Origin of the sequence: Marivirga lumbricoides, assembly GCF_014636295.1 — a bacterium.
Taxonomy (GTDB): domain Bacteria; phylum Bacteroidota; class Bacteroidia; order Cytophagales; family Cyclobacteriaceae; genus Marivirga; species Marivirga lumbricoides.
Map to the genome: position 1 here is coordinate 57,672 of NZ_BMEC01000011.1, position 57,671 is coordinate 115,342.

Sequence of the window (57,671 nt, forward strand, 5' to 3'; positions counted from 1 at the left end):
GCCCTTTAAGCTCATTTTTGCAGTAGTATTTAATTCGAAAGTAGCACCCGCTCCTAATCTATATCTCAGGTAATTAAAATGTAATTTTACATGAACAGGAACAGCATGCCCCCCACCTCTCAGTCTTTTTTCACCACTTTCAATCAAATAAGAAGAGCCCGGAGCACCTTCATTACTATTGGCATCATAAAAAACAGCATTTGAGGTATTAAGTGTATCAGTAACAAATGGTTTATTCAGCCAGTTGCCTATTCCTACAGATAAATTATAGGCACTATCAGAGCCCAATATATATAAATTGCCATTCGTACTATAAAGTGAATAATCATCGAGATTTTGCCTGTAACGTGTATTTCCGTAGCCAATAGCTACTTCAGCAGAAAAATGAGAAAGGACTCTTCTAAAAAGGTTAGGCTGAATATCAGCGCTGTTAGGCGGAGGCCCCCACGGATTAAATACCTGCCCCAGCACCTGGGTTTGCATTAGCGCAAAAGCTATGATGAAAACAAGTATTATCCTCATAAAATATATTGCCTGAACAACCAATTCGATTATTTTCAACTGACAAAGGTACAATAATTATGCTAAAGCAACATAATAGTATTACTTTAACTCGTATTTTGCCATAAATTCTTTAAAAATAAGGTGTTTACCAAGGCCTACCTTCTCTCCTATTTCATTCAACTTTTCTAATTCATCCTTTTTAATCTTTCTGGTCTGAAGGATTTCCTCATCACTCTCAAGAAACAAAGAAGAAATAAAACGCACTAAAAAATAAGGGGAACGCATTAGCCTGGATTCAAATGAAATTGAATTATCATTTATTAATTGAAGTTCCTCAGTTTGTATTAATATATCCAAACATTTATTGATAGCCGTGTAGAATTTATCTTCCCACTTGGGGAAACTTTTAATTAAATATTTAAGGCCATCAACCACCGGGTCTTTTGACAGAAAGAAGCCTCCTTTGGAATACTTACGCGCTTTTTTCTGAAGAGACATTTCTTCTCCTAAGCTGATATTCTGGTTAGCCATCTTCTTCCCCACTTCCGGGCTAAGCAAAATGATAGCTAAAAAATCATGGTTTTTAATTTTCAGATAGCGTGCCTCACTTTCAATAAATTCTTTCTTAAGCTGAGCTACTACCTCATCTATTTGCTTATTGCTAATTATTATAGCTATCTCTTCCTCGCTGAACATTTGCTAAATCAATTAAAAACACGAGGAAAAATACATTATTTGACTATATAATCCAATTTAAAATCAAAATCTTTAAAACATAAGCAGTAAACTAAAGGAAGTTTTTTGATGCAGCGCCAGATTGCTTACTAAAAATCGCAACTTGCTCATCATAAACATCATTTTGTAAATATTTAAAGTACCACTTTCTGGAGTAAGTACTATTATCGGGTAAGCTTCTGTGAATAGATAATTGCAAAAGCTCTTTATTATCTTCTGAACTTATAATTTCAATTGTCCTTTTTCGGTTGGGAAAGGTCAATGTGATTAAACTCCCCTCATCAGCATTTTTCACCGACATCTTTTCAGCTTCATTAATTAAAGTTAGAAGCCATTCCGGATTAAGTAATATTGCACTATGCAGGGAGTCAGCCAGTACATCTATTGCCGCATCATCAAAATCCGTACTAATTAAGTTCTCTATTGTCTGATCATCATTCCTAATAATTTGAAGGTAATTCTCTTTTACAGACTTAGTTAATCCAAAATAAAAGCCTGACAAACTTCCGTAAGAACTTCTGGTAAGTTTACCTGTTCCGTATAATAAAAAAACAGGTTCCTGATGAGCTAACCCCTCGGTATATTCCACCTCGTAATAGTATTTTTTCTGCTCAGTTAAATTACCGTATAATGCTTTAATTGAATTAGTTCCCTGATCCTCATACTTCTTTTGACATGAAAGCACCAAAGTTAGAAACACTACAGCAAGTGGAAATATGTTAATTCTCATTCTAAAAATATTTTAAGCTTATCAGAAGCCCATTGCAATGATATTATTGAAGCTTCAGTAACTGAAATTTAATCATAAAAATGAAAAATAGGAATTGAAATTGCAGAAAGCTATAAAATAGCTATAATTTAATAAAAACACCTGCCTGATATGTTCTGGCAGCCAAAATTGAACGTCCTGAAACCGCGGTACCAAATCCAGCAGATAAACCCAATTGCTCATTCACTTGAAAAATTAATTCTGGTGCTAAACTTAAATATTCTACATTATTATTGAAGAGTCCATTGCCATTGAGTGCATTTTCATCTCCATTAAAGAAGGATTTTACTCCAAATGCCCGCGTAATTAGCGTAAACTTCTTCAATGTATAGCCTAACTCCATTCCATAACGGAATTCATCAGAAAAATTACTGGTGCGGTTGTTCACCCCGAGATCAAGAATAGCATAAAAGGGTACCGGATAAAAAGAATATCCGGCTGAGAGGCTCACTAACTGATTAAATTCTCCATCACCAGTTTGCAGCAATTGCGTATTGCCTCCGGAAGGGTTACCAGTAGGAATACCTAAAGTAAGACCAAAACTTACTACCAGGGCATCTTTCTGTAAAAATGTGTATTTAAAAGATATATCAATATCTCCAATACTATTCAATTCATCACCTTCAGCAATAAGCACATCATTTGTATCTACCCTCTTATTCAGAATTGCACGACTAAAAACAGGAGCATAAACTACTCCTGTTATCTTTTCAGTAAAACCATATTCAGCATAAATGCTGGTAGTATAAAGTCCGGTGGTTGTAATATCTATAATTTCTCCATTTCTATTATAGAATTTGGAGGCATTAATCCACCATTGCCCCAGCTTAATAAATGCACTCTTAGGCTTTTGAGGCCATGGTCCGCGGGAATAGCCATGACTTACTAAAAACATCATTAAAATAAAAAATCCTAATTTTTTCATGAAAGCATCAGTTAAGTGTGGCAGTACCAAAGAGTACCCCAAAAGGTTGACAGTATATATGAACGAATTGATAGGTATTTAGCGTAATATTTTCCGGTGCCTGGTATGTCTGAACACCTGTATTTGCTTTCAACTCACCTAAAGAGGCCCCTCCAGCCACCCCGGTTGAAGAATTACTCAAATAAACATATAAGCCTGGCCCGCTTGAGGTGCGAAAATCATCATTAAACCTTAACTCAACTTTTCCACCGACATCAGTCAACTCGCAGGAACCTTCAACTGAATAGCTATTTTTCCCAACAAATACCCCACTTCTCATCTGGGAGAATTTAGTCATTTCATTAGCTTCAATAGTAATGGAGTCCATCAGCATATTGTCCACTGTAAGTTTAATAGTAGCTGAACCAACTTTGTCAGCACTGAGTAGCCCTTCCTGCGTAATACTTAATACTGAGGCATCACTTGATTGCCATTCAATCTGACCTGGTATAACTTCCATTCCTAGCTGATCTTCATATTGAAAATCAAGTTGAATAGAAGTGCCAATTTCAAGAGAAATAATCGGTGTAGTGATCTCTACCTTGGCAAGATTCACTTCTGCTTCAACTACATCCTCACCTATGCAGCTTATAAAAAGTGAGATAAAAACGACAGAATAAAGAACTAATCTATTCATAAGCTTTAGTTTATCAAGTAAATGAAAATAAAAAATCGCTATTAAAAAGTCTTACAGCGGACTCTTTAAGAGGTTTGAAAGTTACTACTAGATAAAGAAGCTTAAACCAATGCGGTAATAGACCGTTATTCTGAAAAATTAAAATAATTTATGAACGCATTTGAATTTAATAATCCTACAAAAATCATTTACGGAAAAGGAGAGATTAAAAAGCTTGAAACCAACATCCCTCCCCAATCAAAAATATTGTTAGCGTATGGAGGAGGAAGTATAAAGAGTAATGGAATTTACGAACAGGTAGTAGCGGCTATTTCTGACTTCAAAGTAACGGAATTTGCGGGAATTGAGCCTAACCCTCATTTCGAAACACTTATGAAGGCTGTAAATATCATCAGAGAGAAAAACATTGATTTTATATTAGCTGTTGGAGGTGGCTCTGTTATTGACGGGTGCAAATTTATTTCAGCAGCTGTGCATTATCAGGGTGATGAATGGGACCTTGTAGAGAAGGGACTGGCCAGGAAACAGGAAAAAGTGGTACCTTTTGGCACTGTACTTACTTTGCCTGCAACCGGTTCAGAAATGAATAGTGGTGGAGTAATTACAAAAGCTTCCACTCAACAGAAAAGAACCTTTGGAGGCCCACAGTATTTTCCTGTCTTTTCAGTCTTAGATCCCGCAGTAATTCAGTCCTTACCTAAAAGACAAATAGCCAATGGTATTGTTGATGCGTTTACACATGTAATGGAGCAATATCTTACTTACAAACATGATGCTATTTTACAGGACAGAATTTCAGAAGGAATTTTGCAAACATTAATTGAAATTGGCCCTGGCATAATGGAAAATCCTAAAGATGAAAAACTCGCAGGAAACTTTATGTGGTCAGCTACCATGGCTCTTAATGGATTATTAAGGCTAGGTGTGCCAACTGACTGGTCAACTCATATGATTGCACATGAATTAACCGCTTTACACGGAATTGACCATGCAAGAACTTTAGCTATTATTGCTCCTAACTTATACCGAAAATTATTTGAGGATAAAAAAGAAAAACTCGCACAGTATGGTAAGAGAGTTTGGAATTTAAAGGGAGAGTCTGAAATTGAAATTGCTGAGAAGGCCATTGAAAAAACCGTTGATTTCTTCGAATCATTAGGTATAGATACCAGGCTATCTGATTATACTGAAGACTATAGTGACACTGCTCAGATAGTACATGACAGGTTTAAGGAAAGAAAGTGGCTTGGATTAGGTGAAAGACAGAAAGTGGGGCCAGAACTAGCTAAAGCTATTGTTGAAATGAGCTATTAACTCTGGTTATAGTTTGATTCATAAAAAAGGCTAAACTCATTTACAAGTTTAGCCTTTTTTATAGGTAGAAAAAATTAAGCTTCTCCCTGAGGTGGAGCAATTCTTTCTGAAATTTCTTTATATCTGGCCTGAACATCAGCATCGGAGGAAAGAGCTGCTTTAATGGCTTTGTAATTACTTACGCCAACCATCTTTTGAGCTAATGTATTTAATACTTCCTTAATAGCATCTTTTCTTTCATCCTGCTCCTTCACAATAAGTTTCATGAATTTAACTTCAAAATCATTAGCTCCTTTAGCTTTTAATTTTGCCTCATCATCACCTGCACTTGCTAATTCCTGATATCTCTTCACATCAAACCCATCCTGGTTATCAATAATAGTTTGAACGGAAGTACTGATACCTGCTTTCATTTGATCTACAACTTGCATTAATAATGCATAATTGTATAAATCCTCATCTGTTACAGCTTCATCTTGTGCCTGAACTGCTGAAAAGTTAAAGCAAATCAATGCCGCTAAAACAAATAATCCTTTTTTCATTATAATTTTCATAATTATTAAATATACTATGTTTAACTTAGTTTTATATTTATTTAAACCTCGAATTAAAGCTTTTTGTTAACATAAGGCAAATTTTTTAACTATTAAGTGCGCTAAAATTAAAAAATATGAGAAAAGTAGTCTATTATTTAAGTACTTGTGACACCTGTAAGAAAATAATGTCTCAATTAGATTTAAATGATTTTGAGAAAATAGACATAAAAAACAGCCCTCTTTCAGAACCTCAATTATTGGAACTATATGTAATAACGGAATCCTACGAAGAGCTATTTAATAAAAGATCCATTAAATATAGAACACTTGGCTTAAACCAACAGAACCTCTCAGAAAATGATTATAAAGAGCATTTATTAAAAGAGTATACCTTTCTTAAAAGACCAGTGTTTCTTGTAAATGGAGAGCTTTTTATAGGTAATAGTAAAAAAACTGTTGAGCGATTAAAAGATCGTTTCGGACATTCTTAAAGAATAAAAGATCGTGTGGACCTCTCATGTTAATTTTTAATGAATTTCTTAACGGCTTTATCATCTTTCCAAACCCTCTCCCCTTCAGTTGAAACAAGGTAAAGGTTTAAACGATAATTTATACCTGATTCACCATTCAACTCAAAAGGTTCTGAAAAAAGCTTCCCTTTAAGTAAATAATACGGTATAGAGGTATCATCTGACTTGATCAAGTTGAATTGCCTGCTATCTTTTAGCAAACCTGCAAAGATGCTTTTTAGTTGATCATTCACCAGCGATTCATCAAAATCGTTTGTGAATGACTCTACCAAGACAGTAGGGCGATAATTATTTTTGGAAAGAAATTCTTTAAGCCATTCGGATTTAAGCATTTTACTGTACAGCTGATCGGCTACTATTTCAGCATCAGTTCTTGTCCATTTACCACTTAGGTCTATAGTTTGTCCATTATCTGTTTGAAGCACTGATTTCGGGCTACAAGCTGCAAGTGCTAAAAAGCAAAGTATAATAAGTGTTTTTACTGAGTTCATCTGTTTCTATCCATTAAAATTTAACAATACCTTTCAGATTCAAAAATCTTGCCGATAATGAGTTGGGCACTGCAAAATTTTGTCCATTAAAGTCTTCTATCCAGGAATAAGAAATTGTATTTGAAACGCCTAACACATTGAGCACATCTAAACCCAGCCAAAAAGAATGAATAAAAGACAAATTATCAAAACGCTCCAGTGAAAACTGCTTTGAAAACCCAATATCCATTCTGCGGTACCATTCTCCCGTTAAACTGTTTCTTCCTGCAATGGAATTAGGAGGGCCAAAAGGCAAACCTGAACCCACCTGAAGTTTTAAATTAACCCTAAGTGTTGGGTCATTTATAAAGTAATCCTGAAAAAATATAGAGGCTGTTACGCGCTGATCCGTGGGCCTTCTGATGTAGTCAAGCCCATCATTGGCAACATCCTCCTTTGTAGATAGAAGTCCAAAACTAAACCATGACTCAGTGCCGGGAATAAACTCCCCGCTTAATCTAAAGTCAGCTCCATACGCATAGCCCTTCGCTGAAAGTTCGGGCCTGTACCTTAAGCGAATATTGTCCACATCAAAAGGTATGATGTTATACAAATATTTATAATACCCCGAGCTATTCCATTGAAACGGACGGCTCCATAATGTCATGTTTTTGGTATAATTAGCAATAAAATGAATAGCGCTTTGTGCTCTCAAGTCGGGCCTCAGACTTCCGCTAAAGTCTCTCAGCTCTCTATAAAAAGGAAATTGCCTGTAGATACCTGCAGAAAGACTTAATTGACCGCTTTTATCGGGGTGCAAAGTTAATTCATATTGAACCCTGGGGCTAAGAAGCAATTCTTTGGAATTGGAACCATAATTGGTCCTTAATCCTGTATTTAGATATTGCCTGTCGTTTATTTGCCACTCATGCTGAACATAGGCATTTGCAAAGCTGGCTTCTAATTGATTTTGTTGGTTTATCACCCTTGTTACCTGTACGAAATCAGCTGAATCTCTAAACTCATATTCATCAAGCAGGTCATCTACTATTTGTTGCTTAAATTCAATCCCGAAAGCAAGTAGCTGGTTTTTAGTGAATTGCCAGTCATTTCGGATTTTAGCTTGTAATACATAAGCGTCAAGAATATTTCTTGCGTACATAAAATTACTGCCGGCACCACGTTGGCTTATACATTCATCAAAAGTCTCAGAAGATAAATCTCTGTCTACATCACATAAACGATAAAAACCTTCCGTATTAATATATTCAAACTCAGAAGTACTAAAAGCAGAAAGAATTATGGATGACTTAAACTGGTCAGAAAAGAGGTGGTTGAGGCGGGCTCCGCCTTGAAAGGTTCTGTAACTTAGAGATTCGGCCCCATCGTAAGCCACAAAAAAACGTAGCTTTTGTTGAAAGGAGCCAAAGTCAGTTTCCCTGGAAGCGGGCTCTACGTAGTAATCATTTTGTGCAAAAGTGGCCAGAAAATCGATGCTGGTTTTTGATGAAAACTGGTAAGAATAGAAGCCCTGAAAATCAATGAAACGAGGAAGGTATTCTCCGTCTGTTTCGAATGTATTAAACAGGTATCGGGCATTTTTATACCTTAACCCAAGTAATAAATTATCTCTTTTACTTATTTTAGTAGATAAATAAGTAGATGCACCTAAAAAACCAAGATTTACATTTCCTTCTGTTTTATCAGTTTTTTTATAATCGATCAACAGATTACTCGACAGTTTGTCTCCGTATTTAGCCTCCCATCCCCCAGCTGAGAATTTTATATTGCTGACCATATCAGGGTTGATAAAACTCAGGCCTTCCTGCTGGCCTGCCCTTACTAAAAGAGGTCTGTAAATCTCAATTCCATTTACATAGATTAAATTCTCATCAAAGTTACCTCCCCTCACAGCATATGAGCTTGAAAGTTCATTATTCATCACCACTCCCGGAAGCGTTGCAATTACCTGGCTAAATTCATTAAAAGGGGTAGCTGTTTCATTGATTGAGATGGGTTTTAACTTTTGCAAATTACCGGAAGGAAGCTGGTTACTTTTTGCCCGGACATCTACTTGTTGTAAAACCATTTGATCAGGCTCCAGACTAATCTGAATGGAATTAATTTCTTCACTGGCTACAGTAATGATGGTGTTAACATATGATACATGGCTAATTTGCAGTACATATGAGGGTTGGTAGGGTACTTTAAGCTGAAATTTCCCTTCAGCATTGGTAATTGTTGAAATATTAAATTTCTTGATTTGAACATTAACCTCTGATATAGGAGTTCCATCCGTGCTGTCTACTATTACTCCTTCCATACTACTGTTTTGAGCATTTAAACAGTTAATTGAAAGTAAAATAAAAGTAAAAACAAGTTGTATAAAACGCATAAAGACGGAAAGATTAATCAGAATTGAACGTTCTTCAACTCTTGAATAGTATGAATAGGGTCTTCCGATTTAAAAACAAAGCTACCAGCCACTAAAACATCAGCACCCGCCTCTAATAATAGAGGAGCATTATCTATATTTACACCTCCATCTATTTCGATAAGAGTAGTAGCATTGGCATCTGCAATAATTTCTTTCAGTCGCCTTACTTTAGTATAGGTCTGTTCAATAAACTTCTGTCCTCCAAAACCAGGATTCACGGACATTACGCAAACCAGATCAGTTATTTCTATTACATCCTCAAGTAGTTGAACATTGGTATGAGGGTTAATAGCAATACCTGCCCTTAAGCCTAAATCACGTATTTTTTGTAAAGTTCTATGTAAATGAGTGCTAGCTTCGTAATGTACTGAAATAGTAGCAGCTCCCGCATCATGAAAGGCCTGAATATAATCTTCTGGTTTCTCAATCATTAAATGAACATCCAAGGGCTTTTGGGCATGCTTAAAAATGGCTTCGCAAACAGGAATTCCAAAAGAAATATTAGGAACAAATCTTCCATCCATTATATCAATGTGGATATAATCAGCCTGACTTTTATTAAGCATTTCAACGTCCCTCTGCAAGTTTGCAAAGTCTGCCGCAAGTATTGATGGAGCTATTAAATGGTTCATAGCGCAAATATATAAATTTTGATTTGATTGGCAGTTTCCGTCTGGAATTTGATCTTTTTCATGCGAAGAATCATTTCCTAAGATAAATGGCTTAAGCCATTAGAAAAGCTGCACCGAATACACCTGCACTATCACCCAGTTTGGGAGCTAATATCGGGGTTTTCATTTCAGGATTAAAAGTGAATTTCTCAACAGAATCAACGCCTTCATTATATAAAGTAGAAATATTGCCCACTCCTCCACCTAAGACAATAACATCCGGATCAATAATATTTATGATAGCTGATAACCCCTTTCCAAAGAAATAAATTAACCGATCAAGAGTCTTTTGAGCATGCTGATCATTATCTAAATCAGCAATAATCTCTTTAAGTGACTTTTGCTCACCCGATATTTTCTCATAATACCGTTGCAGAGCAGGGCCTGACAATATCGTTTCCACACAACCATGTTTTCCACAATAACAGTCCTCTCCATCTTCATCTAAAAAAATATGCCCCCATTCTCCCGTAATTCCATGCTTGCCATTAATTATATGGCCATTTACTACTAATCCACCCCCTACACCCGAGCCCATTATTACACCAAAAACTACTTTAGCATCAGGGAATTTTTCCATTACAATTCCCATCCTGGCTTCAGCTATAGCAAAGCAGTTAGCATCATTAGCCATAATAACAGGGATGCCTAATATTCTTTCTAAATCCTTTTGCAATGGTTGATTATTAAGGCTGGTAGAATTACTGTTTTTCAGCAATTGTGTCTCAGGGTCAGTGGAACCGGGTGTCCCAATTCCAATTGTCGTTGGTTTCTGCCCTATTTCATCGGACATCTGTTCTATTAACAGTTTAATTCTTCCTACAATATGTTCATACCCCTTAGAAGCTTCAGTAGGAATTCTTTTTCTTAGCAATACCTCCGGATTATCCTTTGATTTTAATACCACTCCTTCAATTTTAGTACCACCAAGATCAATGCCCCATAAATAACTATTTGTGTTCATAGTTTTGCTGAAATATTAAGAATTTGGTAAATTTTAAGCTTTCATCATATAAAAATGCCTTGTAGCCATTAATTTGGCGGCTGCGAACTAATAGCCTTTTCCTTTCTCTCTAGGATTTGTTTCATTGCTAAAGCCACACCATTTGTCCAGCCAAAACCATCCTGAAGAGGATACTCTCCCCCACCAGCCTGTAATGTAGTGTCTACCACATTGTATTTTTCCATCATCTTCCCGGTTTGATTATAAACCTTCCGGTTAAGTGAGAGCCATCGATTGATTAGATCTACCCCTTCTTCTGCTTTTCCATAATTAAAGTAAGCCTGCATGCCTATCCACTGTAAAGGTGCCCATGCATTTGGGTAGTCCCATTGCTGGCCGGTTTCGTTAGTGGTAGTAACCAATCCTCCAGGCATCATTAAATGCTCAGTCATATTATTCAGTACTTTTCTGGCTTTATCTTTAGGTGCTATTTGAACAAATAAAGGATAAGCCATCGCCATACTGATAATACCTGTGTGGGAAAAATCTCTGTAATTGTAATCCATATAAGTACCTGCTTTTTCACTCCACAAAATGCTGTTAATAGCATTTTTTCTTTGCTCGGCTTTGCCTAAGTAGATATCTGCTGTATCCTTATTACCTTGCCAATTATATGATTGGGCAATCTTCAATTCAAGAAAATAGAGCAAAGCATTTAAATCTACAGGAATAATGTCAGCAGTTTGAATGGTATTCATTGATTTACTATCAGCCAACCACCTGCTACTATAATCCCAACCGGATTCCGCGCCCGCCCGTAGATGTCTGTACATTTCCGTTTCGTTTCGTTTGCCAGCCTGAGATTGTGCTAGTTTGTAATCTTCTCTAAAAGATTCGGGCCTAGGGTTAGTATATTTGTCATAATATCGGTTAAGAACCTCTCCTGTTTCCAGCAAAACAGTTCTGTTATTGGCAGGGCTACTATCCGATAGCTGCTCTGCCCCTTTCATCCAAAAATCGTACTCCTTAATTAATTGAGGCTGATATTTTAAAAATAGATCTCTATTTTTTCCTGCTATTAAATCTACCATAAAGGCAAAAAAGGGAGGCTGACTTCTGCCCAGATAATAGGCCCTGTTGCCATTGGGAATAAAACCAAGAGAATCAATCATAAAAGCGAAATTATCCAACATTTGAGTGGCTAAATCCAATTGATCATTGGCCATTAAACCTAGCATGGTGAAATAACTATCCCAGTAATAAATTTCTCTGAACCTTCCTCCGGGAACTACATATTGATGAGGCAGCGGAATTAATGATCCATTATTAAAGGCATTGTCTTTTTCACGAGTTAATAAAGGCCACAAACCAGTAATATGGCTATACATATTCTGAGTAGTGTCTGTAACAAATTCCCGCTGCACAGTCTGCGGCAGTTTAAAATTCTCATTTACAAAATCAGCAAGTACAAAACTCTTCTCCCCTCTTGAGGCCTGATATTCTGATATTATTTCTGCCAGCGGCCTGATGGGCGTACAGTCTACAAAAGTCTTTGAGTCTTCAAAAATGCCTGACAATTGCACCTCTTTAAAGAATTCTGTTCCATAAAAATCATTATACTGAACAGATTCTATTTGCTTCTTCTCTTTTACAACAGCTTTTTCACAACTGAAAAAAAGCAAATAAGGAATGATTAAGATTAATTTTCTTTTATTCATTTTTATAAAGGATACTTAATAGCTTGACTGGGTGATCTGCTTGGTGTCATTTTGTTTTTTGAAAGATAGATTATTTTGTATGAAACCTGCAATGGCTTTCCCTTCTTTCACTCCATTTTCAATTGCCGGCATATAATGTATCCCTCCATATAATCTGCTAATAGCTGCTTCCTGAGATGCGTTAACAAAAGAATCGAAAGTTCTTACAGGAAGTCCATAACTGCTTTCAGTGCTATCCACAAAATGAAAATTATCTCCAAAAACATCTGTTAAAGCCAAAGCTGCAGCGGTTGAAATAACACTATGCCCACTGGTGTACTCCGGGAAAGGTGGTGTTTGTAAAAGTGGCTTCCAGTCTTCATCAATATATCTGTTAATATAAGTCTCTGGCCTTATAAGGTTACTTCTAAATTTCTCATCCCAACACGAAATGAATGCATCATGAAGAGATATTGCAGTTAATGAATAAGCTTGTGAGCTTTTTAATAAATCTGCAGAATCCAATTGACAGGCAATCTTTGTTATGCCCATCCAGTGTCCTCCGGGAGTTATTTTCTTAGTAGCAAACATCACATGGCCTTGTACATTCATTACATAAGGATTACAATCCCAGAACCCGGCTATTTCTTCTACCTCCTGGTCAGCATTTTTTACTGCATTATATACCTGCATCACTTCCTTATAAAACTGACTGGTAGTATCAGTGCTGAAAGGCGTAGGACGATTAGGAATAAATTGGTTAGAGGAATCTAACACAAAAGTTCTTATCAAATTCCAGTGCGGCTCAATGGCTTCCATGTAAGCCGGAGGAGTAGGCTCCCAATGTTGTGGTTGGTTACTCAGAGAATGCCTCGACATAGTACGGGTTTCTTTGTAATTATCACTACTGGCCCATTTTAAGATATGTTTAGATACAGTATCCGCATATTGCAGTGAATTGTCATAAATTTGCTGATCTATTCCTTTTTCCATCAACTGCTGTTCCCATTTCTGATGCCATTCCTCCATTTTCTCTTCAGAAAATATAAAAGCTTTACCTACTAAGTACATGCTCTGCAAAGCAGCAACATCACTTTGTATAGGCATTTTTGGCTTAGGCAAAGGGTTTAATTCTTTTAACTGCCCTGCAAGAGAAACATAATTTGAATCACTTTGAGCCAGCACTTCATAAGCGGCTATGGTGGAATAAGAGTAAATTCTGGCAGCCACAGGGGGAGAGAAAATATCATGAACTATTACATCTGTAATCTGCTGCATCAAGCCATGCATTTCCTCAGGTGTTATTTTCACTTCTTTTTCTTCTGAATTACAAGCTATCAGCAATGACAAACCTGCCAATAAAGAAACCATTTTTATCTTCACAGATTTGCTCAAATTGTGAAGTAATTTATTTAACCAGACTTCATTACCTAATTTTTCATGGAGCTTTCCTTTCATATTTTTAACTAAATCTCTCATTTTAAATTACTGTCTTATTTTTTTAATTCTTAGTACCTGAATGTAGCCATTATTCTTAGCAAGTATTAAACAATTCATCTCTCCTACTTTTAGAGTAGCTATCTTTCTTACCTGTCCTGTAATCTTTGAACCTTCAAAATTTGATACGTTCACCTTTTTATTCCCGAAAGTTAAAATGTTACCGTAACTGGCATCATATTTACCTAATTCAATTGTATTATCATAAAAATTACCTGCTAAAAGAACTGTTGGGTATTGATCAGTTGAAGAAGAATTCAACTCTACTCCGGCATTAACAGAGGAAAATTGCACTTTAGTTGGTAATTCATGATGAGTGAAATTCATATTTCCATCATTAACATATAACATACTGGCAAATGCATTTGCTTCCATTACTTTCGATTCTTTTAATTTACCTGATCCGAAAATTTCCTCTAAACTTGCTTCGGCAAAATCTGTTGCATAAAGGTATTTCTTCTTTAAAGGTGACATTTGTTTTGTTAAATCCATGTGGTTAGCAAATGGCACCTCTTTTCCTTGTAAGTAATATGTCACAATTTGTTCCTCCTGACCATTATCGTCAAAATCGTTAACATACATTTTTACAGGTTGCTCTTTACTTGCTTTTAACCTCGAGTTTAAGCCGCTATTTCCTGCTAAAATATCCATATCTCCATCGTTATCAACGTCTAACACCTGAACATAATTCCATAAGCCCTTCTGTTCAGATACCTCTCTGGAATCAAACCCTTTTCCATTATTCAGGAAGATTTTCAATACATCCCACTCCAAAGCCAAAATAAGATCTGGCCTGCCATCTTTGTTAATATCAGAAAATTGGCCATCCTTTACCATACCAACTTCTGGCAATTCATTGGAATACTTTGCAGTTACCTCCTCAAATTTTCTATCCCCTTTATTAATGTATAAATAAGAATGTGGAATTTTACCATAATTTTTCGGCACGGCTCTACCTCCTACAAATATATCTTGTAACCCATCACCGTTAATGTCCTCGCTTAAAATGCAGGAAGCTGTAATAAATGCGTTATCAAGGTAGATCTTCTGTGAAAAATTTCCGCTTCCGTCATTAAAGTAAAGCCTCTGTCTTAAATATTCTGAATCACCCCAGTACTCATTTCCTCCGGCAGCAATCGCTAAATCAAGATGACCGTCATTGTCAAAATCTTTGAATACAGCATCTACATCTTCAAAAGTGCTATCGTTATGGATAAGCGGCACCTCAAGTTCAGTGAACTTTTTATTAGCATTTTGAATGAAAATTCTGCTCCGTTGTCTTTTGGCAGAACCTATAAATACATCTTCAAGCCCATCTCCATTGATATCTCCAACTGCTAAGGCTGGCCCTTCAGTTGATACCATGTGAGGCATTAACCGCTCCCTGTTAAACTCTACAAAATCATTTTCTTTATGCTTAATTTTCAAATTAACTGAATCCGTTAGATCCTCAGTAATAAACTCCGGTGTAGCACGGTCAAGCATTTTAAAATCAAACAAAGGCAACCCGCTCTGCCATGCCATAGTATCCACACTATTAAATTTGGGATTCTTTAACTCCTGATAAGTGGCATCAGGAAAAATTATATAAATAGCTTTTACCTTCGAACTGTCTCCAATACCGATATGAAAATTGCTCAAGGCACTGGATTGAAATCCTCTTACTGCATAATATTCATTACTGATAAAACCACTATCTGTAATAGCTATTACACGGGTGCCTATTGCACTTCTATTGTTCGGGCTACCCTGCAAATTAAGTATCAGTGATTTTCCGGACACTCCATTTTCAACAGCTAAATTTTTATAGATGAAAGGCTTATCTGCTATATTATTTACCACAATGTCTAAATCTCCATCATTATCAAAATCAGCATAAACCGATCCATTAGAATATGAATCTTTATTGTTAGAGATAGCATTCTTGATATCTTCAAAGGTGTAATCCTTATTGTTACTAAAGAATTTATTCGGGATTTTGATTTGCGGCATCTTTTCAATGATCTCTAAATCCTCCTTATCAACATAGCCCATTTCTGTTTTTTTACGCTGATCAATGTTATTAGACATAAAGTTGGTATAATCGATGTCATTCATTCTGCGGGGAATGCCGTTGCTTACAAATAGATCTTTGTAACCATTATTGTCAAAGTCAAAAAATAGGCCTGCCCACGACCAGTCAGTAGCTTCTACACCGGCTAATATAGCTATTTCACTAAAAGTGCTATCTCCATTATTAAGCTGGAGATTGTTTCTTGCAAATTGATCATTGTAGCCAAACCTCTTCTTAAACATATAAACATCGTATGCATCTTCCCCAAGAGACCTTTTTAGAATCAATGGATCATACGGAAGCATGTCAAGCGATAGAATATCACTATATCCGTCATTATTAAAATCCGCCATATCAACCCCCATAGAAAACCGGCTTGTATGGTTGATTTGGTTTGTAAGTACCTCTTTAAAAGTTCCATTCTTTTGGTTTAAATAGAGATAATCATTCTCATGAAAATCATTTCCAATATAAATATCAGGATAACCATCATTATTAACATCTCCGGTTACTATGCCTAAGCCGTACCCGAGTGCTGAACTGTTAATACCTGCTTCAGCCGTAATATCAGTAAATTTCCCATTGTCATTTCTGAAATATTTATCTCCTGCAGTCAGGCTCTTCTTACCCTCAAAACTCTCCCTTTCTCCATATGTACCATTTTCATGGATGGAATGATTAAGCTGAAACATATCCAGATCACCATCCAAGTCGAAATCTACAAATACTGCCTGAGTGGCAAAACCCACCAGATCCAAATCGTATGAAATTGCCTCATCTGCATAAATGGGAATTCCATTTTCTATTTTCTGGCATACATATAATTGGTTAGCGCTTTTTAGTATCTCATGATCGCCTACTTCACTTAGGTAAATATCCATCAAGCCATCGTTATTGATATCTACTACAGAAGCACCCGTTGACCAGCCCCCTGTACCACCAACTTTGGCTTTATCAGTAATATCTTCAAATTTAAAATCACCTTTATTCAAGAACATCTTATTTTGGCCTTGGTTAGCTGTGAAGTATAAATCCACCAACCCATCATTATTAAAATCTGCTGCAGCCAAGCCTCCCCCATTATAAAAATACATATAATCAAAAACTGAAAAGTCAGTAGTTTGCGTAAGGTTGTTCTCAAAATTTAACCCAGTGCTTTCAGCTTCCAATAAAATAAAAGAAGTATTATTGGTAGTATCATTCCGACAGCCAGAAAGAAATGAAACAACCAGAATAGAAGTAATTAAAATAAGGGTACTTAAACGACTCATAAATTTTCAGCTACTTTAAATAGTCTTGCTTTTTGATTATTGATGGTAACAAGTAAATGCTTTTCTCCTTGAATGGTAATTTCAGAAATCTGCTTCACATCTCCACTTAATTTTGTACCTATTTTGCTTTGAGCAGTGGTTGTAAATTCCCCATTGCCTTCCCCTAACAATAACAAGCCTTCATTGGCGTCCAATTTAGAGAATTGAGGGATAAAAAAGCTATCATTTCCTGCAAGGAAAAGATCTACTTCGCCATCTTTGTTAAAATCTGAGCTATATACAGCATGAATGCTGGAGAACTGAGCTTCTGCAGGAAGTTTTATTATCTCAAAATCACCTTTACCTGAATTAATTGCTACAACTGATGAAAAAAGATTGGCCTCTTTTACTATTGCTTTCTTTATTAATTCCTGAGGGAAAAGATCCTGAATTGATTTTTCGGCATAATCCGAGAATTTAAGATTCTGCTTTCTTAATGAAGGTACCTGAGCGGTAAGGTCTTTTTTAGAGGCCACGGGTTTGTCTTTTCCTTCAATTGATTGTGTAATTATTTTTTCTGTATCTCCATTTCCATCAAAATCATACAACCATAATTTTGTAGGAGCTTCAACAGAACCTCCAAAAAAGAAATTATCTCCCCTATTTCCTAAAATCAAATCTGCGAGTCCATCATGGTTCAAATCTCTTGCTTCAACAACATTCCACCAACCTTTTTTACCTGATAAGCCAGTCTCAAGTCTTTTTAGTTGTTTTCCTTCTATTGCAAATATTTCAATACCCATCCATTCACCAATAATAACCAGTTCTTGCTTTTCATCTCCCACTAAATTGACTAATACTGCATCAGTGATCATTCCCAGATCATCTAACTCTCTTGCTCTTCTAAGCGTCATATCTGTAAAATTACCCTTGCCGTCATTTTCAAAAAGGAAAGCTTTGGGATTACTTCCATAGTTTTGGGGGATGCTTCTACTTCCAATAAATAAGTCCAGATCCCCATCCTCATCATAGTCAAAACTTAATGCTACAGAAGTGTTAAAGGTATTCTCACCGAGTGCATTAGATGATACTTCAAATGTTTTGTTTGATTGATTAATATACAGGCGGTCAACAAAATCTTTATCACCCGCTGTAGCGTGGTTTCCCCCAGAGCCTACAAATATATCTTTCAATCCATCACCATTGGCATCAAAAGTATGAATTGCTGTATCTTCATATCTATCTGACCCTTCCAAAACACGCATGTCAAAATTACCATCACTCTTCTGAAAATAGAGAGAGGTTGTTTGTCCTTTCGCCCCTCCCAAAATAATATCTTCAAGCCCATCACTGTTAAGATCCACTACTTCATGAATTTGACCTTCTCTTGACAACATTTTTATGACTAAACCCTCATTGTAATAGTCAACATAGTTGTTTTCCTTGTGTGCCACAAAGTTGTTATTCTTTTCCACCAGTAAAGGAGACTTAGCCTGAATAAGGTCAGGTGTTATTACCTGAAGCTCCAGGGCTTCCTTTTCTACATCAGCGTAGCTTATTGTAAGGATGGAATCCAAAGGAATATTTTTAATAACAGACTTTCTGTTATTGGGCCATATCAATACCATTGAATCTAGCTCACTGATACTTCCCAAGCCAAAGTTTAGTCTGTAATCTATAGATGACTGAAAGCCACGAGTTGGGATAAGCTGTTGGTAAAATTTTTGTTGTTCAGCATACAATGTCACCTGGCTACCTATAGCATCTATATTGGGAGTTTGAAAGGATAAGTCCACTGTAAGAAAATGATTATTACCGTCTTCTGCAGAATTGTTTTTATAAATGAAGGAAGGCTGATTAAGATTATTAACTACCAGATCAAGATCGCCATCATTATCTAAATCTGCATAAGCCGCTCCGTTTGAAAAGGATTGCTGCCCTAAACCCATTTTCTCTTCTACAGCTATAAACTGAAGATTTCCGGTATTTTTAAAATATTTGTTAGGCTGTGGATTTGAAGGGATTTTTTCCAATACAGATTCCATTTTTTCTTTCGTACCAGTAAGCACCATTTTTTGCACCACTTCGTTGGCAAAGAAATCCATAAAGTCAGCATCTGTTACATCCTGATAAACACCATTGCAGACAAAAATATCTTTATAACCATCCATATCACCGTCAAAAATCAGAGCTCCCCAACTCCAGTCGGATTGGGCAACATCAGCATACCATGCAATTTCACTAAAAGAACCATTTTGGTTATTCAACTGTAAAGTGTTTTGCATGTATTGGTGATAAAAATCCCGTTCTAGCTTAAGCTGATAAATATTATAGTTTTCAAACTGTAATTTCTGTTTAATCAGTGCATCCGTCTCTGGCAGCATTTCCGTAGTAAAAATTTCAGGATACCCATCATTATTAATATCTGCCATATCAGCTCCCATTGAAGCCAGGCTTAAGTGTTTCATCCAGTCTTTTACCGATTCAGTAAAAGTACCATCTCCATTATTGATGTAGAGATAATCTCTTTCGAAAAAATCGTTGGCTACAAAAATGTCCGGTAAATTATCATTGTTAACATCTCCCACAGTAACCCCCAGTCCGAAGCCAATTAAACTGCCGTAAATACCTGCTTCTTTCGAAACATCTACATATTTACCATGATCATTTCTTAGCAACTTATCCCCTCCGCCTTTAACAAAATCTTTTACATCCCAATCTTCCGCATAAAGCTCTCTTTTATTAGCATAGTTGAGGGTATTAACAGGAATAAAACTATTGTTAAGAATGTAGACGTCTAAATCACCATCAGCGTCATAATCGAAAAATGCGGCATGGGTGGTATACCCTGCTTCATTTAAACCATATTGAGCTGCTTTCTCGGTAAAAGTATTATTACCATTATTAATAAATAATTGGTTTTCCTGAGATATACCTTCCGTATAGCCTGCATTGCAAATATAAATATCCTGAAAACCGTCCTGATTGATATCTACTATGGCCACTCCTGTGCTCCAATTGTTGGAAATGTTAAAACCGGATGTTTCAGTAATATCCTCAAATTGAAAATTTCCTTTATTAAGGTAAAGCTTATTGGACACCTGATTCCCGGTGAATACAATATCATTTAAACCATCATTATTAATATCAATGATGCCTACTCCGCCTCCGTTGTAAAAATTTCTATAGGTGAATAAGTTGAATTTATCTTTATTTTCAACAATGTTAATAAAATCTACTCCTGTTTGAGAAGTTTCAAGAAGTTGGAAAGTGGTGGGGATATTCTCCTCTAATTCAATAGTGTTTTCCTCTTGAGAGGAACATGAGCTAATAATAGGAATTAGTAGAACAGAAAAAATAAAGAGATTTGTGAACTTCATGAGATATTTACAATTCTGTATTTGTTTTTAGTTGATTAATAAACTCAGAGAATGAAATTTAACTTTTACGTTTATAAAAGCTATAATTTATTTCCAAAGATAGAATTGTTTGAATAAAATAAACAAAAGTAAAAAAAAAGGATAATGCGCATACATTATCCTTTAATAATTATATAGTGGTTAATTAATAACCTGGATTTTGAATAAGATTAGGATTTGTACTAATAGCAAGAGATGGAATTGGAAATAAAACTCTGAATTCCTCTGTATTATCTTTATAAGGCCAAGTATTCGTAAAAGTACCAAACCTGATTTGATCTTGCCTTCTCCAGAACTCAATATACATTTCTCTTCCTCTTTCATTTAGCATTTCTGTTACATCTAAAGAAGTTAAATCAGAGGCCCCTCTAATTTCTCTAAGTTCATTAACTATTGTCAAAGCTTCCTCAGAATTACCCTTCCACAGTTCAGCTTCAGCTTTCATTAGAACAGCATCGGCATATCTGAAAAGAATCTGTCTGTTCGGAAAAGCTCCTCCATTTTCCGGGTGATATTTCAAAATTCTTATGCCTGAAGCTTCTCCATTTCCAGTTAAACCAGGTAATTCTTTTGTGAATACTAACGGTGCTCCTGATCTAGTAGTCAATTGTTGTCCCTCATAGCCATATTGCTGTCCTACTAAAAAACCAAAACCATAACCATCAGTAGGAACATATCCTCTTCTGGTTTCTTGCCCTGAACCTGGAGCATTTGAATCAGAACTTCCTTCGAATAGTGCGTAAAATTCGGCAGTGGTTGTAAACCCGTTCCATCCTCCGGCAGTATTACCTTCAAATGCATTATGATTATAATGTAAACCATTCCAAATTCTCGAACCGGCATCCCTATTTATTGTGAATATAGATTCATTATCAGGTGCTGGATCAAAAATTCCGAAATAATTTTCTTCAAGAGCAAACCCGGCATTCGTAACTGCATTAACTGAGGCAATTACTACATCCATATCTGCATTATCAGGAGTAGATCCAGGGGCTGCTCCTAATAGAATATGTTTATTCAAATAAACCTTAGCTTTTAAAAAATTAGCAGCAGCCTGAGAAGCCCGTAATATTTGAGCATCATTACCAGGGCCAATGGCAGGTAAATTGGCTATGTTTTCAGCAGATAAATCTTCTTCTATTAGTGCAACAGCCTCTTCTCTTGATAAGACACTCGGGTTAACATCAACTCCATCAGTTGCTTCTCTAAAAGGAACCTGTCCCCACAAGTCCATGATGATAAACATATTTAAAGCACGCAGAAACTTAGCTTCTGCCAACTGAGCAGGAGTAGCATCTGAGGCCGGATCAATTATTTGATTCAATACAAATACAGCTGCATTCCTATCATTCCACGCTGTTAAGTTAAATTGGTGTGTAGCATCCCATGTATGCTGATGAAGTGTTCTCCACACCCCGTTATCTCCCCAGTCAGTTCCTCTGGTGGGAACCAATAATTCATCTGAACTTACTTCCATCAAAGCATATGTGTTATCCTGCCCCCCTAAATTGGCTACCCTATTATAAGAATCCGTTAAATTAGGAGCAACATCAACACCATTAAATCCTCCATCCGGTGAATCAATTACGACAGAATCAATTTCTTCTACCTCTAAATCGGTACATGACCAAGCCACAACCGATAATCCCATTAGTATTATTTTAAATCTATTCATCGTTTTAATTAAATTTAATAATTGTTAAAATGTAACATTAACCCCTACTGTCAATGTTCTCGGTCTAGGAAATGATGTATAATCAATTCCAAGAGATGGTACATCATTTAATGATTTATTCACATTTACTTCAGGATCAATGCCACTATAATCAGTTAAGACAAATAAGTTTTGTGCATTAGCATAAGCACGCAATGATTTTATAAAACTATCCTGACCAATGTTAAAAGTATAACCTAGAGCAACATTTTGAAGTCTCAAATAATCACCCTTTTCAAGAAACCTTGTAGATACATCGGGAGCATTAATTGGAGCCTCTCCAGAAGTAAGAACATCCTCCGTAACATTTCTACCATTACCATAAGCACCAGCAGTGAAAAAAGCATTAGCTGTATTATTATAAATATAATGTCCGAACTGACCGTTCAGATAGAGACTCAAATCCCAATTTCCATAAACTGCACTGGTATTGATTCCCAAATTATAAATTGGGATTGGACTTTTTCCCAGGAATTGCTGAAAATCTCCATCATTATATGTGGCTATACCATTTTCATCATACCCTTGAAAGTCTCTTAAATAATAAGCAAATAGTGATTGCCCTCCGGTAATTCTTTGGGCAAATGCGTTAGTTAATCCTTGACCAGATATCTCACCAGTATCAATTGATCCATCATATCCTTCAACTTTATTATCATTGTAAGATAAGTTGAATCCGAAATCCCAAGTAAGGTCAGAATTGTCAAGCAATACATAGTTTAAAGAAAACTCTACTCCCTGGTTGATCACATCAGCATCTAAGTTAAACCATGTAAAAGGTTGAGGTGCGGGTTGAGCAGATGTTACCTGTATTAACAGATCAGTCGTATTCTTTTTGTAAAAATCTAATGTACCTGTTAACCTATTATTAATAAATCCAAAATCAATACCAATATTAGTTTGTGCTGTTTCTTCCCACTTCAAATTAGGATTATCAAATGCGATAGTCTGAAGACCTGGAATAATTATTTCTCCACCATCATTAAAACCAATATCACTATACCCTTGTCTTCTCTGATAAAGATTATGAGGGATTTCCTGATTACCTGTTACTCCATAACCTAGTCTAAATTTCAAATTAGTAAATGCATCAGGCATAAAAGATTCGTCTGAAACTCTCCATGCAAAAGCAGCTGATGGAAAAACTCCATACTTATTATCCTCACCGAAACGAGAAGAACCATCTGCTCTTACTGTGGCAGTAAAAAGATATTTATCTAATAAATTATAATTTACTCTCCCAAAGAAAGATTGTAACTCATCTACCTCACCGAATTTATCTTCTACTACTCCATCAATTGGAACATCTGCAAAATTCCCCGGGGATTCAACAGTACCAACAGTAGGACGTAAAGTATTAACAAAGAAACGATTATCGTCTACACCAAATTGCTGATAATCATTACTTATCCTTGCCCTTATATTATCGCCTGCATCATCTAAAATTTCTACCATTCGATCCATATCCGATACTCCCTGAAAACCAATCCCTTGTAAAGTATAGCCTCTTCTATCAAACTCCTGATACGAATATCCTGCCAAAACACTTAAATTACCATCCCCTACTTTCTTATTAAAATTTAAAAGAGCTTCAAATAAATTACTACTAGTTTCAATGCTAGAGATACCTGCCTGACCTTTACCAGCTGTAGTAGCAACCAATAGCTCCGGAGAAACCACCTGGTTTCTTACAGAACTTGAGTTATCAAAACCTCCATTTACCTGAAAATTTAAATAATCTGTGATGTCATAATCTAAAGAAAGATTAATTAACGCCCTATCCGTTTGAGCTTCATCCAAGTTATACTTAAGCATAGCTAAGGGATTTCTTATACCAGATACTTGCGTTTCTGCATTATTAGGTAAAGTTGGATTGGCAGCATAGGCAGCACCTAACAAATCACCTTCAAAACCAGCATTATTAGTAATAGGTGGAGCTACATCATTTATTCTAGAAAGAGTTATTTGCGTATTAAAATTTAACTTATCATTTAAAAATCGCTGATTAAAATTAAGTCTGGCATTCAATCTTTCCATTGCAGAATTTTCTACTACTCCTTCTTGGTTTTCATAACCTAAAGAAACACGGTAATTACCTGTTTTGTACCCATCTGCGTAGGATAAATCGTGCTTATTAGAAATTGCCGTTCTCGTTATAGCTTCCTGCCAGTCAGTATCACCTCCAAAATCTAACTCCTCTGGGTCTGCTCCAAAGTCTGTCAGGTTACTCAAGTATTGCTCTCTATCTAATAAATCAAATTTGTTAGCGGGAACTGCCCAGCTTACAGATGCACCATATGAAATAGATTTTTTAGCTCCTTTCCCACTTTTAGTAGTGATCAAAACAACTCCATTAGCTCCCCTCGCTCCATAAATAGCCGTTGCCGAAGCATCTTTTAAAATATCAATGCTCTCAATGTCATTTGGATTTAAAAAATTTAAGGGATTTCTAGGTGAAGAAGTACCACTTCCAACATCTAAACCTCCAGCAGTTACATCACCTCCTGAAAGAGGTATGCCATCAACCACAAAAAGAGGGTTGTTGCCATTTCTAACTGAAGATGTTCCTCTTATTCTAATATTAATTCCAGCACCAGGTTCTCCACTAGCCGAAGTAATTTGGACACCTGCTGATTTTCCTTGAATTAATTGTTCAGGAGAACCTATAACTCCACCATTAAATTCTTTTGATGAAATTCTTTCTACTGCTCCAGTAGCATCTCTTGCCTCTATCTGACCATAACCTACTACCACGACTTCCGAAAGTTGAGCAATATCTTCTGTCAGCGTAACATCAATAACACTCCTGCCATTCACCGCAATCGTTTGCTCTTTATAGCCAATAAAAGAAAATTTAAGAGAAGCTCCCTCTCCAACGGATAATTGATAGTTACCATCCAGATCTGTAGTTACTCCATTACTGGTACCTACTTCTAAAATATTAACTCCGGGGAGGGTTTCACCAGTGGCGCCATCCTTTACCTGACCGGAAACTGTCCTGCTTTGAGCCATTACATTTGCCAAAGGAATGAGAGACAGCATTGTCATTATTAGTAAAAATTTTTTCATGAATTGTTAGTTTTAATTTGTAAATTTTCAAGTACTCATTTAAGAATAAAATATTTTAATTCTATGGGTTTGTAAAAGTTAATTTTGCTTTTTCATCATTGTAAAGTTTAGATTGCTGTTATTTACCATTTTTATAACTTCAATGTAATTATTCGAAAATAATAGTGCAAGACATTGTGTAATAATTGCACAAGTTAACATTTACGTAATCGTTTACGTACGAAAAAAATGACTTATTTAGAATTTTTCTAAATAAATTTAGTGATTTTTGTCAAAATAATATCGGAATGGGCAAACATAATACAAGGTTAAAAGATATAGCAGATAAATTAGGGATAAGCATTCCAACAGTTTCAAGGGCATTAAATGATAAACCAGACATTGGTATAGAAACTAAAAGAAAGGTGATGGAACTTGCAGAAGAAATGCATTACCAGAGAAATGAATTTGCTATCAATTTTAAAAATCAACAATCTTTTATCATAGGCGTCATCATTCCACAAATTGTGCATCATTTCTTCTCCAATATCATTAATGGAATTATCACTGAAGCTGAAAAATTCGGCTACAGTGTGATGATTTTTCAAAGTAATGAAAGTTACCATTCTGAATTAAAAGGGACCAAGACCTTTAGAAAAAGTATGATTGACGGCTTAATTATTTCTTTAGCAGACACTACCGATGATTATTCTCACCTTAGCTCTCTTCAAGAGCATAAAATACCTGTAGTGTTAATAGATAAGGTGACAGATAGATTAGAGGCAAGCAAAATCGTTTGCAATGATTATCAAGGGGCGTATGATGCTACTTCCCATCTTATTGAGGTAGGTAAAAGAAGAATTGCTCACCTCACAGGATCATTAACACCATTAACTACTCGCGAAAGGTACCGAGGTTATTGCGATGCATTAAAAAACAATGACTTAAAGCTGGACAATGAACTTATTAGGTATTGTGATCTGGTATCAGGAGAAGAAGGCTATCAGGAAATGAAAACATTAATCAGTTTATCTAATCCTCCTGATGCTATTTTTTGCGCAACAGACCCGACTGCAATTGGCGCCATTAATGCTGTTAAAGATAGTGGTCTTAAAGTACCAGAAGATATTGCTGTGATAGGTTTCAGTAATTGGAGTATGTCTTCAGTGATTGATCCACCTCTTTCTTCAGTTATCCAGCCGGATGTGGAAATGGGTGAACAAGCAGTAAGGCTCATCATTGAAGAAATTGAAAATATAAGAAATGATAAACCAGTGGTTTTTAAAACCCATGTGATGAAAACTGCTTTAATACTAAGGCAGTCAACACTAGGTAAAAAGGAAGGAGTGAATGTTTAAAACTATTTTCACTCCTTTAAAATATCAAAACTCTAAATCTGGTTAGAATTCTTTCAATGCCAGATTAGCCCAGAAGAATTCTTTACACAGGCATTTTAATCATTTTTAAATCAATTAGTTTGGACTCCTCATACCCTATTGATAGATAACCAAACACTCCTCCTGAAGATTCTGCGACTTTCTTAGCAATATCTCTCATTGATTCTACAAACTGGCCTGCCCATCTTTTATCCAGTTTTGGTATAATATCATTCAGCTTTCCCAACTCCTCAATAATAATTTTACTTCTTACTTCCGGATCTGAAGGATAACTTTCTAACAAATCATCTAATATCGATTCAAAATTAGGTGCCACCCAGTTATAGTAAGAGATGAGTTCAATTCTAGCTCTCTTCTGTTTCATTTTAGTAAGCGCTATGGCTTCCTGCAATTCTCTGTTACTTATATGTTCATCTGCTCCTGCAATTAGGATAGTAATCATTGCTGGTGTTTTCTCAAATAATCCGATTTCAGTTTCGGAAAGACTTTTAAATTCAGGTATCATGATTTAGTTTTAATTTTGAGAAGCAATATAATCAATCACCTAAATTTTTGCTTTGAAGGAGGAAATTAAATTACTCTTTTCGATTAATCCTGGGTTTAGTGACACGGAGATTTCTAAATTGCCGATACTTAGCTAAACAGGAAAATCCTTATGATGATTAATAGCTTCTATTTGATATTTATGATGGTTTAAATGAGAATTGAAGAACTCCAGCATTTGCGTTACTGTCATTTTTCCTACTGCAGGATGATTGAAACTGAAATAATTCAACTTCTCATCAGGATAGGAAGATAAAACTGACCTCATTTCCTCTCTTAATTGGTTCCACTGATCCAAAAACACTTCAGCATCAGGAGATAAATCAAATTTCCCTTTACTTTGCTCTAAAACTTTTGGGGCTTTAAACTTCTTTTTTGAATTGAGTCTGTTTACTACCAATATGGTATTTAGTCGGCTTTTCAATCCAAGCTTAACATCCTTCCTGCTAAAATCAAAATTCTTTACGAAATTGATTGACAATTTTTCGGAAGTGTAAAGATGGTGCATGACTTCCATCATCGACCAACTTTCGGGTGTTGGTTTAAAAGCTAACTGTACCGGATTAAAAACTTTTAACAAAGCATCATAATATTCTTTATTCGATTCAATTCTCCGGAAGTACTTCTCAATTTTGGAATGCATACATCTTAATTTTTGTGCCAGCAATTTAGAAAAATTTATGGAAGGATATAAAAGTTGATAGCATCTTTAAAAGTAATGATTAACTACAATTAATCCTGATTAAGTTCATCATAATAATAAGAAGTCCGAAGATTAAACTATGGCTTAAAACATACATTAATTTATATATTTAATACAATTAATTTTAAATACAAATTCAACTAACAATATAATTAATCTAATATTATCCTATGATTCAAAATTCAAAATTATTACTAATACAGTAAATAATAAAACATCACTTTACTAATATCTATATATTATGAACTGATCGTAAATCTCAACTTAAACAACTAAAATAAACTTCGATTGGCCATCATAACTTCTGTAGATAATAAATAAATTTAACAAAGAAGTCTCTACATAAAAAGGATATAACAGCAACAAAAAAGTTGGCCTCACAATTAAAACTATAAGTAATTCAACCTTCAATAGTCTACCCCAATTTTTAGCAAAAGTAATGGCAAATCTCCCATGAACAGTATATGTAATTATAAGCTAAAACAGCGCTGAGATTTTAACAGATATAATTAAGATTAACCTCTTGAAAGCAGGAGAAAAAAGTCCACACCTATCTTATATCAAATCTATTTCCACCCTTGAAAATCCCCACTTATAAACTTTACAAAATATCACCTGCAAGACAAATACAAGCTGTAATTGAAATGCACAACTACCAATCTCAGAAAAGACAATTCCATTATAATTTCAGGACCACACAAAAGAAAATCATTGTTACTAGCCGAAAAAAAATAATTTTAAAACAAAATTAGAAAATATTATTTTTCTAATAATCATTTCAAAAAACAAAACTCTTTACCTTAAAGTAAAATCCTCCTAACTGATTCCTTCGAATACTTAGGGCTAAAAGTAATTCATATATTATATTTCAAACACCCTTAAAATAATTATATATCAAAAATCTTTCATTTACTAAGAAAAACTTACAAATAGCTTATCATCATGTGTAATATATGATTTTACAAGAAGGAAATTCATGTTCTCTTCATAAATAAAATTCGTAAAATTAACCTCAGTAATAAATTATAATTTACTTTAATTAAATCTATTTTTATATCTGATTTTTAAGAATTTAAACTAGTCAATCAAAAATTAACTTTAGGTATAACCTATTAACCAAATTTAATTTGGAACTACCATTTTCAACCTATCTTCTTGTATTTTGAGCGTAAATTACAATTTATTGATAAATAGAGCCTACAAATTTAAATAATCACATTATAAAAATTTAGAAATATAGGACATGTAATAGCCATCACATGTTAGTTTATATCCCAGAGAATACTAACATCCTAATTTATACCAAAAATTACTAAATTCAATAATTTAATTTAACAAAGAATATGGAAAAATATTTTAGGTAGATTTTATTAAAAATTGCCCGTACTTCTTCCCTCTTATAATTATTAAAGCCCACAACATTTTGCTATTTGATCAGGTTTATTTTGTTTAGCCTTTTCAAATAAACAGCCAATGAAATTTCAAAATATTGATCAGTACAAGCAACATTTTTCTAAGCTCATCCAAAAGGAAAGAGCAGCTGAAATGGACTTTCATCTTAATGAAATTATGTTGCTTAGTGGCAAGCAAAGAGAGCAAAAAGGAAGGGCAATTTTATTATTGAGTGGCAACGATTCCGGCACTGGTATTGGAGGATCTTTTCTGGTGAAATTTGTAAGAGGAGAAGGCCTGCCTGACAACCAGATTTCCATTGGTGATATAGTGATTGCTTCAAAGGAAAAACCGACAGGAAAAGAAGACCAGGGAACAGTGGTTGAAAAGACGGCCAGAAGCATTACCGTAGCTTATTCTAAGAGCCCGGACTATAACCTATATGGCAGAAATCTCAGACTGGACCTCTTTTCCAATGATATCACTTTTCAAAGAATGTTAGAAGCGATTCATTCGCTTACCATCAAATCAAATTTTCACTCAAGGTTAATCAACTTTTTTGAATTTATCGAAGAAAGTGATTTAAGCAATAATTACTCAGAAGAAAAAGGAAATCTAAATAAAAGTCAATTACTAGCTATACAAAAATCATTAAATATTAAGGAAGTTTCACTTATTCACGGCCCTCCCGGAACGGGAAAAACCACGACTCTCTCCTACTTGATCCAGGCTTTTCATCAACAAAATAAAAAGATCTTAATCACTGCTGCTTCCAATACAGCGGTTGATAATATTTTAGAAAAGTGTATAAAATTAGGTATTCCCTCTCTCAGAATTGGCAACCCCGCTCGAGTAGATGAATCACTTTTGGCACACAGTCTGGATGTACAGTTACAAGACCATCCGGATTACCAACAAGCAAATAGCCTTTGGAACCAGGTGCAGATTCAGAAGAAAGAACAGGACGAATTAGTACCTGCTACAGGTCAGAACAGACGTGGACTTTCAGATGAAAAGATCATTCAACTGGCAAATTCTAAGTCCAATTATAGAGGAATTCCATCCGGTAAGCTACGGAAAATGGCTAAATGGATCTCCATTCAGAGAAGCATTAATAAAAGCTATGATGAGGCCAGAAAATTACAACTGAAGGCAATTGAAGATATTATTGAACGCACAGCAGTAGTATGTGCCACCAACTCCTCATCGGGAAGTGACTTATTAAAAGACACGCAATTTGATGTAGTTTGTGTAGATGAAGCCACTCAGGCAACGGAGCCTGAATGTCTTATTCCCCTCCTAAAAGGTAAACAATGGATTTTAGTGGGTGACCATCATCAGCTACCTCCTACTGTTAAATCAAGTGAAGCTGAAGCATTAAAGATCAGTTTATTCGAGAGATTATTGGATCAGATTCCACAAGACTGGGTTAGTCTCCTGAAAATACAATACAGAATGCATGAAAACATCATGAGATTCTCAAATGAGACATTCTATCACTCAAAATTGATAGCGCACCCTACTGTCAGCAAGCATACTTTAGCGGACCTGCCTGGTTTTACTCCTTTTTTATCACTTAAGCAGCAGATAAATGAAGCGCTCAATCCCGGAGAACCTGTCGTTTTTATGGAGTATACTCAAGGAAATGAACAACAATTACCTGATAGCTTTTCCTATTTTAATCTGCTGGAAATAAAAAAAGTGGCTGAACTCACAGATGCCCTGCTATCGTCCCGACTTTTTCCTGAAGACATTGGTATTATTTCCCCTTATGAACAGCAGGTGAACAGGTTGAAGCAAAGACTAACAAATTACGGAGTAGAGATTAAAACCATAGACGGCTTTCAGGGCAGGGAGAAAGAAGTAATTATTTTAAGTCTCGTTCGTGCTAATAGTGAAGGATCTGTTGGCTTTTTAAGGGATTACAGAAGATTAAACGTAGCTTTAACCCGAGCAAAGCGAAAACTGATAATCATTGGTCATGCAGGCACTCTGAAATCTGATCCTGTTTATAAAAAGCTCATCAATTCAGTCCCGATAATTAATGCTGACTCAATACTATAAAAGGCTCTATTCGGCAACTATATGAGACCTGACTTAATTTAATAAACAATTCAGGAATACTCAACCTTTATGTATAATTTGATCTTACAACCCATATAAATGCTTCAATTTACTATCCATTACGGACTGCATTTTATCTTCCCTCTTTTAATTGCCTATTTGTACAGCAAATCAGAATGGAAGAAGGCCTACTTCACTTTAATAGCTACTATGCTGGTAGATTTAGATCATCTTTTTGCTCAGCCCATATTTGATCCTGACAGGTGTAGCATAGGTTTTCATCCATTGCATTCGGAATATGCTATCCTTATCTATTTCTTTCTTTTATTTCCCAAAAGAAGCAGATTAGTAGCCATTGGACTACTCATGCATATGGTAACTGATTATATCGATTGTTTCCTTTGAAATCAACTGGTTAAAACGGAAAGAATATAGGAATTAAGAATGTCGCCAAAAGCCAAAAAGTAAGATTGAGAACAATCCCAACTTTAACAAAATCCGTGAAACGATAGCTTCCCGCAGTGTAAACCATGGTATTTGTCTGGTAGCCAATAGGTGTCATAAAGCTGGCTGAAGCAGCAAAAGTAACCGCCATTAAAAAAGGCGTGGGACTCAAACCTAAATTAATACTTATAGCTATGGCAATAGGTGCCATTAGAGCGGCAGTAGCATTATTGGACATCACCTCAGTCAGAATTGCTGTAATGATATACAAGCCGCTCAAAATCACCACCGGGCCATGGTTTCCTAATTTATGAATTAAACCTGATGCAATGGTCTTATCTAAGCCGGTGTTATTGAGAGCTACACCTAGACTGAGTACACCAGCCAGCAGAAAAACAATCTTCCAATTGATGGCTTCATACACCTCACGCATATTAAGTACTTTCAACATTACAAGCGATATGACTCCTGCAATTACTGATATCACAATATCTACTACTTCAAAAGTTGCCAGCCCAATTACAATAGCCAGCACAGACAATACTATTAAAAATTGTCGCTTATCGAAATCCAGTACTTTATCAGCAGAAAGCAAAGCAAATGGTGCATTTTGCTGTGTTTCCTGCTTCTTCAGTTCTTTTACATAGTGGGATTTTACCTCAGAAAGCAATACATCACCAGCTTTGAGTTTTACATCATACAAATCCTCATGCAATACCTCATCTCTATGTCTGATAGCCAAAGGAGAAGCTCTGAAACGTCTCCTGAAATCCAGCTCACGGAGGTTTTTACCGTCAAATTCAGAATTAGAGGAGATCACCATTTCTACTAATGAAGACCCTTTACCTTTCAGGTTATCGCCTGCCATTTTCACTGAAGAACTATCTAAAATTTTTGCTCTGCTTTTTAATTCCTTAATATTGGAGAGATTACATCTAACCTTCAGTACGTCATCCGCATGTAATACAAAATCACCAGGAGGTAGACTATACCTGGTTCCTTTCCGCTGCACTTCCAAAATATCTATCTTAAGATCGTTTACTAACGGACTTTCCATAATTGTTTTACCGATGGAATCTGTATTGTCCTGCAGCTCTATCTCGGTAAGATAGTCTCGCATTCCAAATTTCTCCTCTAAATCTTCATTCTGTCTGTTTTTGGGTAGAATTTTGATACCGATAAAAAGCATATACAAGGTACCCACTGCTACCAACACCAAACCGAAAGGAAGCAATTGAAACATACTAAAACCTTCCAGTCCGGCCTGAACTGCAATTCCCGAGACCAGTACATTGGTAGAAGTACCAATATAAGTACAAGTTCCTCCAAAAATAGAGGCAAAAGAAAGCGGAATCAGCATTTTTGAGGGGCTTACTCCTGTGCTCTTAGCTATTTGAATCACTACGGGTATGAAAACTGCAACCACTGGGGTATTATTGATAAAGGCTGAAATTAATGCAATCAATAGCATCATTAAACCTAAACCTAATTTGAAGTTGGCTTTAAAAATATCCGCCAATTTATAAGCCACAAATTGAAGAGCGCCTGTTTTCAGCAATGCTGCACTCATTACAAACATAAAAGCTACAGTAATGGTAGCTGGGTTACTAAATCCGGCAATTCCTTGTAAAGGTGTGATTACCCCAACCAATACAAGCGAGCAAATGATGAGTAAGGCAATGAGATCTACAGGTAGTTTTTCAGAGATAAAAAGGATGATTGCGCCCAGTATTACTGCAATAGTGGCTATAATTGAGTAGTCCATTCAGCTAAAAAGTTCTATAAGATAATTTGCACAAAAAAAATCATTAAAAATCATAAATCCTACTAAACCAATAGGATTTAATTTTAAGTGAAATTATAACCTATTAATGAGACAACCTTCTAATCTTTGAAAATGAACTTTATAAAATAATTAAAAGCTAATCCTGCAAGGAGTTGAGAAATTTGAACGGTTTAGCATCACTGTTTACCAATGCCTGCCGGCTCTGAAATTGTTGTTTAGCTTCTCTGAAAGCTTTTTGTTTATCCTTAGGGAATAAAGAGCGGAAACTGTTCAAATTAGCTATGTTATCAAAGACAAATGCTTGTCTGGAACTACTTTTTATGCCTATCATTTCACTAATTTCTTCCCCAAGAAGATACTCCATTAGCATATCTGCTGAAAATTTAAGAGGCAATTCCTGACGGTTTACATAATCTTGCAAGCTTTTAGCTAATACTCTACCTTCTTCTGATGGACGGAAGTTTCTTTCAGCCATTTTCTTTTCCAGAATAAAGGCCGAATGGTTATCTTTTGGCAGTAGGGCATCGTCCAGTCCCAGCAATTTTCCTATTTCATTCCAATACAAAATGAATTCTTTTGCCTTTTGGGGAGAAATGTTAAACCCCAGTTTACGCAAGCCACGAATATTAATTAATGAAAATGACAGATTTGTGGCAGCCATGTCCTCCTGATTTACAGGTAATCCCCATGCCCTTTCCCACCGATCAGAATTTTTTAAATGATAGCGAATAGCCGCATGCATTAAGCGTACTTTTGCGATGCTGATAAAGCCTTTTCCCTCGTTCTTAAATGCTGCAGGCTCAGACACATCAAATACAAATTCTGCTGTTTCCATCAGCCTCCTTTCAGGGTTTTCAATAATTCTACGGGAAAAACTCAATACTTTGGCACCATCGGCTGCTGCATAGCAATAAGGTAAAGAGAGCAAGCCAAGACATAACATAATTTCCGTTGTATACTCCTGAAAAAACACAGAACCCTTTTCAATAATTTTAGCATCAGGCTGGTAGGATTTCACCTTTATAAAATATTGCTTTAGTGCTTCAGGAAACTCTTCGGGGATTGGCTGATGATTAAATTGCAATGTATTGTAAGTTTCACTCTGATGAGGATGAAAACCAACTTTAAACAATGCTTCCACAGTTTGATCAGCCAAAGGGTCCCCTATTTGCCTGAATTTCTCTAATTGTTCGTTGGGATATTGTATCTGCTTATTTTTCACAAACAGGTAACTAAGTAGAAGGAGAAATGATTTAAAAAAGTATAATTTTTTAAGCCGAGGATTCTACTTATTTCAATATATAACCAAAATATCTTTATAAGATATAAAAGGTTTATTTATTATAGTATCAAATATCTATTATCATGTGTTCTCAAATATTATATTACTTTTGAGTGTAAATAAAAAAAAATGAAATTTATACTTATAATTTTTGCCTTAACATTATCATTTAACTCCATAAGCCAAAATATCTTAATTAAGAAAAATGGGGAAGAAATACCCTACAAAAAACATAATATATATGGTAAAAATGTACAGTTAAAACTCGCTGACAAGACATCTATTATCATTCCAGCTTCTAAGATTGCAGGGACTTATTCCATTGATAAGGATTTTTTTCTATATATGAAAAGTCTACCTCTCAACGATAATTTGATTTGGCAATTTGTTGCGCAAATTAATGATGGCCCAATCAAAATTTATCAGGATGTAGAGCTGGCAAGTTTTGTAATGCACACTGGCTCGGGAACAACTAGCACCACAACTCCAAAAACTATCTACTATGTTGAAAAAGATAGTGAAATATATAAATCTTCAAAATCTGGTATATTTAGTTCAAATAAAAAGCTAACCAACAAATTGAAGAAATTTGTTGATACCGATAGTATTGCATTAAGAAAGGTTAACTCTCATTACTTTAAGAATAGAATTGATCAGATACTAGAAATTGTCAACATCTACAATATAAATGCAATAAACAAAAAGAACAAAGCATACTCCGACTCCTCAAAAAACAATGTTATAATTCAAAGAAATAAAAGCAATCAGTCTAAAAATGATATTCAAATTAAATTAAATGATACATTAATTTCTTTAAATAATTGGGGAGAGCAAGAAGTCTTACTTTCTACTTCAGAACCATATAAGCTTTGTGTTTCCAGTGGCAATATTGAAAAGTGTACTTTGATACAAGCTTCTAAATACTATAGAAAAATATATGAAGTAGGACTCAGTAAATGGCTTGATATCAATATCGAACTATTAGTACCAAGAAAATAATTTATTTCTCCATATCGCTCAGTTGTATATTCAATGCCTTTACACTGATTTGAATTTCTATAATTGAAAGTGCTAAAGAGATCATTAGTAAAACCAGTGAAAGTCCGAAAATGAGACTCCCTGCGAAATTAAACTCCTGGTAGATCACAAACATACTGAGCACACATAAAAACAGTGCAGCAATCCCCATTAATTGCATGTTTTTGATCAGTGTGAGCCTTCTTCTTAAATTAGAAATTTGTGCTTTTGTTTTAGGAGTAGGAGCTTCTACGTATTGCGCACTCAAATTTCTGATTAATGCGGCTATTGCCAGAAACCTATTGGTATACGCTAAAAGTAACAATGAAATAGCCGGAAACAATAAAGCTGGAGTGGTTAAGGAGATTTGCATATTATGAGTACAAAGTATAGAGTATAGAGTATTGAGATATAAGACTTAAGATTAAAGATTAAAGATAAAGAAAATTGGGATTACTAATAAGCTCCCCTCAGATTTTGAAATGGACTATAAAGGAGGTTGATGAAGATTGAGAAGAGGTCTGTGAGCCACAGACCTAGGTGTATAATCAACTAAACTTTCTAGTTGCCTTAATAAAATAATAGATAAAATAGGAATTAATAATTCTACTAAAAAAATCTAGTACTAATATCCATCCGTTTCCTTCAGTAGGTAATTTATGCAAGGGGTTTAGCAGATAGAAATACTGCCCAAATGAAATTCCTATACCATCAAAATTTTTCCAAGGCCAGACAAATACCAAATCATTGTATCCAATAAGAATGAAAAGAGTGAATATAAGAATGTGTACAGAAAATAGCCATATTACAGGGCGGACATAACTTAATCCAAAATCGCTAAACCATTTATTAGTTCTTAATAAAAGTATATCCCAACAGTCTAAATTTTTATCAAGCAATGAAACTTTTAGATTCGTCTTCATTTCATGATTATAGAATTTCAAAGAAGATAATTTATCACCACTTTTCTCAGATAATAATTTTAGTTGGCGGTATTGTTCGGAAAGTGATCTAAGTAATAAAGTACCGTATATTTTATCCTTTCCTAGAAGCTGATAATTAGGATATAATAAATAATTCTCAGGCCAAAGAATATTGAAAAAATATGCGGTTGTAATTATTGAATCTTTGAAGCTAAGTTTCGAATCTGTAAAATCAATATATGAAAGTACAAATCCATCCAAATTCTGTTTAGTAAAATCGCAGTCACCTTTGAAGTTTAACTCCATTAAAAATTTTGAATTAGAAAAAGTTATTTCTTGGAAAGTAAACAAATTAGAAAAATTAACTCCAGAAATTAAAAGGTTATCACCAGTTACATTTATAAATCTAAAGAATTCAATAGACAATCCGTTTATGATTTCTAATTGTAAAAATCTAGAATATTCTATTTTTAATTCCTTATAATTCCCTCCTGATAGTTTAAAATAATCTACTCTTGATTTGATTATAGAGAAATTACTGCTATAACTTATAGGTTGATCTATTTGAATGTTAAGAAAAGATGATCGTTTCATTTCAAAATTATCTAAGCCACATGATTTCATCAGAAAATCACCAGTATTTTGGCAATGATTAATATATGCATGCATAAATTTTGTCTTCGTAGCTTTGAAATTAAAACCTTCTCCGCAATTCATTAAAGAAATCTTTTTGATCGGCTGACATTCTCTAATAGAAATGCTTGATTTTTGTGTGCCATTAATTATTATCTCATTACCAAATGTGCATGTTTTAAGATTTACAAATTCAACTGAATCTTCTTCTTTTAAATCAATATATAAAGACTCAAACTCACATTCGAGAAAATTTAAATCAAGTGGAGATTTTCTGTTGATTATAGAATTTCTATCTAACCAAATATCTCCACGAAATTCTATATTTTCAAACTTTTCCTGGCCTTGAGTTATTAACTTGCTCAACTCTTTGAGATTTAACTTCTGCTTTTTATCCATTTTGAGCTTATTTTAAATATGTGAATTTAATTTAACTAAAATCGAAAACATATAAGCTATCAAAATTTGAAAAGAATTATCAGTCTAAATGACTGTAGAAAAATCAAAAAAGTACCAATGACATCCCAACTGCTTACCCACCCAAGGTCTGTGGCTCACAGACCTTAATCTGCACCGGTTAGAAAACTTTTCTATAATCCGTTAACATATTAAAATCATCGATACCTGTTTCATAAAATTTAGCAGATGACCACTTATAATCTTCAGGAAAAGAAGCTAAATTCCACTTATCTTGTAGAGGATTGAGATGAATGTACTCTATTTTCTGCTCCACTTTAAATTTACTATCCATTAATATTGCTAATGGGTCACGTTGCCATATTCTAAATTGTCTCTCCTTTTCTTTAACCTGAAAATATGGTAAAACTTTATGGTGATTTTCTTTCAAGTCCTTTATTATTAAATGGGCCGTTACTTTATTGAAGCTGGCATGAGGCATTTCTTTTCCATTTAACTTGTTCAATCGCCATACTAAGTGGATGTGATTAGGCATTATAACAAATGAATAAAGAGTAATTAATCCTTTATCAACCAATTGCTTCAGGCTATCTGTAATAATTTGCTTATACTTATCACGTGCCAAAAGCTTCTTCCAGTCTTTAATGGTGCAGGTCCAAAAATATATCTCACCAAGGCTCATGCGAGAATTTCGAGGTTTGGTGAATAGATTGTTAGACATAGGTAATAACTGGTTGAACTGATAAATATAGTAAAATTTGCTTGAGAAGAGGTCTGTGAGCCACAGACCTCGGGTAAACAAATGAATAAAGAGTAATTAATTCTTTATCAACCATTTGCTTCAGGCTATCTGTAATAATTTGCTTATACTTATCAGGTGCTAAAACCTTCTTCCAGTCTTTAATGGTGCAGGTCCAAAAATATATCTCACCAAGGCTCATGCGAGAATTTCGGGGTTTGGTGAATAGATTATTAGACATAGGTAATAATTGGTTGAACTGATAAATATAGTAAAATTTGCTTGAGAAGAGGTCTGTGAGCCACAGACCTCGGGTAAAAAAGGCTTGTTGAGGAAGCCTAATAAGAAGTCTACAAGCCACAGCCTTGGGTAAACAAATGAATAAAGAGTAATTAATTCTTTATTAACCAATTGCTTCAGGCTATCTGTAATAATTTGCTTATACTTATCACGTGCTAAAAGCTTCTTCCAGTCTTTAATAGTGCAGGTCCAAAAATCATATCTCACCAAGGCCCATGCGAGAATTTCGGGGTTTGGTGAATAGATTGTTAGACATAGGTAATAACTGGTTGAACTGATAAATATAGTAAAATTTGCTTGAGAAGAGGTCTGTGAGCCACAGACCTTGGGTAAAAGAGTAATTAATTCTTTATTGACCAATTGCTTCAGGCTATCTGTAATAATTTGCTTATACTTATCACGTGCTAAAAGCTTCTTCCAGTCTTTAATAGTGCAGGTCCAAAAATATATCTCACCAAGGCTCATGCGAGAATTTCGGGGTTTGGTGAATAGATTATTAGACATAGGTAATAATTGGTTGAACTGATAAATATAGTAAAATTTGCTTGAGAAGAGGTCTGTGAGCCACAGACCTTGGGTAAAAGATAACAAAAAAGGAGCCTCCCAGCTCCTTTCTTCTTTACTCTTTATCTAAAATCTATGTTCTAGATTCTAGTATCTTCAAATTACATGTTTCGTCTGTATTGGCCTCCTATCAGCCATTAGTCGGATCTTCGGCCAATCCTTCACATGTTTCGTCTGTATTGGCCTCCGACCTCAAACAGCGCACTTGTTATCTGCCCTAGTGAGCAATATTTAGTGGCTTCCATTAGCTCTGCAAACATATTTTCATTTCTAATAGCTGCTTTCTGGATGCTGTCGATATGCGCTTTGGCCTCATTCTCAAATCGTCCGTTAAGTAGGTTAAGCGTTTCAATCTGGTATTCTTTCTCTTCCGTTGTTGCCCTGATGACCTCTCCCGGTGTTACAGTAGGCGATCCTTTAGAGTTCAAGAAAGTATTTACTCCAATAATTGGATATTCGCCTGTATGCTTTAAGGTTTCATAATACAAGCTTTCTTCCTGGATTTTACCACGCTGATACATGGTTTCCATAGCGCCCAATACTCCACCTCTTTCTGTAATTCTATCAAACTCTTTCAGCACGGCCTCTTCTACTAACTCGGTCAGTTCTTCAATAATAAATGAGCCCTGAATTGGATTCTCGTTTTTGGCTAAGCCTAACTCCTTATTAATGATTAACTGAATAGCCATTGCCCTCCTTACTGAATTCTCAGTGGGTGTAGTAATGGCTTCGTCATAAGCATTGGTGTGCAGAGAGTTACAGTTATCATAAATAGCATATAAAGCCTGTAAAGTGGTTCTGATATCGTTGAAATCAATCTCCTGTGCGTGTAAAGAGCGACCAGAAGTTTGGATATGGTACTTCATCATCTGGGCACGTGCATTAGCTCCATACTTTTGCTTCATGGCTTTCGCCCAGATTTTTCTGGCTACACGGCCAATTACAGCATATTCGGGATCTACTCCATTACTGAAGAAGAAGGAAAGGTTAGGACCAAATTCATTGATGTCCATTCCTCTGCTGAGGTAATATTCCACATAAGTGAATCCGTTGGCTAAGGTAAATGCTAGCTGTGTAATTGGGTTGGCTCCTGCCTCAGCAATATGGTAACCGGAAATAGAAACAGAGTAGAAATTTCTCACCTTTTCAGTAATGAAATACTCCTGTACATCTCCCATCAATCGCAAGGCAAATTCCGTGGAGAAAATACAAGTGTTTTGCGCCTGATCTTCTTTTAGAATATCCGCCTGCACCGTTCCACGCACAGTAGCCAAAGTATCCGCTTTAATTTTTTCATAAACGTCCTTAGGAAGTACTTTATCTCCGGTAATCCCCAGTAACATCAAACCTAAACCATCATGACCTTCCGGCAAATCACCTCTGTAGGCTGGTCTGTTACCCTTTTCAGCGAAAATCTTTTCTATTTTCTGATTTATCTCATCTTCCAGTCCGTTTTCTCTGATGTATTTTTCACACTGCTGATCAATAGCGGCATTCATAAAGAAGCCTAACAGCATAGGAGCAGGACCATTAATTGTCATAGAAACAGACGTCATAGCACTAGCCAGATCAAAGCCTGAATACAGTTTTTTGGCATCATCCAGGCAGCAAATACTTACACCGGAATTACCGATTTTACCGTAAATATCAGGTCTGTAATCAGGATCATTACCATACAATGTAACAGAATCGAAAGCTGTAGAAAGCCTTTTGGCCGGCATGTCCTTGCTAAGGTAATGAAATCTTTTATTGGTTCTCTCCGGCCCACCTTCTCCAGCAAACATTCGGGTAGGGTCCTCTCCTTCCCTTTTAAAAGGATAGATTCCTGCAGCATAAGGGAATTCTCCCGGAACATTTTCCTGTAAGCTCCATCTTAATAAATCTCCCCAACTTCTGTACTTAGGCAAGGAAACTTTGGGAATCTGTGTATGGGAAAGAGATTCAGTGTGCGTATCAATTTTGATTTCTTTATCCCTTACTTTAAAGGTGTACACTGCTTCTGTATATTTTTTTACTTTTTCATCCCACTCTTCTATCAAAAGCTTATTTTTAGGATCGAAATTCAGTTCTTCTTTGGCATAAGCTTCTTCCAAACCTTTTATCAATCGGTCTTTGTCTTCAATGGAAGATTCTTTCAATGTATTGATGGATTTCCGATAACCATACAGCTTATCTGCCACTTCTGCCTGTTGTGCCACCCACTCATCATAACCACGGTTATTCTCTGAAATTTCAGAAAGGTAACGGGTTCTGTTAGGCGGGATAATAAACACTTTTTCAGACATCTCATCAGTAATCTCAAAATTAGATTTCAGATCAGCCCCTGATTTTTCTACTACTTTATCAATAAGAGATTTGTATAATGCATTAGTACCCGGATCGTTAAACTGAGAGGCGATAGTACCGAAAACCGGCATGTCATCCACCTTGGCTTCCCATAATCCATGGTTACGCTGGTACTGCTTTTTCACATCGCGTAAAGCATCCAATGCTCCGCGCTTGTCAAATTTATTGAGCGCGATGATGTCGGCAAAATCCAACATATCGATTTTCTCCAGTTGTGTGGCAGCCCCATATTCAGGAGTCATTACATACAACGAGGCATCAGAATAATCTAAAATTTGCGTATCTGACTGGCCTATTCCTGAGGTTTCTAATATAATTAAGTCGAATTTAGCGGCTTTCAGGATACTAACTGCATCTTTTACGTATTTGGAGATAGATAAATTGCTTTGGCGTGTTGCTAATGAACGCATGTAAACCCGCTCATTATTGATGGCATTCATTCTGATTCTGTCTCCTAAAAGAGCACCACCGGTTTTCCTCTTAGATGGATCCACAGAAATAATTCCAATTTTCTTGTCTTTAAAATCAATCAAAAACCTTCTTACCAATTCATCCACTAAGGAAGATTTTCCCGCCCCACCGGTTCCTGTAATTCCTAAAACTGGTATTTTAATTTTCTCTACTTTCTCACGAATAGCTTTGAGCTCTACATTTCCATCTTCAGGGAAATTTTCAGCTGCTGATATTAATCTGGCAATAGATTTCACATCCTGCTGATCAATATGCCCTACTTCTCCATTGAGATTATTACCTAATGGATAATCACTTTGCTTTACCAAATCATTGATCATTCCCTGTAGGCCCATTTCACGTCCATCATCAGGCGCATAAATACGAGTTATGCCGTAATCATGTAATTCCTTAATTTCATCTGGCAAAATTACTCCGCCTCCGCCACCAAATATTTTGATATGTCCGGCACCTCTTTCCTTCAATAAATCATACATGTATTTGAAGTATTCGGTGTGTCCACCCTGGTAAGAGGTCATGGCGATCGCTTGTGCATCTTCCTGAATAGCTGTGTTTACCACTTCTTCCACGCTTCTGTCATGCCCCAGGTGAATTACTTCACAGCCTGTCGACTGGATAATCCTTCGCATGATATTGATGGCCGCATCGTGCCCGTCAAATAAGGAGGCGGCAGTAACGATACGAACATTATTTTTTGGTTTATAAGGAGCTACAGTTTGATGTGCAGACATAATTTTTTATCGATTTTTAAATGAGAATACGAATTTACAACAATAATGATAAAGAATAAAGATTGTTTACAAACTATCATTCGTTAGGCAAGTAATTAATTAAAACTACCTGCATATTAATTGCAAACGTTTGTAATTGGAAATGGATTTGATTATTCTTTTGGAGTTAATGAAGCCTGCACCTGACCTGAGAAATTCAGGAGAGATTGGTGGTTATTGAGACACAACCCAAGTCCATGAGGTAATCAAAAAAAACACTATCCAAGGCTTGTATCTCACGAACCTTGATTTCTATGTTGACAAATAATCTACCACACTAATCTGAAAGTCGATTTTATGGTAGAAAAACAATTATAAAATGGAGTTAGTATAAGTGGTTAATGAGACACGATCCACAGCCACATTTTTTTCTTCGCCTTGGTTCGTGTCTCACGCAACAATTGCCTGTGCTTACGCAACGCTTTAAAACTCCTCCCTGATATCTTTAAGGAAGGGGAAGTCATTTACACCTGTTTCATAAAACTTAGCTGAAGAATATAAGTAATTGGCTGGTTCGATTGCCAGATTCCAACCTTTAACTACCGGGTTGTTATGAATGTATTCCATCTTCTGTAAGATGATCTTTGGTGAATACAAATGAATGGCAAGTGAATCTCTCTGCCAAAATTCATACTCCTTATTGGCTGCATTTGATGCAAAACTGATCAGATTCCAACCCTTCGAGAGAAGAACTTTCTTTCTGAACTCATGAGCGGTAAATTTTAAAAAAGAGCCGTGAGGAGTCTCTTTACCATTGAGTTGGTTAATTCTCCAGATTAAGTGAATATGGTTAGGCATGATAACGAAGGCATATACATCTATCAGGCCTCTGTTTGATAAATAGTTTAATGAGCTGGTAATAATTAATTTATACTGTTCATCCGCTAATAAATTTTGCCAACTATTAATGGTTGCGGTCCAGAAATAAAGTTTGCCGAGCGACATAAATGACTTGCGTTCTACTTCTAGAGGGTCACAAGGGTTGGTTGAATCATCAGGCATTTTTAAATGTAACAAAATTATACGAAGCAAGGAATTTTTCGGTTCGTGAGACACGAACCGAGGCTTAGAAATCGAAAAAATAGCGCTCTTCGCCTTGGTTCGTGTCTCACGAACCAATTGACTACTGGGCTTACGCAAAGCAAAGCTTTAAAACTCCTTCCTGATATCTTTAATGAAGGGGAAATCATTTACACCAGTTTCATAAAACTTAGCTCAAGAATATAAGTAATTGGCTGGTTCGATTGCCAGATTCCAACCTTTAACTACCGGGTTGTTATGAATGTATTCCATCTTCTGTAAGATGATCTTTGGTGAATACAAATGAATGGCAAGTGAATCTCTCTGCCAAAATTCATACTCCTTATTGGCTGCATTTGATGCAAAACTGATCAGATTCCAACCCTTCGAGAGAAGAACTTTCTTTCTGAACTCATGAGCGGTAAATTTTAAAAAAGAGCCGTGAGGAGTCTCTTTACCATTGAGTTGGTTAATTCTCCAGATTAAGTGAATATGGTTAGGCATGATAACGAAGGCATATACATCTATCAGGCCTCTGTTTGATAAATAGTTTAATGAGCTGGTAATAATTAATTTATACTGTTCATCCGCTAATAAATTTTGCCAACTATTAATGGTTGCGGTCCAGAAATAAAGTTTGCCGAGCGACATAAATGACTTGCGTTCTACTTCTAGAGGGTCAAAAGGGTTGGTTGAATCATCAGGCATTTTTAAATGTAACAAAATTATACGAAGCTGAAAAGGAATTTTTCGGTTCGTGAGACACGAACCGAGGTTTATCCTGATAATCATTCCTGGCCAAGGTTCGTGTCTCACGAACCTTAATGGCTATGTTATCAGATAATTCACCAAACATATTTGAAAGCTATTTTGCGTTAGAAAAATAATTATTAAATAAAGCAGTATGTGGTTAATGAGACACAAACCAAGGCTGACAAATTTGCTTTTATATTAACTAAATTAATTGTTTGAATTCATAGCTATTTGTAACTTAATACGGTATGTTAAAATGATATTTCGTTTGATGAGGCACAAGCAGAGACTTATCCTAATAATTATACTGGCCAAGGTTCGTGTTTCACGAACCTGTGTAAGTGGTTAATGAGACACGATCCACAGCTGGATTAAGCAAACGCTGGTAAATTAATTAATGATTTTAAAATTTAACTCACTTTATGCCTTTCCTCTAAATGTAAGATTGTAAATTCACGTTCAAGAGAAAAAATTACAACCACTTGTAGATAGTATACAAATCATAGATATTCCATCATGAATCATACTTTAACTGAAACCGCAAAGCTTGCCGTAAAATACATCAACACTACAGATCGTCACATCTTTTTAACCGGAAAGGCTGGTAGTGGAAAAACAACTCTCCTTCGTTACATCATTCAAAACACCTACAAAAACGTGGCTGTTGCAGCACCCACTGGCATAGCAGCCATTAATGCAAAAGGCGTTACTCTACATTCTCTTTTACAGTTACCTTTTGGCACTTTTTTACCGGAAGATGCTGCCATGCCACAAAATGGTTATAGCGATCAGGTAAATACTCCTCGTACTTTTTTAAAGCAGTTCAAAATGTACACCAACAAGAGGCAGATCTTGAGGAACCTGGAATTATTGATTATTGATGAAGTAAGTATGCTCAGGGCTGATATGTTGGACTGCGCTGACTTAATTTTACGTGTAACAAGGAAGAATCAGCAACCTTTCGGTGGGCTTCAAATCATGTTTATTGGAGATTTAAATCAGCTGCCACCTGTAATTAGAAATAATGAAAAACCACTCCTGGAACCATTTTACAAAAGTGGATTCTTCTTTGAGGCACTCGCTTTGCAGAAAAGCAATATAGTTTACATTGAGCTAGATAAAATATTCCGACAATCAGATGCCACATTTCTTGGGATCCTTAATCGACTAAGGGATAATAAAATGAATGCTGACGATGTGACAAGATTGAACCAGCACTATAAACCCGATGTTGAAACCGCTGATTATGATGGTTACATTCACATTACAACACATAACAGAAAAGCTGATCTGATTAATCAAAAGGCATTATCAGCATTAGAAGGTACAGAAAAGGATTATCATGCCATCATTGACAAGGATTTTCCGGAAAACCTGTACCCTATAGCTGAAAAGCTCAGTCTGAAGGTAGGTGCTCAGGTGATGTTTATTAAAAATGATCCAACTGGAGAAAACTTGTATTATAATGGAAAAATTGGAGAGGTACATTCTTTAGATACTGATAAAATTGAAGTGAAACTGGCCGATTCCGATGAGCTAATAACAGTAGATCGGTACTCATGGGAAAACAAGAAGTATTCTCTTGACAAGACCACCAATGAAATTGATGAAAAATATGTGGGCAGCTTTAGCCAATTTCCTTTAAAGTTAGCCTGGGCTATTACAGTACACAAAAGCCAGGGACTTACATTTGAGAAGGCAATTTTAGATGTTTCCGATAGTTTCGCACCGGGCCAGATGTATGTGGCCCTCTCCCGCTTAACCGGATTGGAAGGTTTGGTCCTCTCCCAGCCTATTTCCAATATTCACTTTGAATCAGATACTTCATTGAATGCTTTTGAAGGCAGTAAGCAGCCACTTGAATCGCTCAGCAACCAGTTAGAAGCTGATACAAAATCTTATATCTTCAGGCTGGTATACAATGCATTTGATCTGCACAGTATTAATCGCGATCTACAGAATCATCTCTCCAGCTTCAATAAAAGTGAAAACAGGTCACTCAAGCAACAATTTGCTGAATGGACCTTGGAACAGACTACTCAATTTCAAGAATTAAACAAAGTGGCAGGTACTTTTCAGCGTTCCCTACAGACTTTTGAAAGTGAACCACATTATTTAAATATATTGCAAGAGCGGATGCAAAAAGCAAAAGACTATTTTACTCCTCAATTGCAAAAGCTCTATGAAGAGTTTATAAAGCATCTTTTGGAGACTTCCAAACAAGCTCGCGTTAAGGATTACCTTAAAGAACTGGAAGAGCTGGCTCTACAGATTAAAGCTGCCTACTTAACTATTAATAAGGTAAATGTGGTAGTGAGTTCAGCAGCTGAAAACCGCATTCCTACAAAAAAAGACCTGTATCAATCAGCCGTTTACCAGGAAGAAAAAGAGAAAAAACCTGCTAAGAAAGCAAAGAAAAAGGATAAGACACCAACTTCTGAAATCAGCTATAAGATGTTTAAAGAAGGTAAAAGCATAGAGGAAATCTGCAAAGAAAGAGCATTGGTACCTGGAACCATTATGGGGCATTTAAGCAAGTATATTAGCTCAGGAGAATTAAAAGCTGAGCAATTTATAGATGAAGTTAAACTTGAACAGATTGGAAAAGTGATTGAAAAAGTAGGGATGGATTCTTATGGAGAGATTAAATCGCTTTTAGGAGATGAATTTGGCTATGAAGATATCAAAGTAGCTGTGGCTCATTATGGTTATTTGAAGAGTAAGGATTAAGTTAACAGGTTTGGAGGTTTTCATATAATGACTTAATCAGTTGAATAAAGTTCTTTATTTCTGAAATTTTTGAGAGGAAACCCTTTTCCTCCCCATATGAACCTAAAACTCATAATTGCTTAAGTCATAAAACAGCTCGCTAAAGCGGAATTAAAAGAATTTTCACTTCATGACAGTAAAGCTCAATTGCTACTCTATCAAATTCATGAGGATTTTGATCAAAGGTCAATCATAACAGCATACCTAATGCTTTACTTCCAGTCGATATATATATCATTCAATGTGGAGCTATAATCATCTTTAATTATGTTACTCTCATCATCATATTCTTCTATATATATTGCGCTTAATTTAAAGGTGCCACTCCATGAATCAAACTGTTCCGCCCAAACAAGATATTTTGATTCAAAATCATAAATAGGTGATAAAAAGCCCATTGATTCAATATCTTCTTCAAGTTCCATATCTTCAAGAGAATAAATTTTAATTAAATCATAATAATGATCATCTGGGAGTTCAGAACAAGATACTGTAAAATAATTACCATCCTTAGACAAGTTAATTGACTTCATGTAATAAGCACCTTCCTTTTCTAAAATAACTTCTTCTCCACCTTGACTAAGCTTAATAAGACGTTGAGAAAGACCGTAGAATGTTCGTCTTTGTACAATATATAACAAATCTCTATTATTTGTAATCGCCAATGAAATAATTTCTTCTTCCGGCTCTTTTACGATTTGCGGTATTGTAACAGGTTGACCATAAAACTCAATATTATTTTCAATCAGCATATACAGTGAATTATTATTTAACCAATCCATTTGCTTTATACCTGAGAATTGGGTCAATATCTCTTCCTCATTTCCAACTGAATCTATTATCACCGGGGTTCCATTTTCATTCAAGTAGGCAATTTTTAAATAATCATTCGTATACTTAACATGGCTCTTACTTTCGTTGGGGGACGAAGTTATCTTTTTAGGAGAATCTTTAAAATTATCCAGTCTATATATTTCATTCTCAAATATAAAAACAACATTCTCTACAGGCATTAAACCAAATGCTTCCTCATATTCTTTAATAAATTCTTCAGAAACAAAGGGGTTTTCTCCTTTACAGGATACAAAGATCATAACAATTGAAACAAGTAGTATTCTTTTCATTTTCTGTTATAATTAAAATCTTAAAGTAACTCCAGCCCCATTAGACCAAAAGAAAGACACTATTTTAGAGTCATCCACTTCTCCTCCTGCTATAATGGATATATTATATCTGGTTTGTAGATTCAATCCAATATTATCAGTTAACATAAAAGCAAAACCTGTTTTTGGAGAAATCGCCACGCGGCCAATAATACTTGTTGCTGAAACATCATTGTAACTATCAGAATCATAACTGCTGGAGATATAGTGATAGCCCACTTCGGCACCAAGAAAAAATTCAATATGTTTACTTAAGATAAAATCACTTCTAAAATTAGATGAAAGCTGAAATGATTGCATATCGCTGTATGAAATTGTTCCAAAGAAAACTTCATTATCAATAGAATATGGAAAGTAAAACACCTCTTGTTTAGGTGTAGCAACTGAATATCCTATATTAATACCCCATGATGATCTACGCTTTTTGTACTCATCCAAAAATGAAACTGCTAACTGTGCGCTTTTACCAGGATTATAAATCCAAGAAAGCTCATCAAGGGGAATTTCAATTGCTCCACTAAGGTTTATTTCTACTTGAGCTTGAGATTGGTTTATTAACCAAACTAAAAGTATACTAATTACCAGTAAAAACTTTCTTAAAAACATTACTTTCTTGAAATAGATTTGAGCAAATATAGTATTAATATTTATTTACCGTTAAACAAACTATATCACTAGTTTGTAAGTGATTGAACTAGGCACATTTAAATCAGATTATTCTTTGAAATTAATCTTAGAATGACAAATATCCTAGGGCAAAAAAAAACCTGCACAATGGCAGGTTTTAATGATTTAATTATGCTAATGAATTAAGCCATTCTATTGTCGCAATTCAAATCTTTGAAAGCTTGTTTCAATCTAGTCACCATGCTCTCTTCACCTTTTCTCAACCATACACGAGGGTCATAATATTTTTTATTAGGTGCATCAGGATCTGTAGAAGTACCAATTTGCATTTGTAATCTATCTTCATTGGAAGAATAGTAATTTCTTACTCCATCCCAGAAAGCCCATTGCATATCGGTATCAATATTCATTTTGATTGCTCCATAACCAATGGCTTCAGTAATTTTTTCAGGTTCTGAACCAGATCCACCATGGAAAACGAATAGCACCGGCTTATCTCCTGTATTATGTTTCTTCTGGATAAAGTCCTGAGATTTGCTTAAGATATCCGGTCTTAATTCTACATTACCAGGCTTATATACTCCGTGCACATTACCAAATGAAGCGGCAATGGTAAAGTTATCACTTACTTCTTTCAATTGCTCATAGGCATAAGCCACCTCTTCTGGCTGAGTATACAAACGGCTGCTATCTACATCGCTATTATCTACGCCATCTTCTTCACCGCCAGTGATACCTAATTCAATTTCAAGCAACATGCCCATATCGCTCATAGGTTTAAGGTACTCCTTACAGATAGCGATATTTTCTTCTAAAGGCTCTTCAGATAAATCCAGCATGTGGGAGCTGAATAGAGGCTTACCATGCTTTTTATAGTATTCTTTACCCGCATCTAATAAACCGTCAATCCATGGAAGTAATTTCTTGGCTGCGTGGTCAGTATGCAAAATCACAGGCACTCCATATTGTTCTGCCATAAGATGCACATGATGTGCACCTGCAATACCTCCGGCAATAGAACCCTTTTGACCATCGTTGGACAGGCCTTTTCCTGCATTAAATGCAGCACCTCCATTGGAGAATTGAATAATAACAGGTGAATTTACATCTCTTGCAGTTTCAAGCACCGCATTGATTGTGTTACTTCCTATTACATTGACTGCCGGTAAGGCATATTTATTATCTTTTGCATGATGCAATAAATCCATCATTTCTTTTCCTGAAAGTACTCCGGGATTTGCCATATTGTTATATATTAATTTTTAAGTTCTTTATGATACTCAAAAATGCCAATAATGGGAGAAATAAAAAAGTATGGGAGGAAGTATTTGACTGAGAGGCGCTAAAAACTGAAAATCTTCAAATTGCAATCGATTTCTATCAGAAATGGATGCTGAATTCAGTCTTTTCTTTTAAGAATTTGGTTAAAGGCAGTCACTTCCTCGTATGACTGTACTTCTAAAATACGGTTTAATTTGTCTTAATTATAACCTTATGAATATGCATACCCGATGTTGTGCGACATAAAATCCTTACGCTAGCAGTGCGATTTATAATACTTTGAATTAATTTTTCAAGAAAAAAGGAGCAGCATTATAAATAAAAAAGCTATGCCTCCCATTGACAAAAAGGATAACCATATGATTAATTGTGATTTATTTTTTTGATGTTTATCTTCAAAAGGTCCTTGAGAAATGTAAAAAGGTGTAGCTACATAAAAATATTTAAGGTATTTTTCAATTTCTCCTTTTGGTGATCTGTACCTATCAATGTATTCATAATGTAGATATGCTTTCACTAAAAGCAAGCCTACAATAGCGTATAAAACAAAGTCATTCATAGAATTAAAGTGGAGCAGGATTTTCGCTACATCTGGAATATAGTATAAACTCTTTTTTAAAAGTAACTCTTCTTACATCCAATAAGAAAAAATTTCCATTCCTTTAATAAAAAGTCACCAATTTATTTATTAATGCTTTTCGTAAACTATCGAATTTTTCTCGGTTTGCTCTATTTAAAAAAGCCTTATGAAGACACCAATACTCACTAGTTTTATCTAGATTAATAATTTTTTATGCGATCATCAAATAAAACGCAACTAAAAATGCCAACATGCTTAAACTACCAAATATAATAAGTGCAAGTGAAGCGAATTTTAGATAAAAAATGGAAAAACCTGTAACTCCTACGAAATCAGGTTTTTTAAGGTAAATTCTTATCCTAACTCCACCCAAAACCATCAAGATTGATCCAATAAAATAGAAAATTGTCTCCATGGGTCAGGGATTTACTTTATTGATTATACTCCCACTTTATATTAATTAATCAACCTACAAAACTAAATTTACTAAATTAAAGGCATAAAAAAACACTGAGCTTTGCTCAGTGCCTTTAGTTTTATGGTTGTAGGGTGAAGGTTTAATAACCTGTATTTTGATCCAAATTAGAATTTACTGCTAAATCTGAAGCAGGGATTGGAAATATCTCCCTAAATGGATCTATTGAAGTGCCGTCTATTGCACCACCTTTCCACGGCCAAACATATTCTCCACCTGTATATAAATCAAACCTAATAAGATCTACTCTTCTATGCGCTTCCCAATACATTTCTCTGGCTCTTTCATCAATAAGAAAATCAAGGGTTAATTGTGATGCATTTATATTACCTGATGCATTTCCGTATGCCCTTTCTCTTAAATCATTAATGTAATTAAGGGCTGTCCCCTCATCTCCTCCATTTCCACCTCTTAATACTGCTTCAGCATACATTAAATAGGCATCACCTAATCTGAACATAGGGTAATCAGTATCTGCAAAAGTAACATCAACACCTGGCTCTCCTGTGCTGGTAATATTTCTGTATTTTGGCACAGCATATCCATCAGTAAAAACCAAAAGGTCATTGATTTGTAAAGATTGCCCATCGGTATAAAATATTGCTCTGGAATCGGTTTCTCCTGAGATATCATCAAATTTATCAACAAAAGCACTTGTCGTCCTTAGACCTTCCCAACCTGAAGCACCGTAATCCGAAGCTACCATCGAGCCACCTATAGCTCCATTAATCAAGAAAGTAGTGGAGCCATAACTTTGCGATCTCTCCCCGTCAGAAGGTAAAGTAAAAATCATTTCAGGTGAAGTATGATTATCTGCTAAAAATAAGTTCTGATATCTATTACTCAATTGATAACCTGCTCCTAGAACTTTATTCAATGCTTCAATACATTCCGTATAATGATCCGCCTGACCATAAACTTCTGCATTTAAGTAAAGCTTGGCCTGCAACATCCATAATGCGCCTTTATCCGCTCTTCCATATTCGTTAGCACGTGCATCTATCATATCATCTTCAATAGCTATTAACTCCTCTTTAATAAAGTTAAAAATCTCAGTGGGAGAAGATTGCTCAGGTGCCTGCGAAGTTACACTGGTAGAGAGTGGTACATTTCTAAATAAATCCAATGCATGCCAGTAAGCTAATGCTCTTAAAAACCTTGCTTCTGCTCTATATTTTCTTATTTCTACTATTTCAGTTTCTGAAAAATCATACTTTGCTATATTTTCTTCAGAAGAAACTTCAATAAAATCATTAGCTAAAGGAATTATCAAAAATAATCTGTAATACAACACTCTTACAAATTGATTTTCAGATGACCACACATGTGTGTTCAAATCCTGAATACCTGCATCTTGCCATGCTATAACCGCTTCATCTGTAGTCAATTCCTGCGCTTTCCAATAAGCTCTTATATAGGAAGTAAAACCTTCATCACTTACTAAAGTAATATCTGGGGAACCTGAAGGTCCATCCTGTCCGGTTAAACTAAACGCAGCATAAATTTTAGCTGCATAACTTCTGTAAGAAGAGGCTTCAGAAAAAATGATATTTGAGGAAGCCCTATCTACAGGTTCAACATCTAAATCAGCGCATGCCGAAGCAATAATTAAAAATATTAAGCTATATAAATACTTTCTCATTTTATTTAAATTTAAAATGTAAGATTGAGACCTACTATGAAATTGGTAGCTAAAGGCCGTAAATTATTATCAATTCCATTCGGAATATCAGGATTAAAACCACTATAACCTGTTAAAGTAAATGCATTCTGAACAGTACCATACACTCTCATTTGTACAAAATCCAATTGAGAGAAATTATAGCCTAAAGTGATGTTGTCCATTCGAACAAAAGATCCATTTTCCAGGTAATAATCCGACTTTAATTGTGGTGAATTAAAGTTTGTTTTGAGTGTAGACTCATGGATATTGTTGAATCCAAACTGAGTTAACCTATTATAGAATCCATTAGCTGATGAAGTATTATTATATACCTCGTTTCCAAGGCTACTTCTTAATGTAAAACTTAAATCAAAGTTTTTATAAGTCATATTGGAGGTCAACCCTAAAGTAACATCAGCATTAGGCCTGCCAGTAACTACTAAGTCCTTCTCATTAATTAATTCATCGCCATTTATATCTTCATACATTTCAATTTGTGAACCTACAACAGGAGTGCCATCAGCATTGTATTTCTGCTTATAGGTTCTGAAAGAATTTATGGCAAATCCTTCCTGAAGTACCTGGATATTCTGCCCGATATCACCGCTGATTCCTCCTGTTTCAAAAGCTACCCCACCTTCATTTTGATTTGTAAGCTTAATGATTTCATTCTTGTTGTAAGCAGCATTCAAGTTAACTGACCAGTTAAAATCATTTCTATCTGCTAATATTGTATTTAAGCTTAACTCCACCCCCTGGTTACTCATTTCACCAATGTTGGTAAAAACTCGATCACCCACATTGGTACTTGCTATTACATTGGCAAAGAAGATGAGGTCTGTGGTATATTTGTCATAAAACTCTAAAGCACCAGTTATACGATTATTTAAGAACCCAAAATCCAGACCGATGTTTGTCGTAGTCGTTTCTTCCCATTTGATGTCAGGGTCTACTGCAGTAGGTCTGATTAGTAGCACATAGTCGTCACCAAATTGGTAGCTGGCATCAGTCTCACTGAAACCATACGTTTGCTCATATAAGAAATCGTCAAAATCCTGATTACCAATTTTTCCCCAACCTGCTCTCAGTTTAAGATTAGATAAAACAGAAGTTAATCCGCTGGCGAAATCCTCATCCAATATTCTCCATCCTAAAGCTAAAGATGGAAATACACCAAACCTATTGGCTTCTCCAAACCTTGTAGAACCATCCCTTCTAATATTTGCTGTTAATAAATATTTATCATCATATTTTAAATTAACTCTTCCGAATACAGACTCAAGCTTATTTGTTACTGCACTAGGGGCTATAGGATTTAAAGTTTCAGCTTGCGCAGGATCATTTACTCCGAATTGATCGGTTGCCAGATTAAAACCAAAATAACCAACCTGCTCTCTGTAAAATTCCTGATAACTATATCCTGCTGTTACATCAAAATTCAACCTTGCTAAACTATTTTCATATCGGAGATAATTATCTGACAAGAAATTTCTACGATTTGACCTTGATAATGAAATGAATCCATCCTGGGTGGGGTTTCTTAAAGTAGTAGGCCTGAAGACTTCATTTCGTCCATTATTAACATCATAACCTGTAACAGATTGAACAGACAAACCATCAACTACAGGAATTTTATATGTTAAATCAATATTACCGAATGAACGGAAGGTTTGTCCTACATCTTTAGTTTGCAAAAGAATACTTACAGGATTACCCGTGGCATTTGGATTTCCCCATTCATAGAAGCCACCAAATTCTTCATAACCTTCCGCTCTAACTGGTCGGGTTGGGTCAAAAGTATAGGCTGCTCCCAACACATTAGGTGCAAAAACGTCATTAGTAAATGCATTTTTATTAGTAAATACTATCTTGAGATTATCATCCAATAGTTGAGTACTTAATTTTACAGAAGTTCTTGTAATCTTATTTGATGAAGTTCTTAATACACCTTTATTGTCCATGTGGCTTAATGAAAAGTAGTAAGATGTGTTTTCACTCCCACCGGAAACTGATATCTCATGGCTTTGACTTTCCACTGCCTGAATAACCTCTTCACTCCAGTTTGTGCTGGCTTCACCTAATTCATCCAGCCTTTGAGGAGCTTTTAAATCGATTACAGCCCGATAATTCGCAGCGCTTAAAAATGGATTATCACCGAAATATTGAGAACTGGCATAACTACCACTATAAGAGAATTTAGGTTTACCTTTAGTTCCAGATTTAGTTGTGTAGATGATTACTCCATTAGCAGCTCTGGAACCGTAAATTGCAGTTGCAGATGCATCTTTTAGTACGGTAACACTCTCAATATCGTTAGGATTAATGAAGTTTAAACCGTTTCTTCCTCCTGCAAAACCTCTGTTATCGATCGGAACTCCATCCACCACAATTAATGGATCACTACTTGCATTAATTGAAGAAGCACCACGTATTCTGATATTGGCGCCACCACCAAGCTCTGTACTCGGAGACACCACTACACCAGCAACTTTCCCTGAAATTAAATTGTCTGGACTAGTGATAATTCCTTTGTTAAATTCTTCCGGAGAAACAGTGGCAATAGCCCCCGTTACATCTTCAGCTTCCTGAGTGCCATATCCTACCACTACCACTTCACCTAATTGCTCTATGTCTTCCTCAAGGCGGACATCAATAACTGAACGCCCATTTACAGGCACTTCCATGTTTCTATACCCTATGAAAGAGAAAACCAATATAGCATCTTCTGGTGCTTCCAGCTTATAATTCCCTTCTAAATCAGTGGTTGTTCCTTCAGTGGTACCCTTAATCATTATACTGGTACCAGGAAGTACATCTTTAGTTTTCGAATCAGTAACTTGGCCGGAGATTATACTCTGCTGAGCTAATGAAGAATAAGACGTAAAAACAAGTACCAGCAAAAGAAATGCTCTTTTTAATGGAATACCTACGCTTTTTAAGCCTTGCTCGCAATGTTTAAACATTTTCTTATATGTATTTTCCATGTATTATTGATTTATTGCTTTATAATTTTGTGTACTTCTATTTTCTGCCCTATTGATAATTTCATAAAATACATTCCTGCAGGAAGTTGAGAAACATTGACTTCGTATTTACTTTGTTTATTAATTACAGGTGCAGGTACGACCTTTCCATTCATATCCAACAACTGAACAGACATGTCATCATAATCCAAATTGATATATATGTTATTTTGCGCTGGGTTGGGATAGACTTTTGCTCTTGATTCAATCTTCCCAGTATTGTTTAATACAATTCCTTCTTCTGAAATATAATTCTCTATAGGCTGACTTGTGAGTAGTCTAAATTCTCCTGCTGCTAAGGGAAAGGAAAAATCCTCACTACTTTCAATTGTATATTCTTTTCCAGTGAAGTAGTCATACCAGGTCCCTTCTGAAACTATTTGCTGATCCAGCTCGCCAGACTCTTTGCTAAAATTTCCAAATAGTACCACCTCAGTTTCCTGGTTATTATACCTGATCCACTTTACTTCAGAACTGGCGTTCCATCCAAAATTCTGTTTCTCCAAAATTTCAGTCTGAATTTTTAGTTTAATTAATGATTGATATACTTGAAATAACTTATTTCTTTCTGGGTTATCCAGATATCCCCATTTTGTAGGTTTAATCCCTAACCTATCGTTATTCAATTCTTCATCATATCCAAACTCACCAAATTGCCAGATCATTTTAGGACCAGGTACTAGAAAAAAGAAAGCAGCATTTAATTTCAGCCTTTGCATTTGTCTAGCCAAACTTTCACTACTTGAATTAGCTAAGTCCCAGGCTACTCTTTCTTCATCGTGACTTTCCATGTATCCAATCACATGAGGATCATTCCAACCTTTAGCTAAATAGCTCAACCCGCTTATATTGGCATTATTTCCCTTGGCGAGGTTTCTGAAATTATGATTTTCATTACCCCACAGCATCATACCATAATTAGCTAATTCTCTCTCTTCATTGTTTTCTGCAAAATGTTCAAGAATAACATAAGAGCCAGGATCAACAGCCCATTGCACATCAGCCAACCTTTTTAATAAAGCGACCCTGGAGGCGTCATATTGTCCCCAGAGACCAACATTTCCTAAGGTGTTTCTCTGAGTAAACCCCTTTGAAAGATCATACCTGTAACCATCTACATGATATTCTTCTATCCAATAGGCTACTATCCTATCTACATAATCTTGTGTAAGCTGGCTCTCGTGGTTCATATCATAACCCACATTAAAATCATGCTTGGCTGAAGTATTAAACCAGGGGTTTTGTGAGGTAGGGTTTCCGTAAGTACCTTCATTATACAATCGAACTAAGGCATTTCTTCCGAATTGATGATTGAGGGCAATATCAAGAATAATTGCA

41 protein-coding genes (2 of these 41 cut by a window edge) are annotated in these 57,671 nt (G+C 35.6%); 7 read left to right on the plus strand and 34 right to left on the minus strand.

The features are described 5' to 3' along the window. The 5 genes from IEV85_RS16705 to IEV85_RS16725 all read right to left on the minus strand — a co-directional run. Positions 1 to 522: the start of a hypothetical protein gene (locus IEV85_RS16705; protein ID WP_188465536.1), read on the minus strand. The gene continues 528 nt to the left of window position 1, outside the view; the window shows 522 of its 1,050 coding nt (coding positions 1-522); its start codon is at positions 520 to 522; its stop codon lies off the left edge, out of view. An 81-nt stretch (positions 523 to 603) separates the two neighbouring features. Beyond that, entirely contained in the window at positions 604 to 1,200 is a 597-nt protein-coding gene (locus IEV85_RS16710) for a hypothetical protein (RefSeq protein ID WP_188465538.1), read from the minus strand. A gap of 91 nt (positions 1,201 to 1,291) precedes the next feature. Then, positions 1,292 to 1,969, minus strand: coding sequence for a hypothetical protein (locus IEV85_RS16715; protein WP_188465541.1), 678 nt, complete (start codon positions 1,967 to 1,969; stop codon positions 1,292 to 1,294). A gap of 121 nt (positions 1,970 to 2,090) precedes the next feature. Then, complete coding sequence (locus tag IEV85_RS16720) at positions 2,091 to 2,933, minus strand: hypothetical protein (RefSeq protein WP_188465543.1); 843 nt, start codon at positions 2,931 to 2,933, stop codon at positions 2,091 to 2,093. A 7-nt stretch (positions 2,934 to 2,940) separates the two neighbouring features. After that, entirely contained in the window at positions 2,941 to 3,609 is a 669-nt protein-coding gene (locus tag IEV85_RS16725) for a DM13 domain-containing protein (protein WP_188465545.1), read from the minus strand. A 150-nt stretch (positions 3,610 to 3,759) separates the two neighbouring features. On the opposite strand from IEV85_RS16725, the gene IEV85_RS16730 reads away from it, so the two are divergent. Continuing rightward, positions 3,760 to 4,923 carry an iron-containing alcohol dehydrogenase gene (locus tag IEV85_RS16730; protein ID WP_188465547.1) on the plus strand — a complete coding sequence of 388 codons (1,164 nt, stop codon included), beginning with the start codon at positions 3,760 to 3,762 and terminating at the stop codon, positions 4,921 to 4,923. 74 nt (positions 4,924 to 4,997) lie between these two features. Here IEV85_RS16730 and IEV85_RS16735 read toward each other — a convergent pair whose 3' ends face one another. After that, on the minus strand, positions 4,998 to 5,465 hold the full coding sequence (locus tag IEV85_RS16735; protein WP_188465549.1) for a hypothetical protein: 468 nt from the start codon (positions 5,463 to 5,465) through the stop codon (positions 4,998 to 5,000). A gap of 128 nt (positions 5,466 to 5,593) precedes the next feature. Between IEV85_RS16735 and IEV85_RS16740 the strand changes: the two genes are divergently transcribed. Continuing rightward, a complete protein-coding gene (locus IEV85_RS16740; RefSeq protein ID WP_188465551.1) occupies positions 5,594 to 5,950 on the plus strand; it encodes an ArsC/Spx/MgsR family protein in 357 nt (118 codons plus the stop codon). Between the two features lie 29 nt (positions 5,951 to 5,979). Here IEV85_RS16740 and IEV85_RS16745 read toward each other — a convergent pair whose 3' ends face one another. From IEV85_RS16745 to IEV85_RS16790, 10 genes are all read right to left on the minus strand, one after another. After that, positions 5,980 to 6,480, minus strand: coding sequence for a hypothetical protein (locus IEV85_RS16745; protein WP_188465553.1), 501 nt, complete (start codon positions 6,478 to 6,480; stop codon positions 5,980 to 5,982). A gap of 13 nt (positions 6,481 to 6,493) precedes the next feature. Beyond that, positions 6,494 to 8,854 carry a TonB-dependent receptor gene (locus IEV85_RS16750; protein ID WP_188465555.1) on the minus strand — a complete coding sequence of 787 codons (2,361 nt, stop codon included), beginning with the start codon at positions 8,852 to 8,854 and terminating at the stop codon, positions 6,494 to 6,496. A 17-nt stretch (positions 8,855 to 8,871) separates the two neighbouring features. Further along, positions 8,872 to 9,528, minus strand: coding sequence for a ribulose-phosphate 3-epimerase (gene rpe / locus IEV85_RS16755; RefSeq protein ID WP_188465557.1), 657 nt, complete (start codon positions 9,526 to 9,528; stop codon positions 8,872 to 8,874). 91 nt (positions 9,529 to 9,619) lie between these two features. Then, positions 9,620 to 10,531 (minus strand): ROK family protein, encoded by a 912-nt coding sequence (locus tag IEV85_RS16760; protein ID WP_188465559.1) that lies wholly within the window; start codon positions 10,529 to 10,531, stop codon positions 9,620 to 9,622. A gap of 68 nt (positions 10,532 to 10,599) precedes the next feature. Further along, a complete protein-coding gene (gene treF, locus IEV85_RS16765) occupies positions 10,600 to 12,228 on the minus strand; it encodes an alpha,alpha-trehalase TreF (protein ID WP_188465561.1) in 1,629 nt (542 codons plus the stop codon). A gap of 15 nt (positions 12,229 to 12,243) precedes the next feature. Further along, positions 12,244 to 13,665, minus strand: a complete 1,422-nt coding sequence (locus tag IEV85_RS16770) for a phosphatase PAP2 family protein (RefSeq protein WP_188465563.1) — start codon at positions 13,663 to 13,665, stop codon at positions 12,244 to 12,246. A 27-nt stretch (positions 13,666 to 13,692) separates the two neighbouring features. Continuing rightward, complete coding sequence (locus tag IEV85_RS16775) at positions 13,693 to 17,028, minus strand: VCBS repeat-containing protein (RefSeq protein WP_188465565.1); 3,336 nt, start codon at positions 17,026 to 17,028, stop codon at positions 13,693 to 13,695. Then, complete coding sequence (locus tag IEV85_RS16780) at positions 17,025 to 20,387, minus strand: VCBS repeat-containing protein (RefSeq protein ID WP_188465566.1); 3,363 nt, start codon at positions 20,385 to 20,387, stop codon at positions 17,025 to 17,027. The genes IEV85_RS16775 and IEV85_RS16780 overlap by 4 nt, the downstream gene beginning before the upstream one ends. Before the next feature lie 184 nt (positions 20,388 to 20,571). Next, complete coding sequence (locus IEV85_RS16785) at positions 20,572 to 22,077, minus strand: RagB/SusD family nutrient uptake outer membrane protein (protein WP_229712629.1); 1,506 nt, start codon at positions 22,075 to 22,077, stop codon at positions 20,572 to 20,574. Between the two features lie 48 nt (positions 22,078 to 22,125). Next, complete coding sequence (locus tag IEV85_RS16790) at positions 22,126 to 25,209, minus strand: SusC/RagA family TonB-linked outer membrane protein (RefSeq protein WP_188465570.1); 3,084 nt, start codon at positions 25,207 to 25,209, stop codon at positions 22,126 to 22,128. Positions 25,210 to 25,496: 287 nt separating this feature from the next. Between IEV85_RS16790 and IEV85_RS16795 the strand changes: the two genes are divergently transcribed. Then, positions 25,497 to 26,546, plus strand: a complete 1,050-nt coding sequence (locus IEV85_RS16795) for a LacI family DNA-binding transcriptional regulator (protein WP_188465572.1) — start codon at positions 25,497 to 25,499, stop codon at positions 26,544 to 26,546. An 82-nt stretch (positions 26,547 to 26,628) separates the two neighbouring features. On the opposite strand, the gene IEV85_RS16800 is transcribed toward IEV85_RS16795, so the two are convergent. Together IEV85_RS16800 and IEV85_RS16805 are read right to left on the minus strand one after the other, a co-directional pair. After that, positions 26,629 to 27,090, minus strand: a complete 462-nt coding sequence (locus tag IEV85_RS16800; RefSeq protein ID WP_188465574.1) for a hypothetical protein — start codon at positions 27,088 to 27,090, stop codon at positions 26,629 to 26,631. 132 nt (positions 27,091 to 27,222) lie between these two features. Continuing rightward, positions 27,223 to 27,771 (minus strand): DinB family protein, encoded by a 549-nt coding sequence (locus IEV85_RS16805; protein WP_188465575.1) that lies wholly within the window; start codon positions 27,769 to 27,771, stop codon positions 27,223 to 27,225. 1,533 nt (positions 27,772 to 29,304) lie between these two features. On the opposite strand from IEV85_RS16805, the gene IEV85_RS16810 reads away from it, so the two are divergent. Together IEV85_RS16810 and IEV85_RS16815 are read left to right on the plus strand one after the other, a co-directional pair. Next, positions 29,305 to 31,287, plus strand: a complete 1,983-nt coding sequence (locus tag IEV85_RS16810; RefSeq protein ID WP_188465577.1) for an IGHMBP2 family helicase — start codon at positions 29,305 to 29,307, stop codon at positions 31,285 to 31,287. 99 nt (positions 31,288 to 31,386) lie between these two features. After that, the gene (locus IEV85_RS16815) at positions 31,387 to 31,692 is read left to right on the plus strand and encodes a DUF6122 family protein (protein ID WP_188465579.1); all 306 of its coding nucleotides are present in this window, start codon (positions 31,387 to 31,389) and stop codon (positions 31,690 to 31,692) included. Positions 31,693 to 31,702: 10 nt separating this feature from the next. On the opposite strand, the gene IEV85_RS16820 is transcribed toward IEV85_RS16815, so the two are convergent. Together IEV85_RS16820 and IEV85_RS16825 are read right to left on the minus strand one after the other, a co-directional pair. Next, entirely contained in the window at positions 31,703 to 33,496 is a 1,794-nt protein-coding gene (locus IEV85_RS16820) for an SLC13 family permease (RefSeq protein WP_188465581.1), read from the minus strand. Between the two features lie 157 nt (positions 33,497 to 33,653). Further along, positions 33,654 to 34,739, minus strand: coding sequence for an oxygenase MpaB family protein (locus IEV85_RS16825; RefSeq protein WP_188465583.1), 1,086 nt, complete (start codon positions 34,737 to 34,739; stop codon positions 33,654 to 33,656). A 189-nt stretch (positions 34,740 to 34,928) separates the two neighbouring features. Here IEV85_RS16825 and IEV85_RS16830 point away from each other — a divergent pair, with 189 nt between their 5' ends. Continuing rightward, positions 34,929 to 35,798, plus strand: a complete 870-nt coding sequence (locus IEV85_RS16830; protein ID WP_188465586.1) for a hypothetical protein — start codon at positions 34,929 to 34,931, stop codon at positions 35,796 to 35,798. 1 nt (position 35,799) lies between these two features. Here IEV85_RS16830 and IEV85_RS16835 read toward each other — a convergent pair whose 3' ends face one another. The 8 genes from IEV85_RS16835 to IEV85_RS16865 form a co-directional block, all read right to left on the minus strand. Further along, positions 35,800 to 36,189 (minus strand): DUF2721 domain-containing protein, encoded by a 390-nt coding sequence (locus tag IEV85_RS16835; RefSeq protein WP_188465587.1) that lies wholly within the window; start codon positions 36,187 to 36,189, stop codon positions 35,800 to 35,802. A 175-nt stretch (positions 36,190 to 36,364) separates the two neighbouring features. Next, a complete protein-coding gene (locus tag IEV85_RS16840; RefSeq protein WP_188465590.1) occupies positions 36,365 to 37,771 on the minus strand; it encodes a hypothetical protein in 1,407 nt (468 codons plus the stop codon). A gap of 178 nt (positions 37,772 to 37,949) precedes the next feature. Next, on the minus strand, positions 37,950 to 38,510 hold the full coding sequence (locus IEV85_RS16845) for a transposase (RefSeq protein ID WP_229712630.1): 561 nt from the start codon (positions 38,508 to 38,510) through the stop codon (positions 37,950 to 37,952). After that, positions 38,503 to 38,730 carry a hypothetical protein gene (locus IEV85_RS16850; protein ID WP_229712631.1) on the minus strand — a complete coding sequence of 76 codons (228 nt, stop codon included), beginning with the start codon at positions 38,728 to 38,730 and terminating at the stop codon, positions 38,503 to 38,505. Before IEV85_RS16850 ends, IEV85_RS16845 begins: the two co-directional genes overlap by 8 nt. Then, positions 38,727 to 39,332 carry a hypothetical protein gene (locus IEV85_RS24915; RefSeq protein WP_229712632.1) on the minus strand — a complete coding sequence of 202 codons (606 nt, stop codon included), beginning with the start codon at positions 39,330 to 39,332 and terminating at the stop codon, positions 38,727 to 38,729. Before IEV85_RS24915 ends, IEV85_RS16850 begins: the two co-directional genes overlap by 4 nt. Before the next feature lie 221 nt (positions 39,333 to 39,553). Next, positions 39,554 to 42,940, minus strand: a complete 3,387-nt coding sequence (locus IEV85_RS16855; protein WP_188465593.1) for a methylmalonyl-CoA mutase family protein — start codon at positions 42,938 to 42,940, stop codon at positions 39,554 to 39,556. Between the two features lie 462 nt (positions 42,941 to 43,402). Continuing rightward, the gene (locus IEV85_RS16860; protein ID WP_229712633.1) at positions 43,403 to 43,981 is read right to left on the minus strand and encodes a transposase; all 579 of its coding nucleotides are present in this window, start codon (positions 43,979 to 43,981) and stop codon (positions 43,403 to 43,405) included. Positions 43,982 to 44,194: 213 nt separating this feature from the next. Continuing rightward, a complete protein-coding gene (locus IEV85_RS16865) occupies positions 44,195 to 44,707 on the minus strand; it encodes a transposase (RefSeq protein ID WP_188465595.1) in 513 nt (170 codons plus the stop codon). A 561-nt stretch (positions 44,708 to 45,268) separates the two neighbouring features. Between IEV85_RS16865 and IEV85_RS16870 the strand changes: the two genes are divergently transcribed. Further along, a complete protein-coding gene (locus tag IEV85_RS16870) occupies positions 45,269 to 47,482 on the plus strand; it encodes a helix-turn-helix domain-containing protein (RefSeq protein ID WP_188465597.1) in 2,214 nt (737 codons plus the stop codon). Positions 47,483 to 47,733: 251 nt separating this feature from the next. On the opposite strand, the gene IEV85_RS16875 is transcribed toward IEV85_RS16870, so the two are convergent. From IEV85_RS16875 to IEV85_RS16900, 6 genes are all read right to left on the minus strand, one after another. Continuing rightward, complete coding sequence (locus IEV85_RS16875) at positions 47,734 to 48,645, minus strand: hypothetical protein (RefSeq protein WP_188465599.1); 912 nt, start codon at positions 48,643 to 48,645, stop codon at positions 47,734 to 47,736. Positions 48,646 to 48,657: 12 nt separating this feature from the next. Beyond that, entirely contained in the window at positions 48,658 to 49,290 is a 633-nt protein-coding gene (locus IEV85_RS16880) for a hypothetical protein (RefSeq protein ID WP_188465601.1), read from the minus strand. 203 nt (positions 49,291 to 49,493) lie between these two features. After that, complete coding sequence (fbaA, locus tag IEV85_RS16885; protein WP_188465603.1) at positions 49,494 to 50,555, minus strand: class II fructose-bisphosphate aldolase; 1,062 nt, start codon at positions 50,553 to 50,555, stop codon at positions 49,494 to 49,496. A gap of 1,174 nt (positions 50,556 to 51,729) precedes the next feature. Further along, entirely contained in the window at positions 51,730 to 53,289 is a 1,560-nt protein-coding gene (locus IEV85_RS16890; protein ID WP_188465604.1) for a RagB/SusD family nutrient uptake outer membrane protein, read from the minus strand. 11 nt (positions 53,290 to 53,300) lie between these two features. Further along, a complete protein-coding gene (locus IEV85_RS16895) occupies positions 53,301 to 56,294 on the minus strand; it encodes a SusC/RagA family TonB-linked outer membrane protein (protein ID WP_188465606.1) in 2,994 nt (997 codons plus the stop codon). A gap of 11 nt (positions 56,295 to 56,305) precedes the next feature. After that, a protein-coding gene (locus IEV85_RS16900) for an alpha-amylase family glycosyl hydrolase (RefSeq protein ID WP_188465608.1) crosses the window boundary here: on the minus strand, positions 56,306 to 57,671 show its final stretch. 1,367 nt of this gene lie beyond the right edge of the window; 1,366 of the gene's 2,733 nt are visible here — the last part of the coding sequence; its start codon lies beyond the right edge, outside the window; the stop codon is at positions 56,306 to 56,308.

Coding starts and splice junctions, on each gene's coding strand:
- treF (WP_188465561.1), bottom strand. CDS start 12,228: ATGAATAAAAGAAAATTAATCTTAATCATTCCTTATTTGCTTTTTTTC.
- IEV85_RS16830 (WP_188465586.1), top strand. CDS start 34,929: ATGAAATTTATACTTATAATTTTTGCCTTAACATTATCATTTAACTCC.
- IEV85_RS24915 (WP_229712632.1), bottom strand. CDS start 39,332: ATGTCTAATAATCTATTCACCAAACCCCGAAATTCTCGCATGAGCCTT.
- IEV85_RS16735 (WP_188465549.1), bottom strand. CDS start 5,465: ATGAAAAAAGGATTATTTGTTTTAGCGGCATTGATTTGCTTTAACTTT.
- IEV85_RS16875 (WP_188465599.1), bottom strand. CDS start 48,645: ATGAAAAGAATACTACTTGTTTCAATTGTTATGATCTTTGTATCCTGT.
- IEV85_RS16730 (WP_188465547.1), top strand. CDS start 3,760: ATGAACGCATTTGAATTTAATAATCCTACAAAAATCATTTACGGAAAA.
- IEV85_RS16770 (WP_188465563.1), bottom strand. CDS start 13,665: ATGAAAGGAAAGCTCCATGAAAAATTAGGTAATGAAGTCTGGTTAAAT.
- IEV85_RS16780 (WP_188465566.1), bottom strand. CDS start 20,387: ATGAAGTTCACAAATCTCTTTATTTTTTCTGTTCTACTAATTCCTATT.
- IEV85_RS16710 (WP_188465538.1), bottom strand. CDS start 1,200: ATGTTCAGCGAGGAAGAGATAGCTATAATAATTAGCAATAAGCAAATA.
- IEV85_RS16810 (WP_188465577.1), top strand. CDS start 29,305: ATGAAATTTCAAAATATTGATCAGTACAAGCAACATTTTTCTAAGCTC.
- IEV85_RS16855 (WP_188465593.1), bottom strand. CDS start 42,940: ATGTCTGCACATCAAACTGTAGCTCCTTATAAACCAAAAAATAATGTT.
- IEV85_RS16745 (WP_188465553.1), bottom strand. CDS start 6,480: ATGAACTCAGTAAAAACACTTATTATACTTTGCTTTTTAGCACTTGCA.
- IEV85_RS16815 (WP_188465579.1), top strand. CDS start 31,387: ATGCTTCAATTTACTATCCATTACGGACTGCATTTTATCTTCCCTCTT.
- IEV85_RS16820 (WP_188465581.1), bottom strand. CDS start 33,496: ATGGACTACTCAATTATAGCCACTATTGCAGTAATACTGGGCGCAATC.
- IEV85_RS16740 (WP_188465551.1), top strand. CDS start 5,594: ATGAGAAAAGTAGTCTATTATTTAAGTACTTGTGACACCTGTAAGAAA.
- IEV85_RS16715 (WP_188465541.1), bottom strand. CDS start 1,969: ATGAGAATTAACATATTTCCACTTGCTGTAGTGTTTCTAACTTTGGTG.
- IEV85_RS16785 (WP_229712629.1), bottom strand. CDS start 22,077: ATGGGATTATCGGTTGTGGCTTGGTCATGTACCGATTTAGAGGTAGAA.
- IEV85_RS16775 (WP_188465565.1), bottom strand. CDS start 17,028: ATGAGTCGTTTAAGTACCCTTATTTTAATTACTTCTATTCTGGTTGTT.
- IEV85_RS16850 (WP_229712631.1), bottom strand. CDS start 38,730: ATGAGCCTTGGTGAGATATATTTTTGGACCTGCACCATTAAAGACTGG.
- IEV85_RS16725 (WP_188465545.1), bottom strand. CDS start 3,609: ATGAATAGATTAGTTCTTTATTCTGTCGTTTTTATCTCACTTTTTATA.
- IEV85_RS16760 (WP_188465559.1), bottom strand. CDS start 10,531: ATGAACACAAATAGTTATTTATGGGGCATTGATCTTGGTGGTACTAAA.
- rpe (WP_188465557.1), bottom strand. CDS start 9,528: ATGAACCATTTAATAGCTCCATCAATACTTGCGGCAGACTTTGCAAAC.
- IEV85_RS16845 (WP_229712630.1), bottom strand. CDS start 38,510: ATGTCTAACAATCTATTCACCAAACCTCGAAATTCTCGCATGAGCCTT.
- IEV85_RS16835 (WP_188465587.1), bottom strand. CDS start 36,189: ATGCAAATCTCCTTAACCACTCCAGCTTTATTGTTTCCGGCTATTTCA.
- IEV85_RS16800 (WP_188465574.1), bottom strand. CDS start 27,090: ATGATACCTGAATTTAAAAGTCTTTCCGAAACTGAAATCGGATTATTT.
- IEV85_RS16795 (WP_188465572.1), top strand. CDS start 25,497: ATGGGCAAACATAATACAAGGTTAAAAGATATAGCAGATAAATTAGGG.
- IEV85_RS16790 (WP_188465570.1), bottom strand. CDS start 25,209: ATGAAAAAATTTTTACTAATAATGACAATGCTGTCTCTCATTCCTTTG.
- IEV85_RS16890 (WP_188465604.1), bottom strand. CDS start 53,289: ATGAGAAAGTATTTATATAGCTTAATATTTTTAATTATTGCTTCGGCA.
- IEV85_RS16805 (WP_188465575.1), bottom strand. CDS start 27,771: ATGCATTCCAAAATTGAGAAGTACTTCCGGAGAATTGAATCGAATAAA.
- fbaA (WP_188465603.1), bottom strand. CDS start 50,555: ATGGCAAATCCCGGAGTACTTTCAGGAAAAGAAATGATGGATTTATTG.
- IEV85_RS16720 (WP_188465543.1), bottom strand. CDS start 2,933: ATGAAAAAATTAGGATTTTTTATTTTAATGATGTTTTTAGTAAGTCAT.
- IEV85_RS16880 (WP_188465601.1), bottom strand. CDS start 49,290: ATGTTTTTAAGAAAGTTTTTACTGGTAATTAGTATACTTTTAGTTTGG.
- IEV85_RS16870 (WP_188465597.1), top strand. CDS start 45,269: ATGAATCATACTTTAACTGAAACCGCAAAGCTTGCCGTAAAATACATC.
- IEV85_RS16750 (WP_188465555.1), bottom strand. CDS start 8,854: ATGCGTTTTATACAACTTGTTTTTACTTTTATTTTACTTTCAATTAAC.
- IEV85_RS16865 (WP_188465595.1), bottom strand. CDS start 44,707: ATGCCTGATGATTCAACCAACCCTTTTGACCCTCTAGAAGTAGAACGC.
- IEV85_RS16860 (WP_229712633.1), bottom strand. CDS start 43,981: ATGCCTGATGATTCAACCAACCCTTGTGACCCTCTAGAAGTAGAACGC.
- IEV85_RS16840 (WP_188465590.1), bottom strand. CDS start 37,771: ATGGATAAAAAGCAGAAGTTAAATCTCAAAGAGTTGAGCAAGTTAATA.
- IEV85_RS16895 (WP_188465606.1), bottom strand. CDS start 56,294: ATGGAAAATACATATAAGAAAATGTTTAAACATTGCGAGCAAGGCTTA.